Here is a 57,671-nt window from a genome sequence, read left to right on the forward strand (position 1 = left end):
CGGCCCTAAAACCCGGCGACACGGTAGATCAGGTTGATTGAGTGAGCTTGAGAGGGGCTGCTGCGCAGCCCAGCGGGAGCAAGCTCCCTCGCCACGGGGGCTTCACGGGGTATCAGGAATACCGCAACGCCTGCGCCGGTTCGATCTTCGCCGCACGCCACGCCGGGTACACGGTGGCGAGGAAGCTCAGGATGAACCCGGCCGAGCAGATCAGCACCACGTCCCCACGCTGCAGCTCCGACGGCAGGTTGCTGACGAAGTACACGTCGGAACTGAAGATGTGCTGGCCGCTGACCCTTTCCAGCCAGCCCACCAGCGCACTGACGTTCAACGCCGCGATCACCCCCAGCACGCCGCCAATCAGCGTACCGACAACGCCGATCACCGTGCCCTGGACCATGAAGATCGCCATGATCTGCCGCGGCGTGGCGCCGATGGTGCGCAGGATCGCGATGTCCGCGCCTTTGTCGTTCACCACCATGATCAGGGTGGCGATGATGTTGAACGCCGCCACCGCAACGATCATCAGCAGCAGCAAGCCGATCATGGTTTTTTCCATTTTCATGGCACTGAACAGGCTGCCCTGGGTGTGTGTCCAGTCGTCAGCCTTGTAGGCCGCGCCAAGGTTGGTGGCGATGTCACCGGAGACCGTCGGCGCCGCGTACAAATCCTTCACCGCCAGGCGCACGCTTTGTACCTGGTTCGGCTGCCAATGCTGCATCTGTGCGGCATCGGCCAGGTGGATCAGCGCCATGGAGCCGTCCAGCTCGGCGCCCACCTTGAACACACCCACCACATTCAGCCGCTGCATCCGTGGGGTGATGCCGCCGGGGGCCGTGCTGACTTCCGGCACGATCAGGGTGATTTTGTCGCCGACGTTCAGACGAAAACGCCGGGCGGTGATTTCGCCGATCACGACACCAAACTCGCCCGGCTTCAAGGCATCCAGACGCCCCTGGACGATATGCTGGGCGACAATGGACACCTTGCCTTCCTGGGCCGGATCGACGCCACTGATCTGGATCGGCTGCATCGAGCCCTTATGGCTGAGCATGCCCTCCATTTCGGTGAATGGCACCGCAGCGGTGACTTCAGGATTTTTCAGCGCCGCGGCGGCCACCGGTTGCCAGTCGTCGATCGGATTGACGCCGACGATCGTGGCGTGGGGCACCATGCCGAGGATGCGCGAGCTCATTTCGCGCTGGAAGCCGTTCATCACCGACAACACCACGATCATCGCCAGCACACCCAGGGCGAGGCCGATCATCGAGGTCATGGATATGAACGAAACAAAGCGATTGCGGCGCTTGGCGCGGGTATAGCGCGTGCCGATGAAGATCGATAACGGTCTGAACATTCGCGGGGCACCGTATGAAAATAAAAGACCCGGCGCTTGCAGCAAGTACCGGGTTTCGGTCGGTCAGATGGGCGTCAGGCAACCTTCCTGCAAGTGCAGGACGCGGTCCATCTGCCGGGCCAGGTTCATGTCGTGGGTCACCACCAGGAACGCGGTACGCATCGACGTGCTGAGCTCCAGCATCAAATCCTGGATGCCTTGGGCGGTGTGGGAGTCGAGGTTGCCGGTCGGCTCGTCGAGCATCACCAGCCCAGGCTTGTTGACCAAGGCCCGGGCAATCGCCACGCGCTGGCGTTCACCACCGGACAATTCGGCCGGCTTGTGCTCCAGGCGATGCCCCAGCCCTACCCGCTCCAGCAACGCCGTGGCGCGCTGACGGGCCTCAGGAATCGCCGTGCGGCCAATCAACAGCGGCATGCAGACGTTTTCCAGCGCGGTGAACTCGGGCAGCAAATGGTGGAACTGGTAGACGAAGCCCAGGGAACGGTTGCGCAGCAGGCCACGGGCTTTCTCGTTCAGCGCCGAAAGCTCTTCGCCAGCCAGCCAGACACTGCCGGCGGTTGGCGTATCCAGGCCGCCCAGCAGGTTGAGCAAGGTACTCTTGCCCGACCCGGAGGTGCCGACAATCGCCACGCGCTCGCCAGGATGCAGCTCCAGTTGCAGGCCCGACAACACCACCACCGACTCCGGGCCCTCCTCGTAGGATTTGCCCAGGTTGCGGCAACTCAAGATTGCTTTTTCACTCATGCCCGACTCACTCATAACGTAACGCCTCCGCAGGCTGGGTGCGCGCGGCACGCCAGGCAGGATACAGGGTGGCGAGGAAACTCAGGACCAACGCGGCGCCGCAGACCATCAACACGTCATCGGCCTGCAATTGCGATGGCAGGTAGTCGATGAAGTACACGTCGGCGTTGAGAAACTTGTGCCCGATCAGGCCTTCGAGGGCGGCGATCGCGGCGCTGACGTTCAGCGCGGCGAACATCCCGACCAGGGCGCCGACGAACGTACCGATCACGCCAATGACCGTGCCCTGGACCATGAAGATCCGCATGATCTGCCCCGGCGTGGCGCCGAGGGTACGCAGGATCGCGATATCGCCCTTCTTGTCGTTCACCACCATCACCAGCGTGGAGATGATGTTGAACGCCGCCACGGCAACGATCAGCAACAGCAGCAGGCCGATCATGGCTTTTTCCATGCGGATTGCCTGGTACAGGTTGCCGTGGGTTCGGGTCCAGTCCCGGGCGTAGTAACGATCTTCGCCGAGTTGCTGGGCGATGGTCCACGCCACACGCGGTGCCTGGAACAGATCATCGAACTTCAACCGCAGGCCCTGGACCTGATCCGGCTTCCAGCGATGCAGGCGCGCCAGGTCCTGGAGATTGGTGACGCCCAGGTAACCATCGAGCTCGCCAGCGCCGACATGGAAAATGCCGACCACGGTAAAGCGTTTCATGCGCGGGAACATGCCGCCCGGGGTCACGGTGACTTCCGGGGCGACGAAGGTCAGCTTGTCGCCAATGGCAACGCCGAGCTTGGCCGCGGCCTTGTCGCCGATGACGATGCCGAAACTGCCTGGCGCCAGGTCATCGAGTTTTCCCTGCTGCATGAAGTTGTCGATGATCGACACCTGCCGCTCGAGCCCGGGGTCGATGCCATTGAGCAACACTTTGGACACCTTGCCGTCGTTGGTCAGCAGCCCTTGCATCTGGGTGAACGGCGCCACGGCCAGCACCTGCGGGTTCTGCTTGACCTTGGCGGCCAGGCTCGGCCAATCGCTGATGGCTTCGCCGGACTCGAGGGTCGCGTGGGGCACCATGCCCAGCACGCGGGTGCGCATCTCATGGTCGAAGCCGTTCATCACCGAGAGCACGACGATCATCACGACCACGCCAAGGGCCAGCCCGATGATGGACGTCAGGGAAATGAACGATACGAAATGATTGCGACGCTTTGCACGGGTATAACGCGTGCCGATAAATACGAAGAGAGGTCTGAACATGTCGGGGCTTGTTCGGAGGGAAAAGGAACGTCCTTGTGGCGGGGGTCACAAACCAGCTTTACACTCAGACCACCGCCGCTACCATGGGTTCGCCATGTCGACATTAGATGAAGAAGATCGCCGCGAATACTACCGTATCGAGGACACGATCGCACTGGAAATTCGGCCCCTGTCCATTCCTGAAGCTGCTGGCCAGGAAGTGTTGCAGGATGCTTCTCCATTGTTCAATCTGCTCAGTGAATTGCACCTGAGCGAATTCGAGTCACAGCACCTGCTGCGCCAGATCAGCGAGCGCGAACGCAGCATCGCGGCATACCTCAAGGCAATGAACAAACGCATCGACCTGCTCAGCCAGGTCATCGCCCTGACGGTGCTCGGCGAAATCGGCGAACCGCAACCGGTGATCATTTCCGAAGGCGGCGTCGACTTCCAACACCCCACGCCGATCGCGGCCGGCACCCACTTGTCGATCAAGCTGGTGCTGATGCCGCAAGCCCTCGGTCTGTTGCTGCGGGCGCGGGTCACCCACTGCGACCCCAAGGGCGATGGCTTCGACGTGGGCACCGAGTTCGAACGCCCGACCGACGCCCAGCGCCAGTTGCTGGCCCGCTACATCCTGCAGAAACAGGCGCAAGAGCGGCGCCTGGCCCGGGAACAGAACGACTCAGGTATCAATAAGGAAGAACCGTGACCCTCATTTATGGCCACCGCGGCGCCAAGGGCGAAGCGCCGGAAAACACCCTGACCGGTTTTCAGGAGTGCCTCAAGCACGGCGTACGCCGTTGCGAGCTGGACCTGCACCTTTCGATGGACGGCGAGTTGATGGTGATCCACGACCCGACCCTCAAGCGCACCACCGATCGCCGGGGCAAGGTGGTCGAGCATACCGCCGCCGAGCTGGTGACCTACGATGCGCGCAAGGGTGGCCCGGGCTGGATCAAGCCGTGCCCGATCCCACGCCTGGAGGAGCTGTTCGAGAAGTGTGATTTCGAGCACTGGCAATTGGAGGTCAAAAGCGCCTCGCGCACCCGCGCCGCCGCGACGGTGCTGGGCATTCGCGAAATGGCCCAGCGTTTCGGGCTGCTGGACAAAATCACCATCACGTCCAGTTCCCGGGAAGTGCTCAAGGCAGCCCTGGACCTGACCCCGGACATCTCCCGCGGACTGGTGGCCGAATACGCCTGGCTCGACCCGCTGAAGGTCGCCCAGAGTTACGGCTGCGAGATTCTGGCGCTGAACTGGACCCTGTGCACGCCGGAACGCCTGATCAAGGCGCAACGCCAGGGGCTGCATGTGTCGGTGTGGACCGTCAACGAGCCCGCGCTGATGCGCAGGCTCGCCGATTTTGGCGCTGACAGCCTGATTACAGACTTTCCCGGTTTGGCCACTGCCACCCTCGAGAATTGCTGAAATCGGTCTCCCCGGCCGGCTCAGGCCACCGGCCGGAGCCGCTCAAAAAAGCCGGTTGAGCCCGTCATAGGCAGCTACCCGATAGGCTTCGGCCATGGTCGGGTAGTTGAACGTGGTGTTGACGAAGTACTTCAACGTGTTCAATTCGCCCGGCTGGTTCATGATCGCCTGGCCGATGTGCACGATCTCCGACGCCTGGTAGCCGAAGCAGTGCACACCCAGTACTTCCAGGGTCTCGCGGTGGAACAGGATCTTCAGCATGCCTTGCGGCTCGCCGGCGATCTGCGCCCGCGCCATGCTCTTGAAGAAGGCCTTGCCCACTTCATACGGCACCTTGGCCTGGGTCAGCTCCTGCTCGTTCTTGCCGATCGAGCTGATTTCCGGAATGGTGTAAATCCCGGTTGGTACGTCGTTGACGAAGCGCCAGCTGCCGTTGTCGACAATACTGCCGGCGGCCGAACGGCCCTGGTCGTGGGCGGCACTGGCCAGGCTCGGCCAGCCAATCACGTCACCGGCACCGTAGATGTTCGGTACACAGGTACGGTAGTTTTCGTCGACTTCGATCTGGCCGCGGCTGTTGACCTTCACACCAATGTTTTCCAGGCCCAGGGTGTCGGTGTTACCGGTACGACCGTTACACCAGAGCAAGGCGTCGGCCTTGATCTTCTTGCCAGACTTGAGGTGCAGGATCACGCCATTGTCGACGCCTTCCACGCGGTCGTAGTCTTCGTTGTGGCGCACGGTGATGTTGTTGTTGCTGAAGTGATAGCTCAGGGCCTGGGAGATTTCCGAGTCCAGGAAGCTCAGCAACTGGCCGCGGTTATCCACCAGTTCCACCAGCACACCCAGGCCGCTGAAGATCGAGGCGTATTCGCAACCGATCACGCCAGCGCCGTAGACGATGAGCTTACGCGGGGTGTGACCCAGGCTCAGGATGGTGTCACTATCGTAGATACGCGCGTGGTTGAAATCGATGTCGGCCGGGCGATACGGGCGCGAGCCGGTGGCGATGATGATGTGCTTGGCCACCAGTTTCTCGACCACGCCGTTGCCGCAGACCACTTCGACGGTCTGCTCATCAGCAAAGCTGCCGGTGCCAAAGAACACGTCAACGCGATTGCGGGCGTAGTAGCCAGTGCGCGAGGCCACCTGCTTGGAGATCACCTTCTCGGCGCTCTTGAGCACGTCCGGGAAGGAGAACCAACGCGGTTCGCCGATGGCACGGAACATCGGGTTGGTGTTGAACTGCATGATCTGCCGGACCGAGTGACGCAAGGCCTTGGACGGGATGGTACCCAAGTGGGTGCAGTTGCCGCCGACCTGCCGACGACTGTCGACCATCGCCACCTTGCGCCCTGCCTTGGCCGCGTTCATTGCCGCGCCTTCCCCCGCCGGGCCGGAACCCAGTACCACCACGTCGTAGTTGTAGACAGCCATGCGTACTCCTCAGAACAGGCCGCGGCACCACACTTGGCGCCGACGGCTAAATCATGCCGGCCCGCGGCATGAAGGAACAATTTGGGGCCGGTTCACGAGCCCGGCCACAGTCTATAGAAGCGTCAACGCCGCGCACATTACCCCTTGGTCGCGTCGTAGGCTAGTTTTGCCTGCGCTATTTCGCCACACCTACGCTTTCAAAACGCTGTCGGAGCTTGCCCAAATCACTGTGGCGAGGGAGCTTGCTCCCGCTGGGCTGCGCAGCAGACCCATTTTTGTGAGCGCTTCGCACTCAAGCGGGAGCAAGCTCCCTCGCCACAGGTCGCCTGCATCCTGAAGGCTGTCATCATTGGGTTTTTCCACCACTGATCCGTTCAAACACATCGTTGGTACGGGAGACAAAACGATTGCCATCGCGCAGTACAAAAAATACCCCGATGCCGTGCTTTTCGGCATAGTCCCAACCCCGTTCAGGACCGAGAATCAGCAACAGCGTCGATAGTCCATCGGCCATCAACGCTGAAGGATGAATCACCGTGACGGACGCCAGGTCATGTAGGACCGGCGCACCGGTGCGGGCATCAAAAGTGTGGGAATAACGCCTGCCGCCCTGCTCGAAATACTTACGGTAGTCGCCCGAGGTGGAAACCCCGTAGCCGTTGACCTCGATGACACGCTCCGCCACTTGCCGGTCGTCCCGGGGCTCTTCCAGGGCGATACGCCAGGCCGAACCATCGGGTTTGCGCCCGACGGCCTTGAGTTCGCCGGTGGCTTCGGCCAGGTAACTGTCGATGCCCAGGGCCTGGAGCCTGGCGGCGATGCGGTCGACAGCATAACCCGCGGCGATACTGTTGAAGTCGACTTCCACTGCCGCGTCTTTGCACAACCGGTCGCCCTCGATGCGCAAATGACCATGACCGACGCGCTGGCGCACCAAGGCCAAGGCTTCGGCGGTCGGTACTTTTTCTTCGCGAGACTGAGGACCGAAGCCCCACAGGTTCAGCAGCGGTTCCACAGTCAGGTCGAAGGAGCCGTCGCTTTGAACCGACAACTGCTCACCTACGCCGACCAACTCCAGGAGCGGGCCAGGCATGACCTGACAGCTATTGGCCGGCAGCGCGTTGAAACGCTCGATGTCCGAGTCGCTGCGATAGGTTGAGAGTTGCCGATCCACTTCGGCAAGGATGTTTTCCACCTCGGCCTGCACCGTTTTCGCAGTGGGCCCGGCAGAATGTCTGACGTACTGAATCGAATAATGACTGCCCATGGTCGGGCCATCGAAGCGCTCCAGGGTGTCGCCGTTGCCGCAACCCGACAACACGCCGGCCAGCACCACAAGGCCAATCCATCGTCCAGTTAACAAATCTTCATCTCCCCTCAAAACCGCGACCGCCATTATGAACTCCAGCGCTCCCACAGGGGACGCAGTGCCTCCATACAAGATTTGCCAGAGTGAGTACCTACACATGTCTTCCCAAACGAGCAACGGCAAGGCGATTTTTCGCGTTGTCAGCGGCAACTTCCTGGAGATGTTCGACTTCATGGTCTATGGCTTCTACGCCACGGCCATCGCCAAGACGTTCTTCCCCGCCGACAGTGCATTCGCCTCGCTGATGCTGTCCCTGGCCACGTTTGGTGCCGGGTTCCTGATGCGCCCCCTCGGAGCGGTTTTTCTCGGCGCCTACATCGACCGCCACGGCCGTCGCAAAGGCTTGATCATCACCCTGGCGATGATGGCCGCCGGCACGGTGCTTATCGCCTGTGTGCCGGGTTACGCCACCCTCGGCGTGGCGGCACCGCTGCTGGTGCTGCTGGGGCGATTGCTGCAGGGCTTTTCCGCCGGTGTTGAGCTGGGCGGTGTATCGGTGTACCTGGCAGAAATTTCCACGCCGGGGCGCAAAGGGTTCTTTGTCAGTTGGCAGTCCGCCAGCCAACAGGCTGCCGTGGTGTTTGCCGGCCTGCTGGGGGTCGGCCTCAATCACTGGCTGAGTCCCCAGGAGATGGGCGAATGGGGCTGGCGCGTGCCGTTCCTGGTGGGCTGCATGATCGTGCCGGCGATATTCGTGATCCGTCGCTCATTGGAAGAAACACCTGAGTTCCAAGCGAGAAAACATCGCCCCAGCCTGTCGGAAATTGTCCGCTCCATCGGTCAGAACTTCGGCATTGTCTTGGCCGGCATGGCGCTGGTGGTAATGACCACCGTATCGTTCTACCTGATCACCGCCTACACACCGACCTTCGGCAAGGCCGAGTTGAACCTGTCGGATCTGGATGCGCTACTGGTCACGGTCTGCATCGGCTTGTCGAATTTCTTCTGGCTGCCCGTGATGGGGGCGCTTTCCGACAAGGTCGGACGTAAACCCCTGCTGCTCGGTGCGACTATCCTGGCGATCCTGACGGCGTACCCGGCGCTGTCCTGGTTGGTAGCGAATCCAAGCTTCAGCCATTTGCTGATCGTGGAATTGTGGTTGTCATTCCTGTATGGATCGTACAACGGCGCCATGGTCGTCGCCTTGACGGAAATCATGCCGCTCGAAGTGCGTACCACCGGCTTCTCCCTGGCCTACAGCCTGGCGACGGCAACCTTTGGCGGCTTTACCCCGGCGGCCTGTACCTACCTGATCCATGTGCTCGACAACAAGGCTGCCCCGGGGATATGGCTCAGCGGGGCGGCGGTGCTGGGCTTGATTGCGACCCTGGTGTTGTTCAAGGGCAACCGTCATGAGTTGCGGACTGCGCAAGCTTCGGTGGTGGGCGGCGCCTGATAGATTGCCTGCTCGCGAAGAGGCCGAGCCACTCAACACAAAACCTCCAGATACAAAAACGCCCCGACAAGTCGGGGCGTTTTCATGTGCGGCTAAGGCTTAGCGCGGGAACGCTGGCGGGTTTACACCAGCCATGTCTTCCATCACGCGAACCACCTGGCAGCTGTAACCGAACTCGTTGTCGTACCAAACGTACAACACAACACGGTTGTCCTGAACGATGGTCGCTTCAGCGTCGACCACACCGGCATGGCGCGAACCAACGAAGTCGGTGGACACCACTTCCTGGGAATTGACGAAGTCGATTTGCTTGTGCAGGTCGGAGTGCAGCGCCATGTAGCGCAGGTACTCGTTCATCTCTTCACGGGTGGCGGCTTTCTCAAGGTTCAGGTTGAGGATGGCCATCGACACGTTCGGCGTCGGCACACGGATCGCGTTGCCGGTCAGCTTGCCAGCCAGCTCAGGCAGGGCCTTGGCAGCGGCGGTGGCGGCACCGGTCTCGGTGAGGACCATGTTCAGCGCGGCGCTGCGGCCACGGCGGTCGCCCTTGTGGAAGTTGTCGATCAGGTTCTGGTCGTTGGTGTACGAGTGAACCGTTTCAACGTGACCGTTGACGATGCCGAACTTGTCGTTCACCGCCTTGAGCACCGGCACGATGGCGTTGGTGGTGCAGGAAGCCGCGGAAACGATCTTGTCGTCAGCGGTGATGTCGCCGTGGTTGATGCCGTGAACGATGTTCTTCAGCTTGCCCTTGCCAGGCGCGGTCAGCACGACGCGGTCGATGCCCGGGCAGGCCAGGTGCTGGCCCAGGCCCTCGGCATCACGCCATACGCCGGTGTTGTCCACCAGCAGTGCGTCCTTGATGCCGTACTGGGTGTAGTCGACCTCGGTCGGGTTCTTCGCGTAGATCACCTGGATCAGGTTGCCGTTGGCGAGAATGGTGTTGTTTTCTTCATCGATGATGATGGTGCCGTTGAACGAACCATGGACCGAATCACGACGCAGCAGGCTGGCGCGCTTGGTCAGGTCGTTCTCGGCGCCTTTGCGCACCACGATGGCCCGCAGGCGCAGGCCGTCGCCGCCACCGGTTTTTTCGATCAGGATGCGCGCCAGCAGACGGCCGATACGACCGAAGCCGTACAGGACCACGTCAGTGCCTTTGCGAGGCGAAGCGTTCTGCTGGCCAACCACATCGGCCATCTCTTCACGAACGAACTGCTCGGCGCTACGGCCATTGCCTTCGCTGCGGAATTTGAACGCCAACTTGCCCAGATCCACCGAAGCCGCGCCGAGCTTGAGCTCGCTCATGGCTTTGAGCAGGGGGAATGTTTCGTGGACGGAGAGTTCGCTGTCGTCGGAAGAACGGTGGCGAGCAAAGCGGTGGGCTTTGAGGATCGCGATGACAGACTGGTTGATCAGGCTGCGGCCATAGATCGAGCTCACCACGTTGTTATTGCGGTAGAGCTGACCGATGAGAGGGATCATCGCTTCTGCGAGAGCTTCACGATCAATCCATTCACCAAGACACTGGTCGGGCTTCTGAGTCACGGTAACCTTCCACATGTAGGGGCTGAAAAAAGGGGCTACATTATGCCGCCGAGTCCTCGGCGGAGCAATGCGCGCCTGTCGCACCGTGGTTTTCCTGTCTGCCTGGGTAGTCTGCGACTGACAGCAGCCCCCTTCCCCCGCTACAATTGTCGACTTTGTCGCAACGCTGGAGCTCAACCTTCCGTGCCCGTTCTGCGTCTTCCGCTTCTCCCTGCCGCGGCAGGTAAACAGCACTGGGGCAACCTGCCCGGTGCCGCCCTGAGCCTGGCCATCGCCGAGGCTGCCAGCGCTGCAAAGCGCTTCACCCTGCTGCTGACCGCCGACAGCCAAAGCGCCGAGCGGCTGGAACAGGAGCTGAGTTTCTTCGCTCCGGATTTGCCGGTCTTGCATTTCCCGGACTGGGAAACCCTGCCCTACGATCTGTTTTCACCGCACCAGGACATCATTTCCCAGCGAATCGCCAGCCTTTATCGGCTGCCGGAACTCAGTCATGGCGTTTTGGTAGTGCCGATCACTACGGCCCTACATCGTCTGGCACCGACCCAATTCCTGCTTGGCAGCAGCCTGGTGCTGGACATCGGCCAGAAGCTCGATGTCGAGCAAATGCGCACCCGCCTTGAGGCCAGTGGCTATCGCTGCGTCGACACGGTGTACGAGCACGGCGAGTTCGCGGTACGCGGCGCCTTGATCGACCTGTTCCCGATGGGCAGCAAACTGCCTTATCGAATCGACCTGTTCGACGACGAAATCGAGACCCTGCGCACCTTCGACCCGGAAAACCAGCGGTCCATCGATAAAGTGCAGTCGATCCGCCTGTTGCCGGCCAAGGAGTTCCCGCTGCAAAAAGACGCCGTGACCCGCTTCAAGGCACGCTTTCGCGAACGTTTCGACGTGGATTTCCGCCGCTGCCCGATCTTCCAGGACCTGAGCAGCGGGATCACCCCCGCCGGCATCGAGTACTATCTGCCGCTGTTTTTCGAAGAAACCTCCACCCTGTTCGACTACCTGCCCCAGGACACCCAGGTGTTTTCCCTGCCCGGCATCGAACAGGCGGCGGAAAATTTCTGGAACGATGTGCGCAATCGCTACGAAGAGCGTCGCGTCGATCCTTCCCGTCCTTTATTACCACCCGCCGAGCTGTTCCTGCCGGTGGAAGACTGCTTTGCCCGCCTCAAGAGTTGGCCGCGGGTAGTGGCGAGCCAGCAGGACGTGGAAACCGGCGTCGGCCGTGAGCGCTTCCCGGCCAGGGCATTGCCGGACCTGGCGATCGAAGCCAAGGCCACGCAGCCCTTGGCGGCACTGGCTGGCTTTCTCGATGCGTTCCCCGGTCGCGTGCTGTTCACCGCCGAGTCCGCCGGCCGCCGTGAAGTGTTGTTGGAGCTGCTCGAACGCCTGAAGCTGCGACCAAAGACCGTCGACAGCTGGCCGGACTTCGTCGCAGGCAAGGATCGCCTGGCGATCACCATCGCACCGCTTAACGATGGCCTGGTCCTGGATGACCCGGCCCTTGCCCTGGTGGCGGAAAGCCCGCTGTTCGGGCAGCGCGTCATGCAGCGCCGTCGGCGCGAGAAACGTGCCGACGCCGCCAACGACGCGGTCATCAAGAACCTCACCGAGCTGCGCGAAGGCGCGCCCGTGGTGCACATCGACCACGGCGTAGGTCGCTACCTGGGCCTGGCGACCCTGGAAATCGACAATCAGGCCGCCGAATTCCTGACCCTGGAATACGCCGAGGGCGCCAAACTCTATGTGCCGGTGGCGAACCTGCACCTGATCGCCCGCTACACCGGCAGCGACGACGCGCTGGCCCCGCTGCATCGCCTGGGCTCGGAAACCTGGCAGAAAGCCAAGCGCAAGGCCGCCGAACAAGTGCGCGACGTGGCCGCCGAACTGCTGGACATCTATGCCCGTCGCGCCGCACGCGAGGGCTATGCCTTCGCCGACCCGAAGGCCGATTACGAAACCTTCAGCGCCGGTTTCCCGTTCGAAGAAACCGTCGACCAGCAGACCACCATCGAAGCCGTGCGCGCCGACATGCTCGCGCCCAAACCGATGGACCGGCTGGTGTGCGGCGACGTGGGCTTCGGCAAGACCGAAGTGGCGATGCGCGCCGCGTTCATTGCCGTGCACGGTGGCAAGCAGGTGGCGATCCTGGTGCCGACCACCCTGCTCGCCCAGCAGCACTACAACAGTTTCCGCGACCGCTTTGCCGACTGGCCGGTGACCGTGGAAGTGATGAGCCGTTTCAAATCCACCAAGGAAGTGAACGCCGCCGTGGCCGATCTGGCCGAGGGCAAGATCGACATCGTCATCGGTACGCACAAGCTGCTGCAGGACGACGTGAAGTTCAAGAGCCTGGGGCTGGTGATCATCGACGAAGAGCACCGCTTTGGCGTGCGCCAGAAAGAACAGCTCAAGGCCCTGCGCAGCGAAGTCGACATCCTGACCCTGACCGCCACGCCGATCCCGCGCACGCTGAACATGGCGGTATCGGGCATGCGCGACCTGTCGATCATCGCCACGCCACCGGCCCGGCGCCTGTCGGTGCGCACCTTTGTCATGGAGCAGAACAAAAGCACGGTCAAGGAAGCCCTGCTGCGTGAGTTGCTGCGTGGCGGCCAGGTCTATTACCTGCACAACGACGTGAAGACCATCGAGAAGTGCGCCGCCGACCTGGCCGAACTGGTGCCGGAAGCGCGGATCGGCATCGGTCACGGGCAAATGCGCGAGCGTGAACTCGAACAGGTGATGAGCGACTTCTACCACAAGCGCTTCAACGTACTGATCGCCTCGACCATCATCGAGACCGGCATCGACGTGCCGAGCGCCAACACCATCATCATCGAGCGCGCCGACAAATTCGGCCTGGCCCAGTTGCATCAGTTGCGCGGCCGGGTCGGTCGTAGCCACCACCAGGCCTATGCCTACCTATTGACGCCACCGCGCCAGCAGATCACTCCGGATGCGGAAAAGCGCCTGGAGGCCATCGCCAATACCCAGGACCTGGGCGCCGGCTTCGTGCTGGCCACCAATGACCTGGAAATCCGTGGCGCCGGCGAATTGCTGGGCGACGGCCAGAGCGGCCAGATCCAGGCCGTCGGCTTCACCCTGTACATGGAAATGCTCGAACGCGCGGTCAAGTCGATCCGCAAGGGCGAGCAGCCGAACCTCGACCAGCCCCTGGGCGGCGGGCCGGAAATCAACCTGCGGGTGCCGGCGCTGATCCCGGAAGACTACCTGCCGGACGTCCACGCGCGGCTGATCCTCTACAAACGCATCGCCTCGGCCAGTGACGAGGAAGGTCTCAAGGACCTGCAGGTGGAGATGATCGACCGCTTCGGCCTGCTGCCGGAACCGACCAAGAACCTGGTGCGCACCACACAGCTCAAGCTCAAGGCCGAGCAACTGGGCATCAAGAAAGTCGATGGCGGCCCCAATGGCGGCCGGATCGAGTTCGAAGCCCAGACCCCGGTCGACCCGCTGGTGCTGATCAAGTTGATCCAAGGCCAGCCCAAACGCTACAAGTTCGAAGGTGCCACGATGTTCAAATTCATGGTGCCCATGGAACGCGCGGAAGAGCGTTTCAATACCGTAGAGGCGCTGTTCGAGCGCCTCACTCCGACCACTGCTTGAAGGACGCCACATGCGCCTGTTCCGCTCACTGACCTTGTTGATGACCCTGGTCGCCCCCCTGGCGTTTGCCGACGACCTGTATCAGGTTGAAATGATTCTGGTGCGCCAGAATGCCGAGCCGGCGATTGTCAGCCGCGCCGCACCGGAAGACTGGGACGCCGGCGCGCAACGCCTGGGCGCGGACAGCCAGCGCACGCCGGCCCTGGGCAACATCGTCGAGAAACTCACCGCCAGCGGCCAATACACAGTATTGATGCACAAGGCCTGGCAGCAGACGCTCGGTGAACAGGGGCGCAAAGTTGCCATCAGCGACGGCGCCGAACAGTTCGGGCAATTCCCCATCGAGGGCACCCTGGAACTGAAGCTGGGCCGTTTCACCGACGTGGATGCCGATTTCTGGATCAACCAGATCAACGCCAATGGCCTGGTCACCTCCAGCGAGCGCCTCAAGCAGCAGAGCCATACCAAGAATGGCCAACTGAACTTCCTCGACAACGGGCATCTTGGCCTGCTGATCAAGATCACCTCGTTGACCGCGCCCGCGCCACGGCAGGCACCTGAAGTCATTCCGGACTGAGTGGCGCGCCTATGCCCTCGCCCCTGAGCAAACCCCTGGCACCTTCCTGGGTCAATCGATTCAAGGAACAGAGCCTGGAGCGCGGGCGCCGTTATGCGCTGGAAAACCGCGTCAGGATTGTCGAAGCCGGCGACAGCACCATCTCCGCCAGTTGCGAAGGCTCTGGCGGTAACGTCTACCGTCAGACCATTCGCCTTAAAGAGTCAGCCAAGGGCGCGCTGATTCTGCTCGAAGCCGCGTGCTCCTGCCCGGTGCGTATCAACTGCAAGCACTGCGCGGCCGTGCTGCTGCAAGTCCAGGAAACCCTGGCCTACCCGGCCGCCGAAAAAGACGCGCAATTGCTGGAGAAACTCCAGGCCGTGCTGGACAACCGCAGCCCCAAGGCCCCGCCACAAGTACTGGTGGACAACGTGCAACCAGTGCCGCGCCTGTGGCTGGCCAGTATCGAGTTCAGCGCCTTCGAGCCGCGCAACGGCAAGATGCAGCGCTACATTCAACACCGCGCCGCACTGTCGTTCAGTTACCTGGACGAATACGTCAGTGGCCAGCGCAACACCGACGTGCTGATTCGCCAGGAAACCCAGACACTGCGGATAAAACGCCACACCGATGTGGAACAGTCCTACCGCGAACAGCTGCGAATCCTCGGCTTCAAGGTCGCGACCCGACAAAGCAAGGCCCTGCCGGAAAGCGCCGGCGAATTGTACGAAATGGTCAACGACAGTGCCTGGCTGACCTTCACCCTCAATGACCTGCCGAAACTGCGCAGCCAAGGCTGGGAATTGCAGATCGACGAGGACTTCGGCTTCGACCTGACGGCAGTGGACGAGTGGTACGCCACCGTCGAGGAAACGCCGGAGCGGGACTGGTTCGACCTGGAACTGGGGATCATCGTCAATGGCGAGCGCCTGAGCCTGCTGCCGATCCTGCTGAACCTGATGCGTTCGCACATCGAATTGTTCAACCCGGAACGCCTGGCCCGGCGTCGGGACGACGAACTCATCCTGGTCAACCTGCCCAACCGCCCGAACTCGGAGTTCGGCCCGCAGCAGGTGGCCCTGCCTTATGGCCGGCTGAAGCCAGTGCTGGCGACCCTGGGCGAGTTTTACCTGCAAGAGCCCGGCACCACCAAACTGCGCCTCAACAGCGCGGATGCCCTGCGCCTGAACCCGCTGCAAGACATGCCCTTGACCTGGGAAGGTGGCGAACACATTCGCGGCCTGGCGCAACGCCTGCGGGACATCAAGGATTACACCGCCATCGCGCCCGAGGGCCTGAACGCGACGCTGCGACCTTATCAACTCGAAGGCTTGAGCTGGATGCAATCGCTCAGGCAGCTGGAAGTCGGCGGCATTCTTGCGGACGACATGGGCCTGGGCAAAACCCTACAGACCCTGGCGCACATTCTCAGCGAAAAAAACGCCGGGCGCCTGGACCGGCCGTGCATGGTCGTCATGCCGACCAGCCTGATCCCCAACTGGCTCGACGAGGCGGCTCACTTCACGCCGCAGCTCAAGGTATTGGCGCTTTACGGCGCCGGGCGCAAGAAATATTTCGACCGACTGGCCGATTACGACCTGGTCCTCACCACCTATGCCCTGCTGCCCAAGGATGTCGAGCGCCTGGCCGCGCAGCCGTTGCACGTGCTGATCCTCGATGAAGCCCAGTACATCAAGAACCCCACCAGCAAAGCTGCCCAGGCCGCCCGCGAGCTCAACGCCCGCCAGCGGCTGTGCCTGTCCGGCACGCCGTTGGAAAATCACCTGGGCGAATTGTGGTCGCTGTTTCACTTCCTGCTGCCGGGGTGGCTTGGGGACGTCAAGAGTTTCAACCGCGATTACCGTGTACCGATCGAAAAGCGCGGCAGCGATGTACGACTGCAGCACCTCAACGGTCGGATAAAACCTTTCCTGCTGCGCAGGACCAAGGAGCAAGTGGCGACGGAGTTGCCGCCCAAGACCGAGATCATCCATTGGGTCGAACTCAGCGACGCCCAGCGCGACGTCTACGAGACCATGCGCCTGGCGATGGACAAGAAGGTCCGCGACGAGATCACGCGCAAAGGCGTGGCCCGCAGCCAGATCATCATTCTCGAGGCGCTGCTCAAGCTGCGCCAGGTGTGTTGCGACCTGCGCCTGATCAACGACGCCACCCTGCCCGCCCGAGGCAGCACCTCGGGCAAGCTCGACAGCCTGATGGAAATGCTCGAAGAACTGTTCGAAGAAGGTCGCCGGGTGCTGTTGTTTTCCCAATTCACGTCCATGCTGGCGCTGATTGAAGAGGAGCTGAAGAAACGCGGCGTCGATTACGCCCTCCTGACCGGCCAGACCCGCGACCGGCGCACGCCCGTCAAGGAATTCCAGAGCGGCAAGCGTCAGATCTTCCTGATCAGCCTGAAGGCTGGTGGTGTAGGCCTGAACCTGACCGAGGCCGACACAGTGATTCACTACGATCCATGGTGGAACCCGGCCACCGAAAACCAGGCGACCGACCGCGCCTACCGCATCGGCCAGGAAAAACCGGTATTCGTCTACAAGCTGATTGCCCGAGGCACGGTGGAAGAAAAGATCCAGCTACTGCAAAAGGAAAAATCCGACCTCGCGGCCGGCGTGCTGGACGGACGCGTGGCCGGAGACTGGAAACTGCAGAGCGACGATATCGAAGCATTGTTCGCGCCGCTGCCGGACAAACTGGAAAAGCGCTGACCCCCTCAATTCCTGTGGGAGCCGAGCTTGCTCGCGATGGCGGTGGTTCAGCTGGCGCAAATGTCGACTGTGCTGCCGTCATCGCGAGCGAACTCGGCTCCCACATTGCTCAGCGCTAATCAATCAGCTGGGCAGCCCTAAGCGCGCCGAGCGCCGCCAACCAGCGAGGGTTCTGGCGATATTCCGTTGAAGCATAGGCCTTGCCACGCATGCGGGCGATCCGTGCCGAAGGCTTGACCTTCAGGCGCTGGGCGGCGCTCAAGGCGAGCTCGGCAGCCGCGCGATCGTTGCACACCAGCCCCATGTCACAACCGGCCGTCAAGGCAGCCTCGATACGACTGGCGGCATCACCGACCACATGAGCACCGGCCATTGACAGGTCATCACTGAAGATCACGCCCTCGAATTGCAACTCGCCACGCAGGATGTCCTGCAACCAGCGGCGAGAGAACCCAGCCGGATTGGCGTCAACCTGCGGGTAGATGACATGGGCCGGCATCACGGCGGCCAGTTGCCTGGTCAGCCTGGCAAACGGCACCAGGTCATTGGCGCGAATCTGCTCCAGGCTACGCTCATCGGTCGGAATCGCCACATGGGAATCGGCCTCGGCCCAGCCATGCCCCGGGAAGTGCTTGCCAGTGGCAGCCATCCCGGCGGCGCTCATGCCCCGGATGAAGGCACCGGCCAATAACGCCGCGCGCTCGGGGTCGCCTTCGAAGGAACGACTGCCGACGACGGCGCTGCGCTGGTAATCGAGGTCAAGCACCGGGGCAAAGCTCAAGTCGAGACCGACCGCCAGCACTTCAGTGGCCATGATCCAGCCGCACTGTTCGGCCAGGTATTCGGCGTTCGGGTTGTCGGCTATCGCCCGCATCGCCGGCAAGCGCACGAACCCCTGGCGCAGGCGCTGGACGCGGCCGCCTTCCTGATCCACCGCCAACAGGAGGTCGGGACGGATGGCACGGATCGACGCGCTCAATTCCCGCACCTGACGTGGGTGTTCGATGTTGCGGGCAAAAATGATCAGGCCGCCCACTTCGGGCTGACGCAACAGGTGGCGATCTTCGGCCGTCAGCCAGGTACCGGCGACGTCCACCATCAACGAGCCTTGCAGGCCGGCAGTCATAGAATTTCCTTGATAAAGATGAACCCGCGTGGCGACACACCCACGACAGCGTTGCCAGGAGCCAGGCCCGGCAGGTCGCGGTGACGCAATGGAGGATAAGACGGATTAGAAACGAAAGTCGGCATGGGCGGCTAGCTTAGCGGATGTAGGCCGCTGCGCACACCCATGCCCTCACGCCTTGGCGAGCGCCGGGGCGGATTTGCTGCGCGGTCGCAATTGCGCGGCCGCCATGGCTTCATCGGTCACACCGGTTTCGGCGCGCATGCCGGCAGCCAGGAACGGCACCATCAACCGCATCACCTGCTCTATAGAGGTGTTCACGCCGAAATCGGTTTCCGCGATAGCCCGCAGCGCCTTGATACCGGACATGCTGAACGCCGCGGCGCCAAGCATGAAGTGCACACGCCAGAACAGCTCGATCGGCGGGATACGCGGCGCCGCCTCGTTGACCAGCAACATGTAGCGGCGGAACACCTTGCCGTACATGTCTTCAAGATAACGCCGCAAATGCCCCTGGCTCTGGCTGAAGGCAAGGCCCAGCAGGCGCATGAAAATGGACAGATCGTTACCGCTGCGCGGCTGCACGACAAGGGCTTGCTCGACCAGGATTTCCAACAGCTCTTCCAGGGTCGGCTTTACGTCGGGCTTGGCCTGGCGGCGCTCCAGCTCGCGATCGAGGCTCAGGCAGAAAGGCCCGAGGAACCGCGAGAACACGGCCTGGATCAGGGCTTTTTTCGAGCCGAAGTGATAGTTCACCGCCGCCAGGTTCACCCCGGCCTTGCTGGTGATCAGACGCAACGAGGTTTCAGCGAAACCTTTTTCCGCGAACAACTGCTCGGCAGCATCGAGAATGCGTTCAACGGTTTCCGACTGGGCCATAGTTACTCCGCCTGACAAACACTTGTTTGAAACATACGTTTCAGCCCTGGGGTTGTCAAGCCTGCCGGGGCGTTTTGCGAACGCCCGGTCACGTATTTAACCACACCTTTTCACGGGTGGTAGTCATGTCGCAGTCAACAGCCCGACCGACCGTCCAGCGCCTCGTGAAAAAAGGAGGATTGCCAAGCGCTGCCCACTGTATATAATCCCAGTCACTGTATAAAAAGACAGAGCGATCAATATGCTAAAGCTGACGCCACGCCAAGCAGAGATTCTGGCCTTCATCAAACGCTGCCTCGAAGACAACGGCTACCCGCCAACCCGCGCGGAAATCGCCCAGGAACTGGGTTTCAAGTCGCCCAACGCGGCTGAAGAACACCTCAAGGCGCTGGCGCGCAAGGGTGCTATCGAAATGACCCCGGGCGCATCCCGTGGCATTCGCATCCCCGGCTTCGAAGCCAAGGCCGACGAAACCACCCTGCCGATCATCGGCCGGGTAGCGGCAGGCGCACCGATCCTGGCCCAGCAGCATGTCGAGGAGTCCTGCAACATCAATCCTTCGTTCTTCCATCCTCGTGCCGACTACCTGCTTCGTGTACACGGCATGAGCATGAAGGACATCGGCATCTTCGACGGTGACCTCCTGGCCGTCCACACCACCCGTGAAGCCCGCAATGGCCAGATCGTGGTGGCGCGAATCGGCGACGAAGTGACCGTCAAGCGCTTCAAGCGCGACGGCAGCAAGGTCTGGCTCATTGCCGAGAACCCGGAGTTCGCCCCCATCGAAGTGAACCTGAAAGATCAGGACCTGGTCATCGAAGGCTTGAGCGTCGGCGTCATTCGCCGCTAAAGGAGGCTTTATGCAGTTCCCTCACACACCACAACACACACAACTTCCGCTGTTCGAGGCATTCATGGCCCAACCGCTGGTTCCAGTCCTGAAAGAGGTCATCGAGTCGCCCTGGGGCGTCGAACCCGAGGCCTTCAGCGAACTGTCGTTACGTGGTGCGGCCGGAAACTGCCTGAACCTGCTGGCGCCGATCTTGCGAGAACTCAGCCAGGACCAGGATGCTCGCTGGCTTACGCTGATCGCACCACCGGCCAGCGTCACCCAAGCCTGGTTGCGGGATGCCGGCCTGAACCGTGAGCGTATCCTGTTGTTGCAGCCGCGGGGCACCCAAAGCGCCCAACAGTTGACTTGCGAGGCCTTGCGCCTGGGCCGTAGCCACACTGTGGTCAGCTGGCTCAACCCATTGACCACCGCCGCACGGCAACAGTTGATCAGCGCCGCCCGCACCGGGGACGCACAAAGTCTGAATATTCGATTGGGCTAAGACAAACGCGGGGCTTCTCCAAGGCAGAGAAGCCGACCAGCCACACTCTCCAAAAAAGCCGACAGACGGGATCAATGAAGAACCCGCGGCCCCTCTTCCTTGTTGAATTCGCCTTCAACCAGGCGACCTGCCATCTGAACGCCCACGCTCAGCATCGCCTTGGCGACTTCGACGTGTTGCCCCTGGAGGAATACCTTGGCATCTTCGGAGAAGTTCAGGGTAACCAGAGAACCCTCGTCCTCAGCCCTGCGCAGCTCGATGCGGCCATCAGGAAGTTCGACAATTTCTAGAAAGGACGTAGGCATAAAAGTCTGTTCTCCACGAAAGGCGAGGATTATATAGTCATCGGCCAGGCTCCGCTCGGGATCTTGACCAAGCGTTATCAATGAACGTAACGGGCCGTGGGGAAACTCAGCACTCGTTCAAACCTTCGCGAAAGCGTATCGCCAGGCTCTTGAGGTTCTGACGCCAGCTCTCCAGCTCCTCCCGGCTCAACTCCGGCTCGGGTTCTTGTTCATCCAGATTAACCGCCACGATCAACGGCTGGGTCACGTCCCCCTTGGGCTTGCGTGGGGCCCTGGGCGGCTCGAACAGCGCCGCATGGGCCGCCAATAGCTTCGCCAGCCAGGTTTCCGGGTTATGCGCCAGTTCGACCATTTCGGCCAGTTCCGGAATCGCGATGGTTTCCAGCACTTCGCGGGTCAACAGCAGCTCAGCCCGAGGTGCGTTCGCTTGTGGCAGGCGATAGAAACCGGCGATTTCATGGCACAACCCCAACAACGCACCGTACAGGTGAAACAGCGCGGATTCGCGTCCTGCCTGGAGCAACGCCGGGGAATTCATCGCACGTCCGTCCTCGGCCCTGGTGAGCGCTTCGAGCGACAGACCGGCGAAATAGATTTTCTGATTGGTGCGGGTATAGAGTTCGTGGGCCATGGCGGCATCTCCCCAACGAAATGAAAGCTTCACGCAAGTGCGACAGTGTCATGGATCAACCGAGGCCACTGCAAGCCAAAAACAAAAAGGCCGCATGAAAACCTATGGGTTGTCATGCGGCCTTTTTGTCAGGTCTGCGAATTTAGCGATTGCAGAGGGCGGCTGCGCCGCCAGCGGGAGCAAGCTCACTCGCCACAAGAGCCTCAACCCCGCCCTCCAGACAAGCCCTGGCGATCAGCGCTTGTCTTCAACCGTCCACTTACCGCCGTCGTAGTAGGCCTTCCAGCCGGTCGGCTTGCCGTCGACTTCGGTCTGTACGTACTGCTCCTTGGTCTTGCGACTGTAGCGAATGACCGCCGGGCGCCCTTCCGGATCCTTCTGCGGCGCTTCGCAGAGGAAATGGTACTTCGGATCGATCTCGTCCTTGTGCGGCACGATTTCTATCACCAACGGTGCACGGGTCTCGCGGTTTTTCGGGAACTGGCTGGCCGCCAGGAACAGGCCGGAGGCACCGTCACGCAGGATGTAGGTGTCGTTGACCTTCTCGCACTTGAGCTCAGGCATCTTCACCGGGTCCATCTTCGGCGGCGCCGCGTCACCACTCTTGAGCAGTTTGCGGGTGTTCTTGCAGGTCGGGTTGGTGCAACCGAAGAATTTGCCGAAACGACCGGTCTTGAGCTGCATCTCGCTGCCACACTTGTCGCACTCCAGGCTCGGGCCTTCGTAGCCCTTGATGCGATAAGTGCCCTCTTCGATCTCGTAGCCGGCACAATCGGGGTTGTTACCGCAGATGTGCAGCTTGCGCTTCTCATCCAGCAGGTAGGCATCCATCGCCGTGCTGCAGATCGGGCAGCGATGCTTGCCGCGCAATACCAGGGATTCCGACTCGCCCTCGTCGTCAGCGGCGATTTCATCGCCCGGCACGAGGTTGACCGTCGCCTTGCAGCGTTCCTTGGGTGGCAGGCTGTAGCCCGAGCAACCGAGGAACACACCGGTCGAGGCGGTACGGATTTGCATCGGGCGCCCACAGGTCAGGCACGGGATGTCGGTCATGACCGGCTGGTTGGCGCGCATGCCGCTGTCAGGGCTTTCGGCCACTTCGAGCTTTTTCTTGAAGTCGCCGTAGAACTCGTCGAGAACGTTTTTCCAGTCGCGCTCGCCCTGGGCCACATCGTCGAGGTTCTCTTCCATACCGGCGGTGAAGCCGTAGTCCATCAGGTTCGAGAAGCTCTCGGACAAACGCTCGGTAACGATGTCGCCCATCTTTTCCGAATAGAAACGACGGTTGTGCAGCGCCACATAGCCGCGGTCCTGGATGGTGGAGATGATCGCTGCGTAGGTCGAAGGACGACCAATACCGCGCTTTTCCATTTCCTTGACCAGGCTGGCTTCGGAGTAACGGGCCGGTGGCTTGGTGAAATGCTGGGTCGGATCAAGCTTGATCAGCTTCATCACGTCGCCCTGGGCCATGTCTGGCAGGACGTCGTCATCCCCAGGCTTGGTGATCTGCGGCATGACGCGAGTGTAGCCGTCGAACTTCAGGATGCGGCCCTTCGCGCGCAGCTCGAAGTCGCCGGCACCGACGCTGACCGTGGTCGACAAGTATTGCGCCGGCAGCATCTGGCAGGCCAGGAACTGGCGCCAGATCAGCTCGTAGAGACGCTCGGCATCGCGTTCCATGCCCGACAGTTTGCTTGGCTCGGTGTTGGCATCGGACGGACGAATCGCTTCGTGCGCCTCTTGTGCGCCTTCCTTGCTGCTGTAGACGTTCGGCGTGTCCGGCAGGTACTTCTTGCCGAATTCGCTTTCTATATAAGTGCGCGCCATCGCCACGGCATCGGCCGAAAGATTGGTCGAGTCGGTACGCATATAGGTGATGTAGCCGGCTTCGTACAGACGCTGGGCCATCATCATGGTTTTCTTCACGCCAAAGCCCAGGCGATTGCTCGCAGCCTGTTGCAGCGTGGAGGTAATGAACGGCGCCGACGGCTTGCTGCTGGTCGGCTTGTCTTCGCGCTTGACGATGCTGTAGCTGGACGCCTTGAGCTTTTCCAGTGCCGCCATGGCCTGGGCTTCGTTGAGCGGCTTGAAGGCTTCGCCCTTTTCCCGCGCCACGTCGAAGCGCACGGTGGCACCCTTCGCGGTGCCGAGGTCGGCGTGGACTTCCCAGTACTCTTCAGGGATGAACGCGCGGATCTCGCGCTCGCGCTCCACCACCAGCTTCACCGCAACCGACTGCACGCGACCAGCCGACAGGCCGCGGGCGATCTTGGCCCACAGCAGGGGCGAGACCATATAGCCCACCACGCGGTCGAGGAAGCGACGCGCCTGTTGAGCGTTGACCCGATCGATGTCCAGCTCACCCGGCTGGGAGAAGGCTTCCTGGATGGCCTTCTTGGTAATTTCGTTGAACACCACGCGCTTGTAGCGGCTGTCATCCCCACCAATGGCTTCGCGCAGGTGCCAGGCAATGGCTTCCCCTTCGCGGTCCAAGTCCGTCGCGAGATAGATGGTGTCGGCATCCTTGGCGAGCCGGCGCAGCTCTTCGATGACCTTTTCCTTGCCCGGGAGGATCTCGTACTTGGCTTTCCAGCCGTGTTCCGGATCGACCCCCATGCGTGAGACCAGCTGCTTGCGCGCCTTGTCTTTCGGCGACAGCGCCGGCGCTTCACCAGCCGCAGCCTTGCCGCGCTTGGCGGCTGGCTCCTTGCTGGCGCTAGCCGAACCGCTGGTGGGCAGGTCTCGGATATGGCCGATACTCGACTTCACCACGTATTGGTTGCCCAGATACTTGTTGATGGTCTTGGCCTTAGCCGGGGATTCCACAATGACCAGCGATTTGCCCATGGATCAGAAAATTCCTGAATTCTAAAAAGTGAAAGGCGGTTGGCGCCTGACGCGGCACCGCTATATATAGTGGCTGCAAGGTGAGGTCAAGCGCAGGGTTGCCCGCATACCGGCCTCAAGGCTTGGAAAAAATGCTCTCCTCGGCCTGCACCAAAGCAAAGCGTGGCACCTGTTCGCCGTCAACCTCGACGGACTCCTCGAACATGCTCAAGGGACGCACCCAAAAGCCGTAATCGCCATACAGGGCTTGATAGAAGACCACTTCTTCCTCGGTCTCGGAATGCCGCGCAATGCTGAATACGCGGTACTGCGGACCTTTGTAATGCTGGTAGAGCCCAGGTTGTATCGGCATGTCTTGGCCCTCACTCAAATCTTTTCAAAATAAAAACAAAATTTTTCTACTAAACCCGGAAAAAACAAAAACCGGGGCACTTGGCCCCGGCTTCCATCAACGCAACGCTTAGACGCGTTCGAAGACAGTGGCAATGCCCTGGCCGAGGCCAATGCACATGGTCGACACACCAAAGGTGCCGCCATTCTGCTTCATGACGTTGAGCAGCGTGCCGGAGATACGCGCACCGGAGCAACCGAACGGATGACCCAGGGCGATCGCGCCGCCGTGCAGGTTAACCTTCTCGTTCATCTTGTCGAGCACTTTCAAATCTTTCAGCACTGGCAAGGCCTGTGCGGCGAAAGCTTCGTTGAGTTCGAAGAAGTCGATATCGGCAATACCCAGGCCTGCACGCTTCAAGGCTTTCTGCGTGGCCGGTACTGGACCATAGCCCATGATCGCCGGGTCCACACCCGCCACGGCCATCGAACGAATCACCGCCATCGGCTGGATACCCAGGTCCTGGGCTCGCTGGGCCGACATCACGATCATGCACGAGGCACCATCGGTGATCTGCGACGAGGTACCGGCTGTCACGGTGCCGCCCTTCGGATTGAATGCCGGCTTGAGGGCCGCCAGGCTTTCCAGGGTGGTTTCCGGACGAATGGTTTCGTCGTAGTCGAACAGCTTCAGGAAGCCGTTCTCGTCGTAGCCCTGCATCGGGATGATCTCATCCTTGAACTTGCCTTCCACGGTCGCCTTGTGGGCGAGCTGGTGGGAGCGCACGCCAAAGGCGTCCTGCTGTTCGCGGGTGATGCCGTGCATTTTGCCAAGCATTTCCGCAGTCAAACCCATCATGCCCGAGGCTTTCGCCGCGTACAGCGACATGTGCGGGTTCGGATCGACGCCGTGCATCATGCTCACGTGGCCCATGTGCTCGACACCACCGACGACGAACACGTCACCGTTACCGGTCATGATCGCCTGGGCGGCGGTGTGCAGTGCGCTCATGGACGAACCGCACAGGCGGCTGACGGTCTGGCCCGCCGCCGTGTGAGGGATCTGGGTCATCAGCGAGGCCATGCGGGCGATGTTCCAGCCCTGCTCCAGGGTCTGGTTCACACAGCCCCAGATCACGTCTTCGACTTCGTTGGGGTCGACCTTGACGTTGCGTTCCAGCAGCTTGCTGATCAGGTGCGCCGACATGTCTTCAGCGCGGGTGTTGCGGTGCATGCCGCCCTTGGAGCGGCCCATCGGCGTACGACCGAAGTCGACAATCACGACGTCTCTAGGATTCAAGCTCATAAATGTTCTCTCGCTCTAGTCGTTGGGCGCTTAACCGAAGAAGCTCTGGCCGTTCTTGGCCATTTCACGCAGCTTCGCGGTCGGGTGGTACAGCGCGCCCAAATCAGCGTACTGGTCAGCCAGGGCAACGAACTCGGCGACACCGATCGAATCGATGTAGCGCAGCGCACCGCCACGGAATGGAGGGAAACCGATACCGTAGACCAGACCCATGTCGGCTTCGGCGGCGGTCTCGACAATGCCGTCTTCCAGGCAACGCACGGTTTCGAGGCACAGCGGGATCATCATCCAGTTGATGATGTCCTCGTCGGTGACTTCGCGCTGCTCGTAGACGATCGGCTTGAGCACTTCCAGCACCGACGAGTCGGCGACTTTCTTCTGCTTGCCGCGCTTGTCGGTCTCATAGGCGTAGAAGCCCTTGCCGTTTTTCTGGCCCAGGCGCTTGGCTTCGTAGAGCACGTCGACAGCCGAACGACGATCGTCCTTCATGCGGTCCGGGAAACCTTCAGCCATGACGTCGCGACCGTGGTGGCCGGTGTCGATGCCGACCACGTCCATCAGGTACGCCGGGCCCATCGGCCAACCGAATTTTTCCATGATCTTGTCGATGCGCACGAAATCCACGCCAGCACTGACCAGCTTGGCGAAACCGCCGAAGTACGGGAACAGCACGCGGTTGACCAAAAAGCCCGGGCAATCGTTGACGACGATCGGGTTCTTGCCCATTTTCTTGGCGTAGGCCACGGTGGTGGCAATGGCATGTTCACTGGACTTCTCGCCACGGATCACTTCCACCAGCGGCATCATGTGCACCGGGTTGAAGAAGTGCATGCCGACGAAGTTCTCCGGACGCTTGAGGGCCTTGGCCAGCAGCGAAATGGAGATGGTCGAGGTGTTCGAGGCCAGGATGGTGTCCTCTTTGACCTTGTCTTCGACTTCAGCCAATACCGCCTGCTTGACCTTCGGGTTCTCGACAACGGCTTCGACCACCAGGTCGACATGGCCGAAATCGCCGTAGGACAGGGTCGGACGAATGCCGTTGAGCACTTCGGCCATCTTCGCAGCGGTCATGCGACCTTTGTCGACACGACCGACCAGCAGCTTGGCGGCTTCGGCCAGGCCTTGCTCGATCCCGTGTTCGTTGATGTCCTTCATCAGGATCGGCGTGCCCTTGGACGCCGACTGGTAGGCGATACCGCCACCCATGATGCCGGCGCCGAGCACGGCGGCCTGCTTCACGTCACTGGCAATTTCGTCGTAGGCCTTGGCCTTTTTCTTCAGTTCCTGGTCATTGAGGAACAGACCGATCAGGCTTTGCGCAGCCGAGGTCTTGGCCAGCTTGACGAAGCCGGCGGCCTCGACTTCCAGAGCCTTGTCGCGCCCGAAGCTCGCGGCTTTCTGGATGGTCTTGATCGCTTCGACCGGCGCCGGGTAGTTCGGGCCGGCCTGACCGGCCACGAAACCCTTGGCGGTTTCGAAGGCCATCATTTGTTCGATGGCGTTGAGCTTGAGCTTTTCCAGCTTCGGCTGACGCTTGGCCTTGTAGTCGAACTCGCCGCTGATGGCGCGCTTGATGGTTTCAAGGGCCGCTTCCTGGAGTTTGCCAGGTTCGACCACGGCATCCACGGCACCGACCTTCAGCGCGTCTTCAGCACGGTTTTCCTTGCCGGCGGCAATCCACTCGATGGCGTTGTCGGCACCGATCAGGCGCGGCAGGCGCACGGTGCCGCCGAAGCCTGGGTAGATACCCAGCTTGACTTCCGGCAGGCCGATCTTGGCCGTGGTGGACATGACGCGGTAATCCGCTGCCAGGCACATCTCCAGGCCGCCCCCCAGGGCGATGCCGTTGATGGCCACGACGGTCGGTACGTTGAGGTCTTCGAAATCGCTGAAAATACGGTTGGCTTCGAGGTTGCCAGCGATCAGTTCGGCATCGGGCAGCTTGAAGTTGTCGACGAATTCGGTGATGTCGGCGCCGACGATGAACACGTCCTTGCCGCTGCTGACGATCACACCCTTGATCGAAGCATCTGCCTTGATAGTGTCCACGGCCTGACGCAATTCATTCAGGGTTAGACGGTTGAACTTGTTGACGGACTCACCCTTGAGGTCGAATTTCAATTCGACGATGCCACTTTCAAGAGCCTTAACCGTGATGGCTTTACCTTCGTAAATCATCAACTGATCTCCACGATATGGAAGCTGAACAGTACACGTTGAACGCTGACCACTGGTTCGGCATTGACGTTTACCGTCGATGCTACGCCAATCCGCCAGGCACACCCGTCAACGCGATAGTCGGGGTCTGTAGGAGCATTCTGAAAATACAAACGCTCAATTCATACGCCCGTTTGATTTGGGTACGTCACCTTCACGGAATTTCCGACAATTGTCAATCGCCCTAAACACGGGCGTGAACGCGACTTCACGGTCATTTCCGTACCATACGGATCCGCAACACGGCGCCGCATGCATAGCTATTCATAGGATCAATAATTAGAAAAATCGCCCTAATTCCAGACAGACTGGATCCAGCCGTCTACGCTGTCGGGACGCGATTGAAGATTGGGAACAAAGGACGTTACGAACGCACGCCCTGACATGAGATTGATTACCGGCCTGCCTGGCCAACCCGCCCGATGAGACTGTCGGGCTTTTTTATGCCTCAGGCCAGCGCCTTGAGCACCGCGCAAATATCCTGCAAAACAGTCGCTTCGCCCTTCTCGCCCCAGTACAAGGCAATCATTTGCCGATCGGCTTCAACCTTGTAGACGTTGGCCGGCAATTTTTCGAAATGATTGAGCAGGGACTCATCCTGGCAGACTTCTCGCCACTGGTTGACCCAGACGCCTGGCGCAGTCTGCCAATAGCTCCAGACAGCCGGTTCCTTGCCGCGCCGAGGCCGGTGGTATTGGGCACAGGGGTTTGGCGGCTGCTGGCCAAGCCAGTGCGGCCACTCCTGCGGCGCCAGCTGCATGGCCAGGCCCAGGCGTCGCGCTTCCATGCGCAGGGCCATGCGACCGCTCTGGACACGGGACGGTCGCAACCATGCCAGCGGACTTAACACCACCAACAGGATTGACACCACTATCCAGACCGTCATATTCGTACTCCCGAATTCTGATGAGCCCATTGAGCCACGTCGCCGTCAATGCGCTTGAAACCAGCCATACTTACCGTATCGCAATTCTCTGGAGTGCCTTCCATGTACTACAACCACGTTCTGGTCGCCGTTGACCTCACTGAAGAATGCGATCCCGTCGTCAAACGCGCTCGCGCCCTGTGCGACGGCAGAGACACCAAGCTGTCGCTGGTGCATATCGTCGAGCCGATGGCCATGGCCTTTGGTGGTGATGTGCCGATGGACCTTTCCCAGTTGCAGCAACAGCAATTCGATCAAGCCAAGGAACGCCTTGAGCGACTGATCGTGAAGTACCCTGACCTGAAAAAGGAAAACTGCCACCTGACCTACGGCCAGCCGCGCCAGGAGATCCATCACCTGGCCAAGGAGCAGGGTTGCGACCTGATCGTCGTCGGCAGCCATGGCCGCCATGGCCTGGCATTGCTGCTGGGCTCGACCGCCAACGACGTGCTGCATGGCGCGCCTTGCGACGTGCTGGCGGTGCACCTGGTCAAGCGCAGCTGATTCACCCAAGGAACTCACTGAACCTGTGGCGAGGGAGCTTGCTCCCGCTTGAGTGCGAAGCACTCACCGCCAGGGGCCGCTTCGCAGCCCCGCGGGAGCAAGCTCCCTCGCCACAGTCATTGAGCGTGCGGGTTCAAGCGTCCAGCTCGGCCCAGCGCTCGACCAATGCATCCAGCTCAGCCTGCAGTTGCTCCAGGTGCGCAATCACCTTGGCGGTTTCGGCAGCAGGTCGCTGGTAGAACCCGGCGTCAGCCATTTCGGCTTCTACCGCTGCGATCTGCTGCTCCTTCGCGTCGATCTCACCCGGCAAGGCTTCCAGTTCACGCTGCAGCTTGTAGCTGAGCTTTTTCTTCGCTGGGGCCGCGGCGGCGACCGGAGCAGGCTCGGCCTTGACCACCGCCGAATTCAGGTCGGCCTTGCCGGACTTGCTCTCGGTGACCCCCAGCAGACGCGGCGAGCCGCCCTGGCGCAGCCAATCCTGATAACCACCGACGTATTCGCGCACCAGGCCTTCGCCTTCGAACACCAGCGTGCTGGTGACCACGTTGTCGAGGAATGCCCGGTCGTGACTGACCATCAGGACGGTGCCATTGAAGGTCAACAACACCTCCTCCAGCAATTCCAGGGTTTCCACGTCCAGGTCGTTGGTCGGCTCGTCGAGCACCAGCAGGTTCGCCGGCTTGCTGAACAACTTGGCCAGCAACAAACGGGCGCGCTCACCGCCCGACAGCGCCTTGACCGGCGTGCGGGCACGCTGGGGGCTGAACAGGAAATCGCCGAGGTAGCTCAATACGTGACGGCTCTGGCCATCGATATCGATGAAATCGCGGCCCTCGGCCACGTTGTCGATCACGGTCTTTTCCAGGTCCAGTTGATGGCGCAACTGGTCGAAGTAGGCGACGTCGATCTTCGTGCCCTCTTCCACCTTGCCGTTGGTCGGCACCAGGCCGCCGAGCATCAGCTTGAGCAAAGTGGTCTTGCCGGTACCGTTGGCACCCAGCAGGCCAATGCGATCACCCCGCTGCAGTACCATGGAGAAGTCCTTGATCAGGAACGGACCGCCAGGGTGGGCGAAACTCACGTTCTCCAGCACCATGACCTGCTTGCCGGACTTGTCAGCGGTATCCAACTGAATGTTGGCCTTGCCGGTGCGCTCGCGACGCTCGCTGCGCTCCATGCGCAAGGCCTTGAGCGCCCGCACGCGGCCTTCGTTGCGGGTGCGCCGCGCCTTGATGCCCTGGCGGATCCAGACTTCTTCCTGGGCCAGCTTCTTGTCGAACAGCGCGTTGGCGGTTTCTTCCGCTGCCAGCGCCGCTTCCTTGTGTACCAGGAAGCTGGCGTAGTCGCCGTTCCAGTCGATCAGGCCGCCGCGGTCCAGTTCGAGGATGCGGGTTGCCAGGTTTTGCAGGAAGGAACGGTCGTGGGTGATGAACAGCACCGCCCCCTGGAAGTCCTTCAAGGCTTCTTCAAGCCAGGCGATGGCGCCGATGTCCAGGTGGTTGGTCGGTTCGTCGAGCAGCAGCAGGTCCGGCTCGGACACCAGGGCCTGAGCCAGCAGGACGCGACGACGCCAGCCGCCGGACAGCTCGGCGAGGGTCTTGTCGGCCGGCAGTTGCAAGCGACTCAGGGTGCTGTCGACCAATTGCTGCAACCGCCAGCCATCACGGGCTTCGAGGTCGTGCTGCACGTGCATCAACTTGTCCAGGTCAGCATCGGTGACGATGTTCTGGCTCAGGTGGTGATACTCGGCCAGCAGCGCGCCGACACCGTCCAGGCCTTCGGCGACCACGTCGAATACGGTCCGCTCGTCGGCCACCGGCAGTTCCTGGGGCAATTCGCCGATTTTCAGGCCTGGCGCGCGCCAGACCGAGCCGTCATCGGGCTTCTGATCGCCCTTGACCAGCTTCATCATGCTGGACTTGCCAGTGCCGTTGCGGCCGATGATGCACACCCGCTCACCACGGGCGATCTGCCAGGACACCTTGTCCAACAACGGCATAGCGCCGAAAGCAAGGGACACATCGCTGAATTTGAGCAGGGTCATGAGCTTCTCCAAAAACCGGGCGCGCATTCTACCTGAGATGAGGCCTCAGGGGTCCGCCAATTTCGCCACCGAAGCACTCTGCATGACAAATGTTGCGAACTTGCACCGGCGGCCCTGCAAAGCTTTCGCCGGCTGCTGGCAAAAGGCTAAGCTACAGACAGTTACCCTGGGTTACCCCTTGGGCTTGTCATGTTTTCTATGCCCGGACGTCTCATGCGCAGTCGCCTTTTCAGTGTTTTATCGTGTCTTTTTGTATGTGCCACTGCCGTTCAATCCGCGCAGGCGGTGGATATCTCCACTCAACGCCAATATTACGACGAGGCCAAGCGTGCCTTGGCCAAGGGTGATTCCGGCCCTTACTTTCGCTACAGCCAGGCCCTGCGCGATTATCCGCTGGAACCCTACCTGGCCTACGACGAATTGACCGCTCGCCTCAAGAGCGCCAGCAACGCCGAAATCGAGAAGTTCCTCGCCGAACACGGTGATCTGCCCCAGGCCAACTGGATGAAGTTGCGCTGGCTGCGTTGGCTGACCGAGCGCGGTGACTGGGAGACCTTCGTCAAGTATTACGACCCCAAGCTCAATTTCACCGAACTGGACTGCCTTAACGCCCAGTACCAGCTCAGCCATGGCTTGAAGGCCGAAGGCTATGCCAATACCGAAAAGCTGTGGCTCTCCGGCAAATCCCAACCCCAGGCGTGCGATGCCTTGTTCGGCCTATGGGCCTCCCAGGGCCAGTTGACCGAACAGAAACGCTGGGAACGCACAAAACTGGCGGCCCAGGCCCGCAACTATCCGCTGGCCAACAGCCTGGTCAGCGGTCTGACCACCCTCGCCCCCCGCGGCAAGCTGCTGGTGGACGTGGCGCAAAAACCCGAGTTGCTCAACCAGCCCTCGCGCTTCACCCCGGCCGATGAACCGATGTCCGACATCGTCAGCCTCGGCCTGCGGCGCCTGGCCCGCCAGGATCCGGAAAAGGCCATGGCGCTGCTGGACGGCTACGCCAGCACCATGCATTTTTCCCGTGATGAAAAAGTTGCGATTGCCCGGGAAATCGGCCTGACCCTGGCCAAGCGCTTCGACAGCCGGGCCTTGGACGTGATGACGAAATACGACCCGGAACTGCGCGATGACACCGTTTCGGAATGGCGCTTGCGCCTGCTGCTGCGCCTGGCCCGCTGGGACGATGCCTACCAACTGACCCGTCGCCTGCCCGAGTCGCTGTCGAGCACCAATCGCTGGCGGTACTGGCAAGCCCGTACGCTGGAACTGGCGCAGCCGCAGAATCCCGAGGCGCTGGCGCTCTACAAGCACCTGGCCCGTGAACGAGATTTCTATGGCTTCCTGGCCGCCGACCGCTCCCAGTCACCGTACTCGCTCGTCAACAAGCCGCTGGTGATGAGCCAGGCGCTGATCAACAAAGTGCGCAACACCCCTGGCGTGCGTCGGGCGCTGGAATTTCATGCCCGTGGAGACATCGTCGATGGGCGCCGCGAGTGGTATCACGTCAGCCGGCATTTCAGTCGGGACGAAATGGTCGCCCAGGCGAAACTGGCCTATGACCTGAAGTGGTATTTCCCGGCCATTCGCACCATCAGCCAGGCCAAGTACTGGGACGACCTGGACATCCGCTTCCCGATGGCCCATCGCGACACCCTGGTGCGCGAAGCCAAGGTCCGCGGATTGCATCCAAGCTGGGCGTTCGCCATTACCCGCCAGGAAAGTGCGTTCATGGACGATGCTCGCTCCAGCGTCGGTGCCGCCGGCCTGATGCAACTGATGCCCGGCACTGCCAAGGAAACCGCGCGTAAGTTCAGCATTCCCCTGGCCTCGCCGCAGCAAGTGTTGAACCCAGACAAGAACATCCAGCTCGGCGCGGCCTACCTGAGCCAGGTCCACAGCCAGTTCAACGGCAACCGTGTCCTGGCCTCGGCGGCCTACAACGCCGGCCCCGGTCGCGTGCGCCAGTGGCTGCGCGGCGCCGACCACTTGAGCTTCGACGTCTGGGTCGAAAGCATTCCTTTCGACGAAACCCGCCAATACGTGCAGAACGTGTTGTCGTACTCGGTGATCTACGGCCAGAAGCTCAACTCGCCGCAACCGCTGGTGGACTGGCATGAGCGGTATTTCGATGATCAGTGAGGGTTAGCGGCAAGCATTGAGCTTCAAGCGGCAAGCTGTTCCTCAAAAGCAAAAAAAAGCCCGTATCGAAAGATACGGGCTTTTTTTGATCGGTTGTCTCGACCTTGCGGGAGCAGTTCTCAGTCAGCTGTCGACTCCAGCCCCACATTGAACTGCAACGCTGCCAGCCGCGCGTACAGCGCATTGCTGGCGACCAGCTCCTGGTGAGTGCCCACGGCAACCACCTTGCCCTGATCCATCACCGCGATCCGGTCAGCGTTTTTCACCGTGGCCAAGCGGTGGGCGATGACCAGGGTCGTGCGGTTTTTCATCAGGTTGGGCAGGGCTTGCTGGATCAGGTGTTCGCTTTGCGCATCGAGGGCACTGGTGGCTTCGTCCAGCAGCAGGATCGGCGCGTCCACCAGCAATGCCCGGGCGATGGCCAGGCGTTGGCGCTGGCCGCCGGACAGCCCCAGGCCACCGTCGCCCAGGTGGGTCTGGTAGCCGCCGGGCATTTTTTCGATGAAGTCGTGGGCGTGGGCAATCTGCGCGGCCTCACGCACCTGCTCGGACGTTGCCCCAGGGTTGCCGTAGCGAATATTCTCTTCGACCGTGCCGAAAAACAGCGCCGGGTTCTGTGAGACCAGGGCGAAGTGGCGGCGCAGGTCCAGCGGATCGAGTCGAGTCAACGGCACGTCGTCGATCAGTATCTGCCCTTGCACCGGATCGTAGAAGCGCAGCAGCAGGTCATACACCGTTGACTTGCCCGCACCGGAAGGCCCGACCAGGGCCAGGGTCTCGCCGGCCTTGATGGTCAGGTCGAGACCGTCGACCGCATAACTGTCCGGCCGGGAGGGGTAGGAAAAACGCACGCCTTCGAGGCGCAGATCGCCCCGAACGCGCTCCGGCAACGTGACAAGGCCTGAAGCCGGTGGCTGGATGATGTTCTGCGAACGCAGTAACTCGGCAATGCGCTCGGCAGCACCCGCCGCCCGTTGCAGCTCGCCGATCACCTCGCTCAGCGTGCCGAAGGCACTGCCGACAATCAGGCTATAGAACACAAATGCCGCCAGCTCACCGCCGGAAATCCGCCCGGCGATCACATCCATGCCGCCGACCCAGAGCATCACCCCCACCGCGCCCAGCACCAGCACGATCACCAGGGTAATCAGCCAGGCCCGTTGGGCGATGCGCTTGCGGGCGGTGTCGAAAGCCTGCTCCACCGTCACGGAGAATCGTTGTTCGTCCTGGACCTGGTGGTTGTAAGCCTGCACGGTCTTGATCTGGCCAAGGGTTTCGGAGACGTAGCTGCCGACGTCGGCAATGCGGTCCTGGCTCTGGCGCGACAAACTGCGCACCCGACGACCAAAGACCAGGATCGGCGCCAATACCAGCGGCAGGGCGATCACCACGATACTGGTCAACTTGGGATTGGTGATGAACAGCAGCACGATGCCGCCCACCACCATCAAGGCGTTGCGCAAAAACAACGACAGCGACGAACCGATCACCGATTGCAGCAAGGTCGTATCGGCGGTCAGCCGCGACTGGATTTCCGAACTACGGTTGTTTTCATAGAAACCGGGGTGCAAGTACACCAGATGGTTGAAGACCTGCCGCCGGATATCGGCCACCACCCGCTCGCCGATCCAGGACACCAGGTAAAAACGTGCAAACGTACCGATCGCCAGCCCCACCACCAGCACCATGAACAGGCCGATGGATTGATTGAGCAGGTGCGGTGAGCGGGTCATGAAGCCCTGGTCCACCAGCAAGCGGATGCCTTGGCCCATGGACAAGGTAATACCGGCAGTGACAATCAAGGCCAGCAAAGCGCCGGCGACCTGTTTACGGTAAGGGGCGATGAAGCCGCTGGCCAGGCGTATGGCACGGCGATGTCGGGAAGAAAGCATCAAGGGCATCCGATAATGCAGCAGGAAAAAGGCCGGCCAGCGACGCCAAAGCGTAGCGGAGCCAAGTTGAATCAGAATGAGTCAGGTTAAATATGACCACAACGACTAGAGGCTAGATGTTATCGGTCTAAAGTCTGGCTGGAAACGCAACTGTGTTTCTGATTGAGTGGAGGTGTCGCCATGAACCTACAAGGAGTGTCATGGCTCGGTCACCTGGCGACATTAAAGTAGGCACACAACCTGATGAGGAGACAGGCCATGTCCTTGCAACACAGCAGCGACGACAAGATTCAAGTAATCCGCACGCAACCGGACCAGTCTCTGGGCTGCTCGTTCATCGATGCCCAAGGGCGCGAAGTACCGATCACCGAAGACATGATCCAAAAAGCCTGCAGCGAGCTGGAAAAACGACTGGTCAAGCCTGCCGAACAAAAGTGATACAGCCCGTCTTCAATTGGACCCGACCTTGATGTCGGGTTTTTTATGCCTGTTGATTTTGCAGGAACCTGTGGCGAGGGAGCTTGCTCCCGCTCGGCTGCGCAGCAGTCGTCACTCTTTGGATTGGGGTTGCTTCGCAACCCAGCGGGAGCAAGCTCCCTCGCCACAAGAGCATTTCCCCTTAAAGGGCGGTGGCACCCAGCGCCGTCACGATCTGTTGCAAGGCCGCCGACTGCCCTTCGATACGCACCTTCAGGCTGTCGATTTCCCGCCGCGGCGGGTAGTGCTTGCGCAGGGCATCGAATGCACTGCGTTGCTCGCTGACCGTTCCAACCAAGCTGCGGCGAAAGTTCGCGTCGTCGCCACGGGGGTCATACACGCTCCGGCATAACACCGCCAAGGCCCAGGCCGGGTCGGTTGCGGCATCCAGGGTGATGCCACCCAGCCAAGGTCGAGGCAACAGGTCGCCGAGGCTGACTTCAACCGGCCGCTCCAGGAAAGCGCACAAGGCCTGGTAGATCTGCGCCGTGCCGCGCTGGCGGCCATCGAGGCTGTAACCGGCAATGTGCGGGGTCGCGATCACGCACAAATCGGCCAGGTCCACATCCACGGTGGGTTCCTGCTCCCAGACATCCAACACCGCTTGCAGGTCCTCACGTTCCAGCAACACTTCGCGCAGCGCGGCGTTATCGATCACCGGGCCGCGGGCCGCGTTGATCAGCCAGGTCCCGGGCTTGAGCTGGTTCAGACGCGCCTCGTCGAACAGGTGCCAGGTTGGTTGCTCACCGTCGCGGGTCAACGGTGTGTGCAGGCTGATCACATCGCACTGTTCGATGATCTGCTCCAGGCTCATATAGTCGCCCCCCTCGGCAGCCTGACGCGGCGGATCGCAGACCTTCACGGTCCAGCCCAACCCCTTGAGCACCTCGATCAACCGCCCGCCCACTTGGCCTGCGCCGACCACACCGAAGGTTCGTTGCTCAAGTTGCGCACCTTCGATTTCTGCCAGGGTCATCAGGCTGCCCAGCACATAGTCCACCACGCCACGGGCATTGCAGCCCGGCGCGCTGGCCCAGCGAATACCGGCCTCGGCGAAATAATCCAGGTCCAAGTGATCGGTGCCGATGGTGCAGGTGCCGACGAAGCGCACCTTGCTGCCTTCCAGCAGAGCCCGATTGATCTGGCTGACCGAACGTACCAGCAGCACGTCGGCTTGCTCGACCATCGTCCGGTCGATCCCCCGGCCCGGTACCCGGCGGATTTCGCCGAATCCTTGGAAAAATGCATCAAGCAGGGGGATGTTTTCGTCGGCGACGATCAGCATGGCAAAGCTCCTTTGGCGGGGTAGGCAGTGTAGGCGTTCCAGTAACTCCGTGCATTCCTTCAGTGAATGATGTTGTGGCGAGGGAGCTTGCTCCCGCTGGGTTGCGCAGCAACCCCAATCCAAAGAGCGACGACTGCTGCGCAGCCGAGCGGGAGCAAGCTCCCTCGCCACGGGTCACCCTGTTCCCGGTCCAAAGAGTACAGGCTGGATACAAGGGAGCGAGCAATTACAAATCCACAACACAGGTTTTTTCCTGACCACTGTGTCAAGGCGTAGAATTCGCCGCCTTGCGCTTAATCTTTTCGGACGCTTCGCCTGTGAACCCTGTAATCGATACCACCACCCTCTCCCGCCCGGCCCGCGTTCGCCTGGAACTCAGGACCTTGCTGGCCCTGGCCTTGCCGATCATGGTGGCGCAACTGGCAACCACCGCCATGGGGTTCGTCGATGCGGTGATGGCCGGTCGCGTCGGCCCACGGGACCTGGCCGCGGTGGCATTGGGTAACTCGATCTGGGTGCCGGTGTTCCTGTTGATGACCGGCACATTGCTGGCGACCACGCCGAAAGTTGCCCAACGCTTCGGTGCCGGCACGTTCGCCGAGATCGGCCCGCTGGTGCGCCAGGCGCTGTGGCTGGCATTGGTGGTGGGGTTGATCGCCTCACTGGCGCTGTTCAGCGCCGAACCGATCCTGCACATCATGAATGTCGACCCCGAATTGATTGGCCCATGCATGGAATACCTGCGCGGCATCGGCACGGGCCTGCCAGCCGTGGCGCTGTACCACGTACTGCGCTGCTTCAGCGACGGCCTGGGACGCACGCGGCCGGCGATGGTGCTGGGGCTGTGCGGGTTGGCGCTGAACATTCCGCTCAATTACATCTTCATCTACGGGCACTTGGGCGTGCCCGCCATGGGCGGGGTCGGTTGCGGCTGGGCCACGGCCATCGTGATGTGGGTCATGGCCCTGGGCATGGCCGGTTGGGCCCGCTGGGCACCGGCCTATCAGTCGAGCCGGTTGTTCAGCCGTTTCGACTGGCCGCAATGGGCGGTCATCAAGCGCCTGCTGGGCATCGGCCTGCCGATTGGCATCGCGGTGTTTGCCGAGTCGAGTATTTTCGCAGTGATTGCCCTGCTGATCGGCAGCCTCGGCGCCACGGTGGTGGCCGGGCACCAGATCGCACTGAACTTCAGTTCCCTGGTGTTCATGATCCCCTACTCCCTGGGCATGGCCGTGACGGTGCGGGTCGGCCAGGCCCTGGGGCGCGCTCAGCCCCGTGAAGCGCGCTTCGCCGCGGGGGTGGGCATGGGCACGGCGCTGGCCTACGCCTGCCTGTCGGCGAGCCTGATGTTCGCATTGCGCGGCCCCATCGCCGCGATCTATACCGCCGACCCGGTGGTGATCGAGGTGGCGTCGATGCTGATCGTCTACGCGGCGCTGTTTCAGTTTTCCGATGCGATCCAGGTCACGGCGGCGGGCGCGTTGCGCGGCTATCAGGACACCCGGGTGACGATGATCCTGACGCTGTTCGCCTATTGGGGTATCGGCCTGCCAGTGGGTTACGCCCTGGGCCTGACCGACTGGCTCGGTGTGGCCAGCGGCCCGAGTGGCTTGTGGCAAGGCTTGATCGTGGGCTTGAGCTGCGCGGCGCTGATGCTGTCGATCCGTCTGGCCCGCAGCGCGCGCAAGCAGATCCGCATCAGCCGCTCGACGGCTTAAGCAAGCTTCTTGCGGATCCAGTAGAGGTAGGTACCCGCCTCTTCATGCTGGGCCACCAGTTCGTGGTCCAGGAACACGCAAAACTTGGGGATGTCGCGACGGGTCGACGGGTCGGTGGCGATGACTTTCAGCAGGCCACCGGGGGCCAGGTCGCGGATGTGCTGGTGCAGCATCATCACCGGTTCCGGGCAATTGAGGCCCGTGGCATCCAGCGTGCCGTCGACCGGCGTGTCGTTCATTTCACTCATGTTCTACTCCTGAAACTGGCCGGCATTGTCGCGCAATGTCGGCGCCCTTAACAGACCTGCATCCATCCCTGTGGCGAGGGAGCTTGCTCCCGCTCGGCTGCGCAGCAGTCGTCGCTCTTTGGATCGGGGTTGCTTCGCAACCCCGCGGGAGCAAACTCCCTCGCCACAAAAGCTGTTCAAGACAGCATCAACGGGACTTCGGTTTCTTCGTATCCAACCGCCGCAAATGGCAGGTCACTTCCTCACGGTCGTGGTACAGCTGCTTGCAACCGATCTCGACCTTGATGCCCCGCGCCTTGAAACCGTCGGCGATGCGTTCGAGCAGGCGCTTGACCTCGGCGTACCGTTGCTTCATCGGCAGCTTGAGGTTGACCACCGCCTCGCGGCAATGACCCTCGCCGATCCATTCTTCCAGCATCGCCGCGTTACGCGCTGGCTTCTCGACGATGTCACAGACCATCCAGTCCACCGGCTGCTTGGGTTTGAACGTGAAGCCGTCTGCCATCAAATGCTGCACCAGGCCGGTGTCCATCAGGCTTTCAGCCATCGGTCCGTTGTCGATGGCCGTCACCAGCATCCCACGGTTGACCAGTTGCCAGGTCCAGCCACCCGGTGCCGCGCCGAGGTCCACGCCGGTCATGTCACTGTGCAGGCGCTCGTCCCACTGGTCCCGGGGAATGAAATGGTGCCAAGCCTCTTCAAGCTTGAGGGTGGAACGGCTCGGCGCTTCCCGGGGAAACTTCAGGCGGGGAATGCCCATGGGCCACATGGCCGAGTTATCGGATTCGGCCAGGCCCAGGAACACTTCGCGGCCACTCTTGAATGTCAGCAGCAGGCGCGGCTTGCGCGGATCGTCCACCAGCTTGCCGGCGCCAATCAGCGCCTTGCGCAAGGGGCCTTCGAATTTCTTGCAGAAGTTCGACAGTTCCTTGCCGTCGTTGGTATCCACCACTTCCAGCCACAGGCTGCCGCAGGTCGGGAAAGCAGCCATGTGGGCCAGGATGACACTGATGCGGTCGGTCTCCGGCAAATCGATGAAAGTACCCCGCGCCCACTGGCGCGGAAAAATCAGTTCGGCGAAACGCAGACCACCCATCAGCCGCTCGGCACCGTCGTCTTCAGTGCAGACAAATTCAGCGCAGGCACTGGCCGGTTTGGCCTTGGCGTAGCCGGCAACGTTGAGTCGGGCCGCGTGTTCGGCGATCTCGGAACAGACCTCGCCTTCGAAGCCCGGCCGGCAGTGCATGAAAAGCGTGTTCATTGAAACTCCGTAGCAAAGCCTGTCACGAAAACCGCCGCATGATAGCGGAGTTCGGAACCGCGAACCTGCCCATAGAGTCCAGTGATTAGTCATACGCTCAAAACAGGGCTAGGTTAAAGGCTCTGTCCGTTCCGTCAGTCCGTAGCCGTGCGGACTTAAAGGAGTGATTGCAATGCCGTCCCTCGATAGCCTGAAAACCCTTAAAACACTGCAAGTCGACGCCAGGACCTACCACTATTTCAGCCTGCCGGAGGCCGCCCGAAGCCTCGGCGACCTGGACAAGCTGCCCATGTCGCTGAAAGTGCTGCTGGAAAACCTGCTGCGCTGGGAAGATGAAAAAACCGTCACCGGCACCGACCTCAAGGCCTTGGCCGGTTGGCTGAAAGAGCGCCGATCCGACCGAGAGATCCAATACCGCCCGGCACGGGTGTTGATGCAGGACTTCACCGGCGTCCCCGCCGTGGTCGACCTGGCCGCCATGCGTGCCGCCGTGGAAAAGGCCGGCGGTGATCCCCAGCGGATCAACCCGCTGTCACCGGTGGACCTGGTGATCGACCACTCGGTAATGGTGGACAAATTCGCCAGCAGCCAGGCGTTCGAGCAGAACGTCGACATCGAAATGCAACGCAACGGCGAACGCTACGCCTTCCTGCGTTGGGGCCAGAGCGCCTTCGACAACTTCAGCGTGGTGCCGCCGGGCACTGGCATCTGCCATCAGGTCAACCTCGAATACCTGGGCCGCACCGTGTGGACCAAAGAGGAAGACGGTCGCACCTACGCGTTCCCGGACACCCTGGTGGGCACCGACTCCCACACCACCATGATCAATGGCCTCGGCGTGCTGGGCTGGGGCGTCGGCGGGATCGAGGCGGAAGCCGCCATGCTCGGCCAACCGGTGTCGATGCTGATTCCCGAGGTCATCGGCTTCAAACTCATCGGCAAGCTGCACGAAGGCATCACCGCCACCGACCTGGTGCTGACCGTCACGCAGATGCTGCGCAAAAAAGGCGTGGTGGGCAAGTTCGTCGAGTTCTATGGCGACGGCCTGGCCGACCTGCCCCTTGCCGACCGCGCCACCATCGCCAACATGGCGCCGGAATACGGCGCCACCTGCGGTTTCTTCCCGGTGGATGAGGTGACCCTGGACTACTTGCGCCTGTCGGGACGTCCAGCGGAAACGGTGAAATTGGTGGAAGCCTATTGCAAGGCCCAGGGCCTGTGGCGCTTGCCCGGCCAGGAACCGGTGTTCACCGACACCCTGGAGCTGGACATGGGCAGCGTCGAGGCCAGCCTCGCCGGGCCGAAACGTCCGCAGGACCGGGTTTCGCTGCCAAATGTCGGCCAGGCTTTCAGCGACTTCCTGGGGTTGCAGGTCAAACCCACCAGTAAAGAAGAAGGTCGCCTGGAAAGTGAAGGTGGCGGTGGCGTCGCGGTGGGCAATGCCGACCAGGTGGGCGAAGCCGAATACGAATTCGAAGGCCACACCCATCGCCTGAAAAACGGCGCGGTGGTGATTGCCGCCATTACTTCGTGCACCAACACCTCCAACCCCAGCGTGATGATGGCCGCCGGGCTGCTGGCGAAAAAAGCCGTGGAGAAAGGCCTGACCCGCAAGCCTTGGGTCAAGAGCTCCCTGGCCCCGGGTTCCAAGGTGGTCACCGACTACTACAAGGCGGCCGGGCTGACCGAATACCTGGATAAACTCGGTTTCGACTTGGTGGGCTATGGTTGCACCACTTGCATCGGCAACTCCGGACCGTTGCCGGAGCCCATCGAAAAAGCCATTCAGAAAGCCGACCTGACGGTGGCTTCGGTGTTGTCGGGCAACCGCAACTTCGAAGGCCGGGTGCACCCACTGGTGAAGACCAACTGGCTGGCTTCGCCACCGCTGGTGGTCGCCTATGCCCTGGCCGGCACCGTGCGCATCGACATCAGCAGCGAGCCGCTGGGCAACGACCGGGACGGCAAGCCGGTGTACCTGCGGGATGTCTGGCCCAGCAGCCAGGAAGTGGCCACCGCCGTCGCCCAGGTCAACACCAGCATGTTCCACAAGGAATACGCCGCCGTATTTGCCGGTGACGAGCAATGGCAAGCCATCGAAGTGCCGCAGGCGGCGACTTACGTCTGGCAGGACGACTCGACCTACATCCAGCATCCGCCGTTCTTCGACGCCATCGACGGGCCGCCACCGGCCGTCAAGAACGTCGAAGGCGCCCGGATCCTGGCACTGCTGGGAGACTCGGTCACCACCGACCACATCTCCCCGGCCGGCAACATCAAGGCGGACAGCCCGGCCGGTCGCTACCTGCGCGAACAAGGCGTGGAACCGCGAGACTTCAACTCCTACGGTTCCAGGCGTGGCAACCACCAGGTGATGATGCGCGGCACCTTCGCCAATATCCGCATTCGCAACGAAATGCTCGACGGCGAAGAAGGCGGCAACACGATCTACATCCCCAGTGGCGAAAAAATGCCGATCTACGACGCCGCCATGCTGTACCAGGCAATGGGCACGCCGCTGGTGGTGATCGCCGGCCAGGAATATGGCACCGGATCGAGCCGGGACTGGGCAGCCAAGGGCACGAACCTGCTAGGGGTCAAGGCGGTGATCGCCGAAAGCTTCGAGCGTATCCATCGCTCCAACCTCGTGGGCATGGGCGTGCTGCCGTTGCAGTTCAAGCTCGACCAGAACCGCAAGAGCCTGAACCTCACGGGCAAGGAAACCCTGGACATCCTCGGGCTCAATGACGTCGAACTGACGCCGCGCATGAACCTGCCCTTGGTCATTACCCGCGAGGACGGCAGCCGGGAGCGAATCGAAGTGTTGTGCCGGATCGATACCTTGAATGAAGTGGAATATTTCAAGGCCGGCGGAATCCTTCACTATGTGTTGCGGCAATTGATTGCCGGCTAGAAAGACCCGTCTCTTACAGCGAACACGGGTCAGTGAAAAACAAGCCCCTCTGTGGGAGCAAGCTTTCGCGATAGCGGTAGAACAGCCAACATCGATGTTGACTGACAAGCCCCTATCGCGAGCAAGCTCGCTCCACAGGTCCTGTGGCTTACTGACCGTCATTAGCGTTTTAACAAGCGGCGTTTTTGCACGAGCCCGCCTATAATCCCGTCGGCAATCACGGAACAGAGTCAGCCAACGGCTTGCCCCTCCTACGCATGAGCCTGCATGGATACAAAACGTGCTCTTTGCGCGATATGGCAGCGTCATAGACGCGGCGGCCACTTTCGCCCAAAGCTCTACCGTCTAAAAGGATGTTATATGCCCGCTTTACCCTGGCCCTACCTGGCCATGCTCGCCATCGGCTATGGCTTGGCCCTGGCCTACGGCCAGTTGGCCTGGACCGCCCTCATCTCAGTCGCGCTATTGCTGTTCGCCGGGTATGCCGTTCGCCAGCAACCCATGCCAATCGGCCGGTTTCTCGGTCACATTCTATTTGTGGTACTGGCCCTGGCGTTGGCCTTGCATTGGATGCCCGGCTTCTTCAACGGGCGGGCGATCCCGGCGCAACGCTTGACCGACGACGCCGCGCCATTTGCCATGTACCTGAACCAGGACAAGCCCCTGATCGGATTCTGGCTGCTGCTGGCCTGCCCCTGGATCGTCGGCCAGCGGTCACTTCGCCTGTCGGTCTACGCCACGGCCCTGGGGCTGGCGCTGAGCGCGGTGCTGGCCCTCGGCGGGGCGATGCTGCTGGGCATGATCCACTGGGCACCAAAATGGCCGGAACACGCCTGGTTGTGGGTGCTCAATAATCTTTTATTGGTGACGCTTGTGGAGGAAGCGCTATTTCGTGGCTACATTCAGGGAGGCTTGAGCCGACGCTTCAAACACCTGGGTTACGGCGACAACCTGGCGCTGCTCCTGACCTCGCTGCTGTTCGGCCTGGTACACGCTGGCGCAGGTTGGCAATGGGTGCTGTTGTCGGGCCTGGCGGGGGTCGGCTACGGCCTGGCGTATCGTTTTGGCGGTCTGGGCGCGGCGATTGCTACGCATTTTCTTCTCAATCTGCTTCATTTCGCCCTATTTACCTACCCGATGCTGGCGTGATAGCGACAGGCAAAAATAACTTCAATTAAAACCTGACACCGCCGACAACCTTTCATAGCCTTTCAAAGCCTTGCGGATCAACACACATGCGTAACAACCAACCCGTCACACAACGCGAAAGGACCTTCCCGGCCCAACAACGATTGATTTCGACCACCGATGCCAAGGGCGTGATCACCTACTGCAACGACGCGTTCGTTGACATCAGCGGGTATTCGAAGGAAGAACTGATTCGTTCACCGCACAATCTCGTGCGCCATCCCGACGTCCCATCCGCAGTGTTCGCACACATGTGGGGTACGCTGAAACAAGGCTTGCCATGGATGGGCATCGTCAAGAACCGCAGCAAGAACGGCGACCATTACTGGGTCAATGCCTATGTCACGCCCGTGTTCGAGGGCAATCAAGTGGTCGGCTACGAATCGGTGCGGGTCAAGCCCTCCGCCGAACAGATCGCTCGGGCCGAAGCGCTTTATCAACGCATCAACCAAGGCAAGTCCGCGGTTCCGGGCAGCGACAAATGGGTGCCCATGCTGCAGGACTGGCTACCGTTTATCCTGGTCAGCCAGTTGAGTTTCGTCGTCGGCGCGTTCCTGGATTCGTCCTGGGGCTTTGCCCTGGCGGCCGTGCTGTCGGTGCCCTTGGGGCTGATGGGCCTGCAATGGCAGCAACGCGGAATCAAGCGCCTGCTGCGCCTGGCCGAGCAAACCACGTCCGACCCGCTGATCGCCCGGATGTACACCGACAGCCGCGGCGTCCAGGCACGCCTGGAGATGTCGATCCTCAGCCAGGAAGCACGCCTGAAAACCTGCCTGACCCGCCTGCAGGACACCGCCGAACACCTTAACGACCAGGCTCGCCAATCCAACACCCTGGCTCATAACAGTTCCAGCGGCCTGGAGCGCCAGCGGGTGGAAACCGAACAGGTCGCCACGGCCGTCAACCAGATGGCGGCAACCACCCAGGAAGTCGCCAGCCACGTGCAGCGCACCGCCGATGCCACCCAGGAAGCCAACCGCCTGACCAGCCGCGGCCGCGACATCGCCGGCGAAACCCGCGAAGCCATCGAGCGCCTGTCGGTGGTGGTCGGCGAAACCGGGCAGACCGTGACCCAACTGGCCAAGGACAGCGACGAGATCGGCGGCGTGGTGGACGTGATCAAAGGCATCGCCGACCAGACCAACCTGCTGGCTCTCAACGCCGCCATCGAAGCGGCCCGTGCCGGGGAGATGGGCCGTGGCTTTGCCGTGGTGGCTGACGAAGTGCGGCAACTGGCACAACGCACCAGCGAATCCACCGGGCAGATCCACGCCCTGATCGCCAAACTCCAGCAGACCGCCACCAACGCCGTGCAGACCATGGACGCTGGCCATCGCCAGGCCGAAGAAGGCGTGGCACGGGTCATGGAAGCGGACGAGGCTCTGGTGGGGATCAGCGAAGCGGTGGCCCACATCACCGACATGACCACCCAGATCGCCGCCGCCACCGAGGAGCAAAGCTCAGTGGCCGAGGAGATCAGCCGCAACATCAGCAATATCTCGGAACTGGCCGACCAGACCTCCGGCCAGGCCCACAGCTCGGCGCTGCTCAGCGAAGAGCTGACCCGCACGGCCAATACGCAGTATTCGTTGGTGGAGCGGTTTAACCGCTGACAGATGCCTGCCTCACAAAAAACCCGGACAGCGTAGGCTTCCGGGTTTTTTACCGCCTGGAAGGCCGCTCACGCGTGCCTGCTCGCGATGAGGTTTTGTCGTGACCTGTCAACTCTGACAGTAGACCGCAATCGCCACATCGTTAAAGTGCAAATGCAACAAGGGAGAACATTTCATAAAAACGATTAGCAATGAGGTTCTTTCACATGAAAGTTCATGACTTCTACTTTCCCAAAGACGAGCACCAGCGGCTCAACGGATCCTTTTCTTGGTACCTCGGCCCTACGCTCGTTCATGCAAGATCTACGTCTTTCTTACTGCGTCTCTCTCCGCCCCCAAGAGAGCACACCTGGTTCCTTACCGGCACTGCCGACTACCCAAGTACTGGTGATTATTTCTATTTCCAAATTGGGGTTGATTATGTCAGCGAGGAAGTGATGGACGCGAGTTACACATTAGAAGGCGGCTTCTCCTTCCGTCACACGCATTCGATTCCTGGTCAGCCCGGCTGGTTTCAATCGGTCCGCGCTGACAGCGCAGAATTGACTATCAGGCTCGATCCTGTGGGTGGAACCGCGAAGGGCAATTTCACCGCTCATTTCAACACCGATGGGTACGACATGCACCCGACGGGGACATTCGACTTAATCCGGGATGACATGAAAAATTAGTTACGGTCTGAATGATCCATCGCGAGCAAGCGCAATTCCAGGAAGTAAAAATTGCAGCAGGTCAGTTCGCGATGGGACGGTGACAGTCAGGCAAAAGGTTACTCAAGGAATTTTGTCACCCTGAGCGCCGCCGCCTCCATATGTTGCTCATGACTAAACCCCGAAGCCTTCAGCGGTTTCAGGTCATGATCCCCCGCCACCAACCACATCACCTCGATGCCCGGTGACAATTCATACCCCTGCACCGCCTCCCGATTGCCCAACGCATCGCGCTCGCCCTGGACGATCAAGGTCCGGGTCTTCAACGTCGCCAAGTGCTCGACCCGCGGTTTCTGCGGCTTGCCCACCGCATAGAAGGGATAGCCCAGGCACACCAGCGCGTCGGCGCCCAATTCATCGGCCAGCAAACTCGCCATGCGCCCGCCCATGGACTTACCGCCAATGGCCAGTCGCCCAGCGACATAAGGCCGCACCGTGGCGTACACCTCACGCCAACACTCCAGCAGTTTCGGTGCCGGGTTCGGAGGGCGCTTGCCCCCGTCCAAACGTCGTTGGGCCATGTAGGGAAACTCGAAGCGCAGCACGTTGACCCCATGCGCGGCAAGGCCCGCAGCCATTTCCTCCATGAATCCGCTGTCCATCGGTGCACCGGCGCCGTGGGCCAGGATCAGGGTCGGCGCCTCGGCACTGGCGCCCGACCGCGCGGCCGTCCATAGCCAACCGTGTTCGGCCACACACCGCACCCATTGATCCCCGTCAATACTGGCCTTGTGCTGTTTGTCCATGCTGATCTCGCTTTTAGTCTGCCTATAACTCCAGGCGAAGAACGCCGCACTGCCTTGCGCAGGCGCTCACTTCGGCTGAACCGTGGATGGGGAACCATGAACACTTCTATCAGTACCGCCTACAACTACAAGGTGGTCCGCCAATTCGCCATTATGACGGTGGTGTGGGGCATCGTCGGCATGGGGCTCGGGGTTTTTCTCGCCGCCCAATTGGTCTGGCCACAGCTCAACTTCGATTTGCCCTGGACCAGCTTCGGCCGCCTGCGCCCGCTGCACACCAACGCGGTGATCTTCGCCTTCGGTGGCTGTGCGTTGTTCGCCAGTTCGTTCTATTCGGTGCAGCGCACCTGCCAGACTCAGCTGTTTGCGCCGAAAATCGCCGCGTTCTGCTTCTGGGGCTGGCAACTGGTGATCCTGCTGGCGGCCATCAGCCTGCCACTGGGCTACACCAGTTCCAAGGAATACGCCGAGCTGGAATGGCCGATCGACATTCTGATCACCATCGTCTGGGTTGCCTACGCGATTGTGTTCTTCGGCACCGTGGCCAAGCGCAACACCAAGCACATCTACGTTGGTAACTGGTTCTTCGGCGGGTTCATCCTGACCGTGGCGATCCTGCACATCGTCAACAACCTGGAACTGCCGGTGAGCCTCACCAAGTCCTACTCGGTCTACGCCGGGGCCACGGACGCGATGGTGCAATGGTGGTACGGCCACAACGCCGTGGGCTTCTTCCTCACCGCAGGCTTCCTGGGGATGATGTACTACTTCGTGCCGAAGCAGGCCGAGCGCCCAGTGTATTCCTATCGCTTGTCCATCGTGCACTTCTGGGCCCTGATCACCCTGTACATCTGGGCCGGCCCTCACCACCTGCACTACACCGCGCTGCCGGACTGGGCACAATCCCTGGGCATGGTGATGTCGCTGATTCTGCTGGCGCCAAGCTGGGGCGGCATGATCAACGGCATGATGACCCTCTCGGGTGCCTGGCATAAGCTGCGCAGCGACCCGATCCTGCGGTTCCTGGTGGTGTCCCTGGCGTTCTACGGCATGTCGACCTTCGAAGGTCCGATGATGGCGATCAAGACCGTCAACGCCCTCTCCCACTACACAGACTGGACCATCGGTCACGTCCATGCCGGCGCACTCGGCTGGGTGGCAATGATTTCCATCGGCGCCCTGTACCACATGATCCCGAAAGTCTTCGGCCGGCCACAGATGCACAGCATCGGCCTGATCAACGCGCACTTCTGGCTCGCGACCATCGGCACCGTGCTCTACATCGCCTCGATGTGGGTCAACGGCATCGCCCAGGGCCTGATGTGGCGTGCGGTGAACGAGGACGGCACGCTCACCTACTCCTTCGTCGAAACCCTGGTGGCCAGTCACCCAGGCTTCGTCGTGCGGCTGGCGGGCGGGTCGATCTTCCTCCTCGGCATGCTGCTGATGGCCTACAACACCTGGCGCACCGTGCGGGCCTACCAGCCTGCCGAAGCCGCCGCTGCCGCGCAGATGGCCTGAGGAGTCCACCATGAAACACGAAACAATCGAAAAAAACGTCGGCCTGCTGATGCTGCTGATGGTCCTGGCCGTGAGCATTGGCGGCCTGACCCAGATCGTGCCGCTGTTCTTCCAGGACGTGACCAATAAACCGGTGGACGGCATGAAGCCCTACACCGCCCTGCAACTGGAAGGCCGTGACATCTACATTCGTGAAGGCTGCGTCGGTTGCCACTCGCAGATGATCCGTCCGTTCCGCGCCGAGACCGAGCGCTACGGCCACTACTCCGTCGCCGGTGAAAGCGTCTGGGACCACCCATTCCTGTGGGGCTCCAAGCGCACCGGGCCGGACCTGGCCCGGGTTGGCGCGCGATACTCCGATGATTGGCACCGCGCCCACTTGTACAACCCGCGCAACGTCGTGCCCGAGTCGAAAATGCCGGCCTACCCGTGGCTGGTGACCCAAGCGGTAGACAGCAGCCACACCGAAGGCAAGCTGCGCGCCATGCGTACCCTGGGTGTGCCGTACACCGATGACGACATCACCGCCAGCGTGGCCTCGCTCAAGGGCAAGACCGAAATGGACGCGCTGGTGGCCTACCTGCAAGTGCTCGGCACTGCCATCAAGAGCAAGAGGTGAGCCATGGTTCTTGAAATGAGTACTGGAATGATCCGCGGCCTGGGCACGGTCGTGGTGTTCATCGCCTTCATCGGCCTGACCCTGTGGGTATTCAGCAGCAAACGTCGTCCAGAGTTCGCCGAAGCGCGCCTGCTGCCGTTCGCCGACGAGCCAGCTGCCGACATCGTCCCCCCCCAAGACCCTGCAACAAGGAGTACCCGGCCATGACCACCTTCTGGAGTACGTGGATCTGCGTACTGACCATCGGCAGCCTCATCGGCCTGACGTGGTTGCTGATCGGCACTCGCAAGGGCGAGACCAAGGGCAGCGTCGACCAGACCATGGGCCACAGCTTCGACGGCATCGAGGAGTACGACAACCCCCTGCCGCAATGGTGGTTCCTGTTATTTGCCGGCACCCTGGTGTTTTCCGTCGGCTACCTGGTCCTCTATCCGGGCCTGGGCAACTGGAAAGGCATCCTGCCAGGCTACGAGAACGGCTGGACCGGCGCCCATGAATGGGAAAAGGAGATGGCCAAGGCCGATGCCAAGTTCGGACCGATCTTCGCCAAATTCGCCGCCATGCCCGTGGAGGAAGTGGCCAAGGACCCACAGGCCTTGAAGATGGGTGGCCGCCTGTTCGCCTCCAACTGCTCGGTCTGCCACGGCTCGGACGCCAAGGGTGCCTTTGGCTTCCCGAACCTGGCCGACAGCAACTGGCGTTGGGGCGGTGCTGCCGACACCATCAAGGCCACCATCATGGGCGGTCGCATGGCGGCGATGCCCGCCTGGGGCGAAGTACTGGGGGACGCCGGGGTCAAGAACGTGGCCGCGTATGTACGCCACGACCTGGCCGGCCTGCCGTTGCCGGCAGACAGCGGTGCCGATCTGCAGGCCGGACAGCAGGCTTTCAACACCACCTGCGTCGCCTGCCACGGCGCCAACGGCCAAGGGACCGAAGCCATGGGCGCGCCGAACCTGACGCAACCGGCCGGTTTCATCTATGGCACCAGCCTGGCCCAGTTACAACAGACCATTCGCCATGGTCGCCAGGGCCACATGCCAGCGCAGAATGAGTTGTTGGGCAATGACAAGGTGCAACTGCTGGCCGCCTACGTCTACAGCCTGTCCCACACCGCCGGTGCCGAGCGCCTGCAAGCCGAACACAAAAGCGAATAAATCTTGACCGCGTGAACAGCCGTATCCGTCTGGATGCGGCTGCTCCGTGTCCCTGCGCGACGCATTGTCGCACCCTCCCATAGTCTTTCTTTCGGTTCCCCGGAATCGGGTCTAAGCTTGCCTTTGCGTGCGCTGGCGACTGCCGGTTTCAGGTCGACCCGACCCGATGCGTTCGACAATCGTTCATCAAAAAGGCCGCAAAGGCAGGTGAATACCGGCTGTTGCGACAGTTGCCTGGCATCACCCGAACGCTGTGTTTGAACACACCCCGTTACAACCGACCCGACCCCCTCGCCTCTTTCCTTCGTTGCGACATTTTGCCGAGGGCCAATTTTGTCCCTACACGGAACATGGAAAGGCCGCAGAATCAGCTTTGGAAAGCATTGACCCAGGTCATGGCGCGTTGCAATGACCCCCCGCTTTCTCCATACTTGCGACCGATTTTTATCCTAATAAAACACCCAAACCGTGGAACCTTAGAATGAGCACAGCAATCAGTCCGACTGCTTATAACTATAAGGTAGTCCGCCAGTTCGCCATCATGACGGTGGTCTGGGGGATCCTTGGCATGGGGCTCGGTGTCTTCATCGCCTCGCAACTGGTCTGGCCGGAGTTGAACTTCGATCTGCCATGGACGACATTTGGACGCCTGCGCCCGCTGCACACCAACCTGGTGATCTTCGCCTTCGGTGGTTGTGCATTGTTTGCCACTTCTTATTACGTCGTGCAGCGAACCTGCCAAACGCGACTGATCTCCGACAGCCTCGCCGCCTTCACCTTCTGGGGCTGGCAAGCGGTCATCGTCGGTGCGATCGTGACCTTGCCACTGGGTTACACCACCACCAAGGAATACGCTGAGCTGGAATGGCCCCTGGCTATCCTGCTGGCCATCGTCTGGGTGACCTACGGTCTGGTGTTCTTCGGCACCATCGTCAAGCGCAAGACCAAGCACATCTACGTCGGTAACTGGTTCTACGGTGCCTTCATCGTCGTGACTGCCATGCTGCACATCGTCAACCACGCTTCCCTGCCGGTCAGCTTCTTCAAGTCGTACTCGGCCTACTCGGGTGCGACCGATGCGATGATCCAGTGGTGGTACGGCCACAACGCCGTGGGTTTCTTCCTGACCACCGGCTTCCTGGGGATGATGTACTACTTCGTGCCGAAACAGGCCGAGCGTCCGATCTATTCCTATCGCCTGTCCATCGTGCACTTCTGGGCGCTGATCACCCTGTACATCTGGGCCGGTCCGCACCACCTGCACTACACCGCGCTGCCAGACTGGGCGCAGTCCTTGGGCATGGCAATGTCGATCATCCTGCTGGCGCCAAGCTGGGGCGGCATGATCAACGGCATGATGACCCTGTCGGGCGCCTGGCATAAGCTGCGCACCGACCCGATCCTGCGCTTCCTGGTGGTGTCGTTGGCGTTCTACGGCATGTCGACCTTCGAAGGCCCGATGATGGCCATCAAGACCGTCAACTCCCTGAGCCACTACACCGACTGGACCATCGGCCACGTGCACGCTGGTGCGCTCGGCTGGGTGGCGATGATTTCCATCGGCGCCATCTACCACATGATCCCGAAACTGTTCGGTCGTGCGCAGATGCACAGCACCGGCCTGATCAACGCGCACTTCTGGCTCGCGACCATCGGTACCGTGCTCTACATCGCCTCGATGTGGGTCAACGGCATCACCCAAGGCCTGATGTGGCGTGCAATCAACGACGACGGCACCCTGACCTACTCGTTCGTCGAAGCTCTGCAGGCCAGCCACCCTGGCTTCATCGTGCGTGCCCTGGGCGGCGCGTTCTTCGCCAGCGGCATGCTGCTCATGGCCTACAACGTGTACCGCACCGTTCGTGCCTCTGACCCGGCTGAAGCTGAAGCCGCCGCCAAGATCGCCGTAGTTGGAGCTCACTGATGAAGCACGAAGCAGTAGAGAAGAATATCGGCCTGCTGGCCTTCTTCATGGTCATTGCCGTCAGCATCGGCGGCCTGACCCAGATCGTCCCGCTGTTCTTCCAGGACGTGACCAACAAGCCGGTCGAGGGCATGAAGCCACGTACCGCCCTTGAACTGGAAGGCCGTGACATCTATATCGCCAACGGTTGTGTCGGCTGCCACTCGCAGATGATCCGTCCGTTCCGCGCCGAAACCGAACGCTATGGCCACTATTCGGTCGCCGGTGAAAGCGTCTGGGACCACCCATTCCTGTGGGGTTCCAAGCGTACCGGTCCGGACCTGGCCCGCGTTGGCGGCCGCTACTCCGACGACTGGCAGCGTGCGCACTTGTATAACCCGCGCAACGTGGTGCCTGAGTCGAAAATGCCAGCCTACCCGTTCCTCGTAGAAAACAAGCTCGACGGCAAAGACACCGCCAAGAAAATGGAAGTCCTGCGCACCCTGGGCGTGCCTTACACCGACGAAGACATCGCCGGTGCCAAGGATGCCGTCAAGGGCAAGACTGAAATGGACGCGCTGGTGGCCTATCTGCAAGGCCTGGGCACCATCATCAAAAGCAAACGGTGATTCTTTATGGATATCGGGATGATTCGCGGCCTGGGCACCGTCGTCGTGATGGTGGCCTTCATCGGTCTGGCCCTGTGGGTGTTCAGCCCCAAGCGCAAGTCGGAGTTTGACGACGCGACCTTGCTGCCGTTCGCGGATGATCCCGAAGCCATCAAGCACGTCGAGCAAGCTTCTAGGAGTAACAAAGAATGACTACATTCTGGAGTCTGTACGTCACAGTCCTCAGCCTGGGAACGATCTTCTCCCTGACCTGGCTGCTGCTGTCGACCCGCAAGGGCCAGCGCGCCGAGCAGACGGACGAGACCGTCGGCCACTCGTTCGACGGGATCGAGGAGTACGACAACCCACTGCCGAAATGGTGGTTCATGCTGTTCGTGGGCACCATCGTGTTCGCCCTCGGTTACCTGGTGCTCTACCCAGGCCTGGGCAACTGGAAAGGCCTGCTGCCAGGCTACAACTACCTGGACACCGAAAAGCAGACCGCCTTCGCCAACGGCCAGACCGGCTGGACGGGCGTCCATGAGTGGGAAAAGGAAATGGCACGTTCGGACGCCAAGTTCGGTCCGATCTTCGCCAAGTTCGCCTCCATGCCGATTGAAGAAGTCGCCAAGGACCCACAAGCCCTGAAGATGGGTGGCCGCCTGTTCGCCTCCAACTGCTCGGTCTGCCACGGTTCCGATGCCAAGGGCGCCTATGGCTTCCCTAACCTGACCGACGCCGACTGGCGCTGGGGCGGTGAGCCGGAAACCATCAAGACCACCATCATGGGCGGTCGTCACGCCGTGATGCCGGGCTGGGCTGCCGTGGTCGGCGAGCAAGGCGTGGCCGACGTGGCCGCTTACCTGGTGACCAGCCTGCACAGCCGCAAACTGCCGGAAGGCGCCAAGGCCGATCCAGCCAATGGGCAGAAACTCTTTGCCGCCAACTGCGTGGCCTGCCACGGCCCTGCTGGCAAAGGCACGCCAGCCATGGGCGCACCTGACCTGACGCACCCGGCCGGTTTCATCTACGGTTCGAGCTTCGCTCAGTTGCAGCAGACCATCCGCTACGGTCGCCAGGGCCAGATGCCGGCCCAGGCCGACTTGCAAGGCAACGACAAGGTCCACTTGCTGGCCGCCTACGTCTACAGCCTGTCTCACGGCGAAAAGGCTCCTGCGGCTGACGCCCAGTAAAGCCAGCGCCTGATGCCCCCAAGGCCCCGTCAACCCAGGTTGACGGGGCCTTTTTGTTTGCCGGTGCGACAGGGCAATGGTTTATCTTGCCCGCAATCAACGACGGTAGTAACGTGCCTACATTCAGTTTTCTCGAGGACGCCGCCATGTCCATCACCACTATTTCCAGCCGCGAATTCAACCACGACACAAGTGGTGCCAAAAAAGCCACCCGCCAGGGGCCGGTCATCATCACCGACCGTGGCAAGCCGGCCCATGTGCTGCTAAGCATTGAGGAGTACCAGAAACTGACCGGCATCGGCACCAGCATTGTCGAATTGCTGGTCATGCCCGACACGCCGGATATTGATTTCGATACCGAACGTGCCGTCATCTCTCCTCGTTCGGTGGACCTGTCCTGATGTACCTGCTCGACACTAACGTCATCTCGGAACTGCGTAAGCCTCAGGCCGATAAAAACGTAATGGCTTGGGCGCGTAGCGTGCCCGCCCCCAGCCTTTACCTCTCGGCAATTACCGTATTGGAACTGGAAACCGGCGTGTTGCGCTTCGAACGCAAAGACCCGGCGCAAGGCAGTCGTCTGCGCGCATGGCTGGACAACCATGTCATGCCCGCATTCGCCGGCAGAATCCTGGCGGTCGACCGCGCCGTTGCGCTGCGCTGCGCTCGCCTGCACGTTCCGTATCGCAGCAATGAATGCGATGCATTGATTGCCGCCACCGCGCTGGTTCATGGGCTGACCGTAGTCACCCGCAATGTGACTGATTTCCGAGGCAGCGGCGTGGCGTTGCTTGATCCGTGGTCCAACCAAAGCCTCCTCGCGACAGGCGAACCGCGCACTGGGTAACGTCGACCCATGGTAGCCGCACCAAGCCAATCCGAAAGGGTCTGCTGAATGAGTCAGCAGGCCCTTTCGTTTTTCTCCAGTGCCATGGAATGTCTATAGTCAATTGACCTGGGTCAAGACTTGTTACATCCCGCTACACCATTGTGCCCTCATCCCCAACGCGACCAAAGGTCGCACCCTTGGGCTAGAGCGACAGGCGTATCATTGCGCCACCGCAACACCCTTTCTGACCGTGGTTAGCACGTACTGGCCACGGCACTTTTCCACTGCCGTGGGATGCATTTGATGAGTAACCAGATTCCGGTACATGACGTCACCCCGCCTGCCAAGGACGCGAACAAAAGCGTCGACCTGTATGCCTCTCGGGAAAAAATCTACACCCGTGCCTTCACTGGCCTGTTCCGCAACCTGCGAATGGCTGGCGGCGCGCTATTGTTCCTGCTGTATTTTGGTACGGTCTGGCTGAACTGGGGTGGCCATCAGGCCGTCTGGTGGAACCTGCCGGAGCGCAAATTCTTTATTTTCGGCGCCACCTTCTGGCCCCAGGATTTCATCCTGCTGTCCGGGATGTTGATCATTGCCGCCTTTGGCCTGTTTTTCATCACGGTCTATGCAGGACGAGTGTGGTGTGGCTACACCTGCCCACAGAGCGTGTGGACCTGGATCTTCATGTGGTGCGAAAAAGTCACCGAAGGCGACCGCAACCAGCGCATCAAGCTCGACAAGGCCCCCATGGGCGCCAACAAATTCCTGCGCAAGCTCGCCAAGCACAGCCTGTGGCTGCTGATCGGTTTCGTCACCGGCATGACCTTTGTTGGTTACTTCACGCCAATCCGCGAACTGGTGTTCGAGTTCTTTACCGGCCAGGCCGATGGCTGGTCGTATTTCTGGGTGGGTTTCTTCACCCTCGCCACCTACGGCAACGCTGGCTGGCTGCGTGAGCAAGTGTGTATCTACATGTGCCCGTACGCACGCTTCCAGAGCGTGATGTTCGACAAGGACACCTTGATCGTTTCCTACGACCCGCGTCGTGGCGAAAGCCGTGGCCCGCGCAAGAAGGGCGTTGACTACAAAGCCCTGGGCCTGGGGGATTGCATCGACTGCACCATGTGCGTCCAGGTCTGCCCTACCGGCATCGACATCCGCGACGGCCTGCAGATCGAGTGCATCGGCTGCGCGGCCTGCATCGATGCCTGCGACAACATCATGGACAAAATGGATTATCCACGCGGCCTGATCAGCTACACCACCGAACACAACCTTTCAGGGCAGAAAACCCATAAACTGCGCCCGCGCCTGATCGGTTATGCCCTGGTGCTGCTGACCATGATGAGCCTGTTGGCGGCGGCGTTCTTCATGCGCTCGCTGGTGGGTTTCGACGTCAGCAAGGACCGCGTGCTCTACCGCGAAAACGCCGAAGGCCGGATCGAGAACGTCTACAGCCTGAAGATCATGAACAAAGACCAACGCGACCATACGTACGTCCTGGAAGCCGCCGGCCTGCCCGACCTCAAGTTGCAAGGCCGTCGGGAAATCAAGGTCGCGGCCGGCGAGATCTACAGCCAGCCGGTCGAGCTGTCCAGCGCACCGGAACAACTGCCATCGAGCACCAACGAGGTGACCTTCATCCTCAAGGACGCCGATGACGAAAGCGTACATGTCGAAGCCAAGAGCCGGTTCATCGGCCCACAAACTCGTTGAGAGAACTGAACATGCCTGCAGCAACCGCCACCAGCCCTTGGTA

The 57,671-nt window shown here is 61.2% G+C and carries 49 protein-coding genes (1 of these 49 running past the window's edge); 28 read left to right on the forward strand and 21 right to left on the reverse strand.

Annotated features, from left to right (window positions below):
- Positions 1-112: 112 nt before the first annotated feature.
- The 3 genes from BLT00_RS27400 to BLT00_RS27410 form a co-directional block, all read right to left on the reverse strand.
- Positions 113-1,357, reverse strand: coding sequence for a lipoprotein-releasing ABC transporter permease subunit (locus BLT00_RS27400; RefSeq protein ID WP_092148360.1), 1,245 nt, complete (start codon positions 1,355-1,357; stop codon positions 113-115).
- A 63-nt stretch (positions 1,358-1,420) separates the two neighbouring features.
- Positions 1,421-2,104 carry a lipoprotein-releasing ABC transporter ATP-binding protein LolD gene (gene lolD / locus BLT00_RS27405; protein ID WP_162843734.1) on the reverse strand — a complete coding sequence of 228 codons (684 nt, stop codon included), beginning with the start codon at positions 2,102-2,104 and terminating at the stop codon, positions 1,421-1,423.
- Between the two features lie 7 nt (positions 2,105-2,111).
- A complete protein-coding gene (locus BLT00_RS27410) occupies positions 2,112-3,362 on the reverse strand; it encodes a lipoprotein-releasing ABC transporter permease subunit (RefSeq protein WP_003199675.1) in 1,251 nt (416 codons plus the stop codon).
- A 94-nt stretch (positions 3,363-3,456) separates the two neighbouring features.
- Between BLT00_RS27410 and BLT00_RS27415 the strand changes: the two genes are divergently transcribed.
- Positions 3,457-4,053, forward strand: a complete 597-nt coding sequence (locus BLT00_RS27415; protein WP_092148363.1) for a PilZ domain-containing protein — start codon at positions 3,457-3,459, stop codon at positions 4,051-4,053.
- Positions 4,050-4,772: a glycerophosphodiester phosphodiesterase gene (locus BLT00_RS27420; protein ID WP_003199672.1), complete on the forward strand. Its 723-nt coding sequence runs from the start codon at positions 4,050-4,052 to the stop codon at positions 4,770-4,772. The genes BLT00_RS27415 and BLT00_RS27420 overlap by 4 nt, the downstream gene beginning before the upstream one ends.
- Before the next feature lie 42 nt (positions 4,773-4,814).
- On the opposite strand, the gene sthA is transcribed toward BLT00_RS27420, so the two are convergent.
- Positions 4,815-6,209 carry a Si-specific NAD(P)(+) transhydrogenase gene (sthA, locus tag BLT00_RS27425; RefSeq protein ID WP_003183399.1) on the reverse strand — a complete coding sequence of 465 codons (1,395 nt, stop codon included), beginning with the start codon at positions 6,207-6,209 and terminating at the stop codon, positions 4,815-4,817.
- Positions 6,210-6,555: 346 nt separating this feature from the next.
- Positions 6,556-7,605 (reverse strand): FAD:protein FMN transferase, encoded by a 1,050-nt coding sequence (locus BLT00_RS27430; RefSeq protein WP_371856974.1) that lies wholly within the window; start codon positions 7,603-7,605, stop codon positions 6,556-6,558.
- A gap of 70 nt (positions 7,606-7,675) precedes the next feature.
- On the opposite strand from BLT00_RS27430, the gene BLT00_RS27435 reads away from it, so the two are divergent.
- A complete protein-coding gene (locus BLT00_RS27435; protein WP_092148369.1) occupies positions 7,676-8,974 on the forward strand; it encodes an MFS transporter in 1,299 nt (432 codons plus the stop codon).
- Positions 8,975-9,073: 99 nt separating this feature from the next.
- On the opposite strand, the gene BLT00_RS27440 is transcribed toward BLT00_RS27435, so the two are convergent.
- Complete coding sequence (locus BLT00_RS27440) at positions 9,074-10,537, reverse strand: glyceraldehyde-3-phosphate dehydrogenase (RefSeq protein ID WP_063322177.1); 1,464 nt, start codon at positions 10,535-10,537, stop codon at positions 9,074-9,076.
- A 168-nt stretch (positions 10,538-10,705) separates the two neighbouring features.
- Between BLT00_RS27440 and mfd the strand changes: the two genes are divergently transcribed.
- From mfd to BLT00_RS27455, 3 genes are read left to right on the forward strand one after another with little or no spacing between them, the layout of a single operon-like run.
- On the forward strand, positions 10,706-14,155 hold the full coding sequence (gene mfd / locus BLT00_RS27445; protein WP_092148372.1) for a transcription-repair coupling factor: 3,450 nt from the start codon (positions 10,706-10,708) through the stop codon (positions 14,153-14,155).
- Between the two features lie 10 nt (positions 14,156-14,165).
- On the forward strand, positions 14,166-14,732 hold the full coding sequence (locus BLT00_RS27450) for a CsiV family protein (RefSeq protein ID WP_092148375.1): 567 nt from the start codon (positions 14,166-14,168) through the stop codon (positions 14,730-14,732).
- An 11-nt stretch (positions 14,733-14,743) separates the two neighbouring features.
- On the forward strand, positions 14,744-17,437 hold the full coding sequence (locus BLT00_RS27455; protein ID WP_092148378.1) for a DEAD/DEAH box helicase: 2,694 nt from the start codon (positions 14,744-14,746) through the stop codon (positions 17,435-17,437).
- 115 nt (positions 17,438-17,552) lie between these two features.
- Here BLT00_RS27455 and nagZ read toward each other — a convergent pair whose 3' ends face one another.
- Both nagZ and BLT00_RS27465 read right to left on the reverse strand, forming a co-directional pair.
- Positions 17,553-18,551: a beta-N-acetylhexosaminidase gene (gene nagZ / locus BLT00_RS27460; RefSeq protein ID WP_175456247.1), complete on the reverse strand. Its 999-nt coding sequence runs from the start codon at positions 18,549-18,551 to the stop codon at positions 17,553-17,555.
- A gap of 183 nt (positions 18,552-18,734) precedes the next feature.
- Positions 18,735-19,442 (reverse strand): TetR/AcrR family transcriptional regulator, encoded by a 708-nt coding sequence (locus tag BLT00_RS27465; protein WP_063322182.1) that lies wholly within the window; start codon positions 19,440-19,442, stop codon positions 18,735-18,737.
- 241 nt (positions 19,443-19,683) lie between these two features.
- Here BLT00_RS27465 and lexA point away from each other — a divergent pair, with 241 nt between their 5' ends.
- The gene (gene lexA, locus BLT00_RS27470) at positions 19,684-20,292 is read left to right on the forward strand and encodes a transcriptional repressor LexA (RefSeq protein ID WP_003199651.1); all 609 of its coding nucleotides are present in this window, start codon (positions 19,684-19,686) and stop codon (positions 20,290-20,292) included.
- A gap of 10 nt (positions 20,293-20,302) precedes the next feature.
- Positions 20,303-20,776, forward strand: coding sequence for an SOS-induced cell division inhibitor SulA (sulA, locus tag BLT00_RS27475; protein ID WP_060738408.1), 474 nt, complete (start codon positions 20,303-20,305; stop codon positions 20,774-20,776).
- A gap of 71 nt (positions 20,777-20,847) precedes the next feature.
- Here sulA and BLT00_RS27480 read toward each other — a convergent pair whose 3' ends face one another.
- The 7 genes from BLT00_RS27480 to BLT00_RS27510 all read right to left on the reverse strand — a co-directional run bounded on the left by BLT00_RS27480 (position 20,848) and on the right by BLT00_RS27510 (position 29,298).
- A complete protein-coding gene (locus tag BLT00_RS27480; RefSeq protein ID WP_003183419.1) occupies positions 20,848-21,081 on the reverse strand; it encodes a hypothetical protein in 234 nt (77 codons plus the stop codon).
- Between the two features lie 106 nt (positions 21,082-21,187).
- Entirely contained in the window at positions 21,188-21,712 is a 525-nt protein-coding gene (locus BLT00_RS27485) for a DUF6586 family protein (RefSeq protein ID WP_092148384.1), read from the reverse strand.
- Between the two features lie 234 nt (positions 21,713-21,946).
- Positions 21,947-24,559 carry a type I DNA topoisomerase gene (topA, locus tag BLT00_RS27490; protein WP_092148387.1) on the reverse strand — a complete coding sequence of 871 codons (2,613 nt, stop codon included), beginning with the start codon at positions 24,557-24,559 and terminating at the stop codon, positions 21,947-21,949.
- Positions 24,560-24,674: 115 nt separating this feature from the next.
- Positions 24,675-24,911: a DUF1653 domain-containing protein gene (locus BLT00_RS27495; RefSeq protein WP_003199644.1), complete on the reverse strand. Its 237-nt coding sequence runs from the start codon at positions 24,909-24,911 to the stop codon at positions 24,675-24,677.
- Positions 24,912-25,019: 108 nt separating this feature from the next.
- Complete coding sequence (gene fadA / locus BLT00_RS27500; protein ID WP_024618393.1) at positions 25,020-26,195, reverse strand: acetyl-CoA C-acyltransferase FadA; 1,176 nt, start codon at positions 26,193-26,195, stop codon at positions 25,020-25,022.
- 30 nt (positions 26,196-26,225) lie between these two features.
- Positions 26,226-28,373, reverse strand: coding sequence for a fatty acid oxidation complex subunit alpha FadB (gene fadB, locus BLT00_RS27505; RefSeq protein WP_092148389.1), 2,148 nt, complete (start codon positions 28,371-28,373; stop codon positions 26,226-26,228).
- A gap of 487 nt (positions 28,374-28,860) precedes the next feature.
- Positions 28,861-29,298, reverse strand: coding sequence for a hypothetical protein (locus BLT00_RS27510; RefSeq protein WP_003199638.1), 438 nt, complete (start codon positions 29,296-29,298; stop codon positions 28,861-28,863).
- A gap of 102 nt (positions 29,299-29,400) precedes the next feature.
- On the opposite strand from BLT00_RS27510, the gene BLT00_RS27515 reads away from it, so the two are divergent.
- Positions 29,401-29,841 carry a universal stress protein gene (locus BLT00_RS27515; protein WP_063322188.1) on the forward strand — a complete coding sequence of 147 codons (441 nt, stop codon included), beginning with the start codon at positions 29,401-29,403 and terminating at the stop codon, positions 29,839-29,841.
- A gap of 133 nt (positions 29,842-29,974) precedes the next feature.
- Here the strand turns inward: BLT00_RS27515 and BLT00_RS27520 are convergent, their stop codons facing one another.
- A complete protein-coding gene (locus BLT00_RS27520) occupies positions 29,975-31,885 on the reverse strand; it encodes an ATP-binding cassette domain-containing protein (protein WP_092148392.1) in 1,911 nt (636 codons plus the stop codon).
- Positions 31,886-32,098: 213 nt separating this feature from the next.
- Between BLT00_RS27520 and BLT00_RS27525 the strand changes: the two genes are divergently transcribed.
- Positions 32,099-34,027 carry a transglycosylase SLT domain-containing protein gene (locus BLT00_RS27525; RefSeq protein ID WP_092148395.1) on the forward strand — a complete coding sequence of 643 codons (1,929 nt, stop codon included), beginning with the start codon at positions 32,099-32,101 and terminating at the stop codon, positions 34,025-34,027.
- A gap of 119 nt (positions 34,028-34,146) precedes the next feature.
- Here the strand turns inward: BLT00_RS27525 and BLT00_RS27530 are convergent, their stop codons facing one another.
- Positions 34,147-35,928, reverse strand: coding sequence for an ABC transporter transmembrane domain-containing protein (locus BLT00_RS27530; protein ID WP_170862065.1), 1,782 nt, complete (start codon positions 35,926-35,928; stop codon positions 34,147-34,149).
- 249 nt (positions 35,929-36,177) lie between these two features.
- On the opposite strand from BLT00_RS27530, the gene BLT00_RS27535 reads away from it, so the two are divergent.
- A complete protein-coding gene (locus BLT00_RS27535; RefSeq protein ID WP_003199629.1) occupies positions 36,178-36,357 on the forward strand; it encodes a PA1571 family protein in 180 nt (59 codons plus the stop codon).
- Between the two features lie 181 nt (positions 36,358-36,538).
- Here BLT00_RS27535 and pdxB read toward each other — a convergent pair whose 3' ends face one another.
- Positions 36,539-37,681, reverse strand: coding sequence for a 4-phosphoerythronate dehydrogenase PdxB (pdxB, locus tag BLT00_RS27540; RefSeq protein ID WP_092148401.1), 1,143 nt, complete (start codon positions 37,679-37,681; stop codon positions 36,539-36,541).
- Between the two features lie 317 nt (positions 37,682-37,998).
- On the opposite strand from pdxB, the gene BLT00_RS27550 reads away from it, so the two are divergent.
- The gene (locus BLT00_RS27550) at positions 37,999-39,399 is read left to right on the forward strand and encodes an MATE family efflux transporter (protein ID WP_092148407.1); all 1,401 of its coding nucleotides are present in this window, start codon (positions 37,999-38,001) and stop codon (positions 39,397-39,399) included.
- Here the strand turns inward: BLT00_RS27550 and tusA are convergent.
- Both tusA and rlmM read right to left on the reverse strand, forming a co-directional pair.
- Positions 39,396-39,647 carry a sulfurtransferase TusA gene (gene tusA / locus BLT00_RS27555; RefSeq protein ID WP_063322194.1) on the reverse strand — a complete coding sequence of 84 codons (252 nt, stop codon included), beginning with the start codon at positions 39,645-39,647 and terminating at the stop codon, positions 39,396-39,398. The two genes, BLT00_RS27550 and tusA, sit on opposite strands and share 4 nt — an antisense overlap.
- 187 nt (positions 39,648-39,834) lie before the next feature.
- Entirely contained in the window at positions 39,835-40,908 is a 1,074-nt protein-coding gene (gene rlmM, locus BLT00_RS27560) for a 23S rRNA (cytidine(2498)-2'-O)-methyltransferase RlmM (RefSeq protein WP_092148410.1), read from the reverse strand.
- 172 nt (positions 40,909-41,080) lie between these two features.
- Between rlmM and acnA the strand changes: the two genes are divergently transcribed.
- The 4 genes from acnA to BLT00_RS27580 all read left to right on the forward strand — a co-directional run bounded on the left by acnA (position 41,081) and on the right by BLT00_RS27580 (position 47,294).
- Entirely contained in the window at positions 41,081-43,822 is a 2,742-nt protein-coding gene (gene acnA, locus BLT00_RS27565) for an aconitate hydratase AcnA (RefSeq protein ID WP_092148413.1), read from the forward strand.
- A 360-nt stretch (positions 43,823-44,182) separates the two neighbouring features.
- Entirely contained in the window at positions 44,183-44,971 is a 789-nt protein-coding gene (locus tag BLT00_RS27570; protein ID WP_092148417.1) for a CPBP family intramembrane glutamic endopeptidase, read from the forward strand.
- 86 nt (positions 44,972-45,057) lie between these two features.
- Positions 45,058-46,623 carry a methyl-accepting chemotaxis protein gene (locus BLT00_RS27575; protein ID WP_063322198.1) on the forward strand — a complete coding sequence of 522 codons (1,566 nt, stop codon included), beginning with the start codon at positions 45,058-45,060 and terminating at the stop codon, positions 46,621-46,623.
- 206 nt (positions 46,624-46,829) lie between these two features.
- Complete coding sequence (locus BLT00_RS27580) at positions 46,830-47,294, forward strand: hypothetical protein (protein ID WP_092481403.1); 465 nt, start codon at positions 46,830-46,832, stop codon at positions 47,292-47,294.
- Positions 47,295-47,392: 98 nt separating this feature from the next.
- Here the strand turns inward: BLT00_RS27580 and BLT00_RS27585 are convergent, their stop codons facing one another.
- Complete coding sequence (locus BLT00_RS27585; protein WP_092148423.1) at positions 47,393-48,079, reverse strand: alpha/beta family hydrolase; 687 nt, start codon at positions 48,077-48,079, stop codon at positions 47,393-47,395.
- A 96-nt stretch (positions 48,080-48,175) separates the two neighbouring features.
- Here BLT00_RS27585 and ccoN (BLT00_RS27590) point away from each other — a divergent pair, with 96 nt between their 5' ends.
- The 12 genes from ccoN (BLT00_RS27590) to BLT00_RS27645 all read left to right on the forward strand — a co-directional run.
- A complete protein-coding gene (gene ccoN / locus BLT00_RS27590) occupies positions 48,176-49,600 on the forward strand; it encodes a cytochrome-c oxidase, cbb3-type subunit I (RefSeq protein WP_060738426.1) in 1,425 nt (474 codons plus the stop codon).
- A gap of 10 nt (positions 49,601-49,610) precedes the next feature.
- On the forward strand, positions 49,611-50,219 hold the full coding sequence (gene ccoO / locus BLT00_RS27595; protein WP_063322200.1) for a cytochrome-c oxidase, cbb3-type subunit II: 609 nt from the start codon (positions 49,611-49,613) through the stop codon (positions 50,217-50,219).
- Between the two features lie 3 nt (positions 50,220-50,222).
- Complete coding sequence (locus BLT00_RS27600; protein WP_092148426.1) at positions 50,223-50,426, forward strand: cbb3-type cytochrome oxidase subunit 3; 204 nt, start codon at positions 50,223-50,225, stop codon at positions 50,424-50,426.
- On the forward strand, positions 50,423-51,376 hold the full coding sequence (gene ccoP / locus BLT00_RS27605) for a cytochrome-c oxidase, cbb3-type subunit III (protein ID WP_092148429.1): 954 nt from the start codon (positions 50,423-50,425) through the stop codon (positions 51,374-51,376). Before BLT00_RS27600 ends, ccoP (BLT00_RS27605) begins: the two co-directional genes overlap by 4 nt.
- A gap of 481 nt (positions 51,377-51,857) precedes the next feature.
- Entirely contained in the window at positions 51,858-53,300 is a 1,443-nt protein-coding gene (ccoN, locus tag BLT00_RS27610) for a cytochrome-c oxidase, cbb3-type subunit I (protein ID WP_063322203.1), read from the forward strand.
- A complete protein-coding gene (gene ccoO, locus BLT00_RS27615) occupies positions 53,300-53,908 on the forward strand; it encodes a cytochrome-c oxidase, cbb3-type subunit II (protein WP_018925301.1) in 609 nt (202 codons plus the stop codon). The genes ccoN (BLT00_RS27610) and ccoO (BLT00_RS27615) overlap by 1 nt, the downstream gene beginning before the upstream one ends.
- Before the next feature lie 6 nt (positions 53,909-53,914).
- On the forward strand, positions 53,915-54,100 hold the full coding sequence (locus BLT00_RS27620; RefSeq protein ID WP_003183474.1) for a CcoQ/FixQ family Cbb3-type cytochrome c oxidase assembly chaperone: 186 nt from the start codon (positions 53,915-53,917) through the stop codon (positions 54,098-54,100).
- Positions 54,097-55,080 (forward strand): cytochrome-c oxidase, cbb3-type subunit III, encoded by a 984-nt coding sequence (gene ccoP, locus BLT00_RS27625; protein ID WP_063322204.1) that lies wholly within the window; start codon positions 54,097-54,099, stop codon positions 55,078-55,080. The genes BLT00_RS27620 and ccoP (BLT00_RS27625) overlap by 4 nt, the downstream gene beginning before the upstream one ends.
- A 146-nt stretch (positions 55,081-55,226) precedes the next feature.
- On the forward strand, positions 55,227-55,481 hold the full coding sequence (locus tag BLT00_RS27630) for a type II toxin-antitoxin system Phd/YefM family antitoxin (RefSeq protein WP_063322205.1): 255 nt from the start codon (positions 55,227-55,229) through the stop codon (positions 55,479-55,481).
- Complete coding sequence (locus BLT00_RS27635) at positions 55,481-55,927, forward strand: type II toxin-antitoxin system VapC family toxin (protein WP_092148432.1); 447 nt, start codon at positions 55,481-55,483, stop codon at positions 55,925-55,927. The genes BLT00_RS27630 and BLT00_RS27635 overlap by 1 nt, the downstream gene beginning before the upstream one ends.
- Before the next feature lie 285 nt (positions 55,928-56,212).
- Entirely contained in the window at positions 56,213-57,628 is a 1,416-nt protein-coding gene (gene ccoG / locus BLT00_RS27640) for a cytochrome c oxidase accessory protein CcoG (protein WP_003199601.1), read from the forward strand.
- Between the two features lie 11 nt (positions 57,629-57,639).
- Positions 57,640-57,671 carry the 5' portion of a FixH family protein gene (locus BLT00_RS27645; protein ID WP_063322208.1) on the forward strand. It continues 508 nt past the right edge of the window, so the window shows 32 of its 540 coding nt (coding positions 1-32); its start codon is at positions 57,640-57,642; its stop codon lies beyond the right edge, outside the window.

It is taken from the genome of Pseudomonas sp. NFACC51 (assembly GCF_900103575.1).
GTDB classification, from domain to species: Bacteria; Pseudomonadota; Gammaproteobacteria; order Pseudomonadales; family Pseudomonadaceae; genus Aquipseudomonas; species Aquipseudomonas fluorescens_Q.

What these genes read in the sequence shown, in the direction of transcription:
- BLT00_RS27510 (WP_003199638.1), bottom strand. Translation starts at nt 29,298, where the DNA reads ATGACGGTCTGGATAGTGGTGTCAATCCTGTTGGTGGTGTTAAGTCCG.
- topA (WP_092148387.1), bottom strand. Translation starts at nt 24,559, where the DNA reads ATGGGCAAATCGCTGGTCATTGTGGAATCCCCGGCTAAGGCCAAGACC.
- BLT00_RS27575 (WP_063322198.1), top strand. Translation starts at nt 45,058, where the DNA reads ATGCGTAACAACCAACCCGTCACACAACGCGAAAGGACCTTCCCGGCC.
- BLT00_RS27450 (WP_092148375.1), top strand. Translation starts at nt 14,166, where the DNA reads ATGCGCCTGTTCCGCTCACTGACCTTGTTGATGACCCTGGTCGCCCCC.
- BLT00_RS27570 (WP_092148417.1), top strand. Translation starts at nt 44,183, where the DNA reads ATGCCCGCTTTACCCTGGCCCTACCTGGCCATGCTCGCCATCGGCTAT.
- BLT00_RS27485 (WP_092148384.1), bottom strand. Translation starts at nt 21,712, where the DNA reads ATGGCCCACGAACTCTATACCCGCACCAATCAGAAAATCTATTTCGCC.
- rlmM (WP_092148410.1), bottom strand. Translation starts at nt 40,908, where the DNA reads ATGAACACGCTTTTCATGCACTGCCGGCCGGGCTTCGAAGGCGAGGTC.
- BLT00_RS27580 (WP_092481403.1), top strand. Translation starts at nt 46,830, where the DNA reads ATGAAAGTTCATGACTTCTACTTTCCCAAAGACGAGCACCAGCGGCTC.
- BLT00_RS27465 (WP_063322182.1), bottom strand. Translation starts at nt 19,442, where the DNA reads ATGGCCCAGTCGGAAACCGTTGAACGCATTCTCGATGCTGCCGAGCAG.
- BLT00_RS27585 (WP_092148423.1), bottom strand. Translation starts at nt 48,079, where the DNA reads ATGGACAAACAGCACAAGGCCAGTATTGACGGGGATCAATGGGTGCGG.
- BLT00_RS27620 (WP_003183474.1), top strand. Translation starts at nt 53,915, where the DNA reads ATGGATATCGGGATGATTCGCGGCCTGGGCACCGTCGTCGTGATGGTG.
- ccoN (WP_063322203.1), top strand. Translation starts at nt 51,858, where the DNA reads ATGAGCACAGCAATCAGTCCGACTGCTTATAACTATAAGGTAGTCCGC.
- BLT00_RS27415 (WP_092148363.1), top strand. Translation starts at nt 3,457, where the DNA reads ATGTCGACATTAGATGAAGAAGATCGCCGCGAATACTACCGTATCGAG.
- BLT00_RS27530 (WP_170862065.1), bottom strand. Translation starts at nt 35,928, where the DNA reads ATGCCCTTGATGCTTTCTTCCCGACATCGCCGTGCCATACGCCTGGCC.
- BLT00_RS27495 (WP_003199644.1), bottom strand. Translation starts at nt 24,911, where the DNA reads ATGCCGATACAACCTGGGCTCTACCAGCATTACAAAGGTCCGCAGTAC.
- ccoG (WP_003199601.1), top strand. Translation starts at nt 56,213, where the DNA reads ATGAGTAACCAGATTCCGGTACATGACGTCACCCCGCCTGCCAAGGAC.
- sthA (WP_003183399.1), bottom strand. Translation starts at nt 6,209, where the DNA reads ATGGCTGTCTACAACTACGACGTGGTGGTACTGGGTTCCGGCCCGGCG.
- sulA (WP_060738408.1), top strand. Translation starts at nt 20,303, where the DNA reads ATGCAGTTCCCTCACACACCACAACACACACAACTTCCGCTGTTCGAG.
- fadA (WP_024618393.1), bottom strand. Translation starts at nt 26,195, where the DNA reads ATGAGCTTGAATCCTAGAGACGTCGTGATTGTCGACTTCGGTCGTACG.
- BLT00_RS27400 (WP_092148360.1), bottom strand. Translation starts at nt 1,357, where the DNA reads ATGTTCAGACCGTTATCGATCTTCATCGGCACGCGCTATACCCGCGCC.
- ccoP (WP_063322204.1), top strand. Translation starts at nt 54,097, where the DNA reads ATGACTACATTCTGGAGTCTGTACGTCACAGTCCTCAGCCTGGGAACG.
- fadB (WP_092148389.1), bottom strand. Translation starts at nt 28,373, where the DNA reads ATGATTTACGAAGGTAAAGCCATCACGGTTAAGGCTCTTGAAAGTGGC.
- BLT00_RS27600 (WP_092148426.1), top strand. Translation starts at nt 50,223, where the DNA reads ATGGTTCTTGAAATGAGTACTGGAATGATCCGCGGCCTGGGCACGGTC.
- BLT00_RS27515 (WP_063322188.1), top strand. Translation starts at nt 29,401, where the DNA reads ATGTACTACAACCACGTTCTGGTCGCCGTTGACCTCACTGAAGAATGC.
- BLT00_RS27440 (WP_063322177.1), bottom strand. Translation starts at nt 10,537, where the DNA reads ATGTGGAAGGTTACCGTGACTCAGAAGCCCGACCAGTGTCTTGGTGAA.
- BLT00_RS27520 (WP_092148392.1), bottom strand. Translation starts at nt 31,885, where the DNA reads ATGACCCTGCTCAAATTCAGCGATGTGTCCCTTGCTTTCGGCGCTATG.
- BLT00_RS27635 (WP_092148432.1), top strand. Translation starts at nt 55,481, where the DNA reads ATGTACCTGCTCGACACTAACGTCATCTCGGAACTGCGTAAGCCTCAG.
- BLT00_RS27535 (WP_003199629.1), top strand. Translation starts at nt 36,178, where the DNA reads ATGTCCTTGCAACACAGCAGCGACGACAAGATTCAAGTAATCCGCACG.
- BLT00_RS27410 (WP_003199675.1), bottom strand. Translation starts at nt 3,362, where the DNA reads ATGTTCAGACCTCTCTTCGTATTTATCGGCACGCGTTATACCCGTGCA.
- BLT00_RS27430 (WP_371856974.1), bottom strand. Translation starts at nt 7,605, where the DNA reads ATGGCGGTCGCGGTTTTGAGGGGAGATGAAGATTTGTTAACTGGACGA.
- lexA (WP_003199651.1), top strand. Translation starts at nt 19,684, where the DNA reads ATGCTAAAGCTGACGCCACGCCAAGCAGAGATTCTGGCCTTCATCAAA.
- BLT00_RS27630 (WP_063322205.1), top strand. Translation starts at nt 55,227, where the DNA reads ATGTCCATCACCACTATTTCCAGCCGCGAATTCAACCACGACACAAGT.
- acnA (WP_092148413.1), top strand. Translation starts at nt 41,081, where the DNA reads ATGCCGTCCCTCGATAGCCTGAAAACCCTTAAAACACTGCAAGTCGAC.
- ccoN (WP_060738426.1), top strand. Translation starts at nt 48,176, where the DNA reads ATGAACACTTCTATCAGTACCGCCTACAACTACAAGGTGGTCCGCCAA.
- BLT00_RS27480 (WP_003183419.1), bottom strand. Translation starts at nt 21,081, where the DNA reads ATGCCTACGTCCTTTCTAGAAATTGTCGAACTTCCTGATGGCCGCATC.
- BLT00_RS27455 (WP_092148378.1), top strand. Translation starts at nt 14,744, where the DNA reads ATGCCCTCGCCCCTGAGCAAACCCCTGGCACCTTCCTGGGTCAATCGA.
- ccoO (WP_063322200.1), top strand. Translation starts at nt 49,611, where the DNA reads ATGAAACACGAAACAATCGAAAAAAACGTCGGCCTGCTGATGCTGCTG.
- BLT00_RS27435 (WP_092148369.1), top strand. Translation starts at nt 7,676, where the DNA reads ATGTCTTCCCAAACGAGCAACGGCAAGGCGATTTTTCGCGTTGTCAGC.
- ccoP (WP_092148429.1), top strand. Translation starts at nt 50,423, where the DNA reads ATGACCACCTTCTGGAGTACGTGGATCTGCGTACTGACCATCGGCAGC.
- BLT00_RS27525 (WP_092148395.1), top strand. Translation starts at nt 32,099, where the DNA reads ATGCGCAGTCGCCTTTTCAGTGTTTTATCGTGTCTTTTTGTATGTGCC.
- lolD (WP_162843734.1), bottom strand. Translation starts at nt 2,104, where the DNA reads ATGAGTGAAAAAGCAATCTTGAGTTGCCGCAACCTGGGCAAATCCTAC.
- tusA (WP_063322194.1), bottom strand. Translation starts at nt 39,647, where the DNA reads ATGAGTGAAATGAACGACACGCCGGTCGACGGCACGCTGGATGCCACG.
- ccoO (WP_018925301.1), top strand. Translation starts at nt 53,300, where the DNA reads ATGAAGCACGAAGCAGTAGAGAAGAATATCGGCCTGCTGGCCTTCTTC.
- pdxB (WP_092148401.1), bottom strand. Translation starts at nt 37,681, where the DNA reads ATGCTGATCGTCGCCGACGAAAACATCCCCCTGCTTGATGCATTTTTC.